General features: G+C 52.9%; 49 protein-coding genes, 1 tRNA gene and 2 riboswitches (1 of these 52 running past the window's edge). Of the genes, 37 read left to right on the top strand and 13 right to left on the bottom strand.

Annotation, left to right across the window (positions count from 1 at the left end; translation table 11 throughout):
- The 14 genes from NAI64_RS07885 to NAI64_RS07950 form a co-directional block, all read left to right on the top strand.
- Positions 1–288, top strand: a 288-nt coding sequence (locus NAI64_RS07885) for a porin (RefSeq protein ID WP_269299391.1), incomplete at its 5' end; no start/stop codon positions are given.
- Positions 289–537: 249 nt separating this feature from the next.
- On the top strand, positions 538–2,355 hold the full coding sequence (glmS, locus tag NAI64_RS07890; RefSeq protein ID WP_269299393.1) for a glutamine--fructose-6-phosphate transaminase (isomerizing): 1,818 nt from the start codon (positions 538–540) through the stop codon (positions 2,353–2,355).
- Between the two features lie 73 nt (positions 2,356–2,428).
- Positions 2,429–2,698, top strand: a complete 270-nt coding sequence (locus tag NAI64_RS07895; RefSeq protein ID WP_269299395.1) for a hypothetical protein — start codon at positions 2,429–2,431, stop codon at positions 2,696–2,698.
- Positions 2,699–2,714: 16 nt separating this feature from the next.
- The gene (locus NAI64_RS07900) at positions 2,715–3,335 is read left to right on the top strand and encodes a TatD family nuclease-associated radical SAM protein (protein WP_269299397.1); all 621 of its coding nucleotides are present in this window, start codon (positions 2,715–2,717) and stop codon (positions 3,333–3,335) included.
- 306 nt (positions 3,336–3,641) lie between these two features.
- A riboswitch (cobalamin riboswitch) is annotated at positions 3,642–3,831 on the top strand.
- On the top strand, positions 3,816–3,947 hold the full coding sequence (locus NAI64_RS07905; RefSeq protein ID WP_269299399.1) for a hypothetical protein: 132 nt from the start codon (positions 3,816–3,818) through the stop codon (positions 3,945–3,947). (Overlaps the previous riboswitch by 16 nt.)
- Positions 3,948–3,959: 12 nt before the next feature.
- A complete protein-coding gene (locus tag NAI64_RS07910) occupies positions 3,960–6,023 on the top strand; it encodes a ribonucleoside triphosphate reductase (protein ID WP_269299401.1) in 2,064 nt (687 codons plus the stop codon).
- 32 nt (positions 6,024–6,055) lie between these two features.
- Positions 6,056–6,238, top strand: coding sequence for an anaerobic ribonucleoside-triphosphate reductase (gene nrdD, locus NAI64_RS07915; protein WP_269299403.1), 183 nt, complete (start codon positions 6,056–6,058; stop codon positions 6,236–6,238).
- Complete coding sequence (locus NAI64_RS07920; protein WP_269299404.1) at positions 6,228–6,905, top strand: anaerobic ribonucleoside-triphosphate reductase activating protein; 678 nt, start codon at positions 6,228–6,230, stop codon at positions 6,903–6,905. The genes nrdD and NAI64_RS07920 overlap by 11 nt, the downstream gene beginning before the upstream one ends.
- A gap of 99 nt (positions 6,906–7,004) precedes the next feature.
- A complete protein-coding gene (locus NAI64_RS07925; protein ID WP_269299405.1) occupies positions 7,005–8,339 on the top strand; it encodes a hemolysin family protein in 1,335 nt (444 codons plus the stop codon).
- 109 nt (positions 8,340–8,448) lie between these two features.
- Positions 8,449–9,447, top strand: coding sequence for a polyprenyl synthetase family protein (locus NAI64_RS07930; RefSeq protein WP_269299407.1), 999 nt, complete (start codon positions 8,449–8,451; stop codon positions 9,445–9,447).
- A gap of 17 nt (positions 9,448–9,464) precedes the next feature.
- Positions 9,465–9,541, top strand: a tRNA-Pro gene (locus NAI64_RS07935).
- A 594-nt stretch (positions 9,542–10,135) separates the two neighbouring features.
- Positions 10,136–11,590, top strand: a complete 1,455-nt coding sequence (locus NAI64_RS07940; protein WP_269299409.1) for a tryptophanase — start codon at positions 10,136–10,138, stop codon at positions 11,588–11,590.
- A gap of 139 nt (positions 11,591–11,729) precedes the next feature.
- Complete coding sequence (locus NAI64_RS07945) at positions 11,730–12,440, top strand: biotin--[acetyl-CoA-carboxylase] ligase (RefSeq protein ID WP_269299411.1); 711 nt, start codon at positions 11,730–11,732, stop codon at positions 12,438–12,440.
- A gap of 261 nt (positions 12,441–12,701) precedes the next feature.
- On the top strand, positions 12,702–16,415 hold the full coding sequence (locus NAI64_RS07950) for a pyruvate carboxylase (RefSeq protein ID WP_269299413.1): 3,714 nt from the start codon (positions 12,702–12,704) through the stop codon (positions 16,413–16,415).
- 111 nt (positions 16,416–16,526) lie between these two features.
- Here NAI64_RS07950 and NAI64_RS07955 read toward each other — a convergent pair whose 3' ends face one another.
- A complete protein-coding gene (locus NAI64_RS07955) occupies positions 16,527–17,438 on the bottom strand; it encodes a LysR family transcriptional regulator (RefSeq protein WP_269299415.1) in 912 nt (303 codons plus the stop codon).
- Between the two features lie 130 nt (positions 17,439–17,568).
- Between NAI64_RS07955 and gcl the strand changes: the two genes are divergently transcribed.
- From gcl to oxlT, 7 genes are all read left to right on the top strand, one after another.
- Positions 17,569–19,317, top strand: a complete 1,749-nt coding sequence (gene gcl, locus NAI64_RS07960) for a glyoxylate carboligase (RefSeq protein WP_269299417.1) — start codon at positions 17,569–17,571, stop codon at positions 19,315–19,317.
- A 17-nt stretch (positions 19,318–19,334) separates the two neighbouring features.
- On the top strand, positions 19,335–20,117 hold the full coding sequence (gene hyi / locus NAI64_RS07965; protein ID WP_269299418.1) for a hydroxypyruvate isomerase: 783 nt from the start codon (positions 19,335–19,337) through the stop codon (positions 20,115–20,117).
- Positions 20,118–20,153: 36 nt separating this feature from the next.
- Entirely contained in the window at positions 20,154–21,044 is an 891-nt protein-coding gene (gene glxR / locus NAI64_RS07970) for a 2-hydroxy-3-oxopropionate reductase (protein ID WP_269299419.1), read from the top strand.
- Between the two features lie 157 nt (positions 21,045–21,201).
- Entirely contained in the window at positions 21,202–22,473 is a 1,272-nt protein-coding gene (locus NAI64_RS07975; RefSeq protein WP_269299497.1) for a glycerate kinase type-2 family protein, read from the top strand.
- 17 nt (positions 22,474–22,490) lie between these two features.
- Positions 22,491–23,915, top strand: coding sequence for a pyruvate kinase (gene pyk / locus NAI64_RS07980; protein ID WP_269299420.1), 1,425 nt, complete (start codon positions 22,491–22,493; stop codon positions 23,913–23,915).
- 97 nt (positions 23,916–24,012) lie between these two features.
- On the top strand, positions 24,013–24,414 hold the full coding sequence (locus NAI64_RS07985; protein ID WP_269299421.1) for a thioesterase family protein: 402 nt from the start codon (positions 24,013–24,015) through the stop codon (positions 24,412–24,414).
- A 282-nt stretch (positions 24,415–24,696) separates the two neighbouring features.
- Positions 24,697–25,989, top strand: coding sequence for an oxalate/formate MFS antiporter (gene oxlT / locus NAI64_RS07990; protein ID WP_269299423.1), 1,293 nt, complete (start codon positions 24,697–24,699; stop codon positions 25,987–25,989).
- A gap of 152 nt (positions 25,990–26,141) precedes the next feature.
- Here the strand turns inward: oxlT and NAI64_RS07995 are convergent, their stop codons facing one another.
- Positions 26,142–26,750 (bottom strand): Crp/Fnr family transcriptional regulator, encoded by a 609-nt coding sequence (locus tag NAI64_RS07995; RefSeq protein WP_269264789.1) that lies wholly within the window; start codon positions 26,748–26,750, stop codon positions 26,142–26,144.
- A gap of 312 nt (positions 26,751–27,062) precedes the next feature.
- Here NAI64_RS07995 and frc point away from each other — a divergent pair, with 312 nt between their 5' ends.
- From frc to metF, 5 genes are all read left to right on the top strand, one after another.
- Positions 27,063–28,337 carry a formyl-CoA transferase gene (frc, locus tag NAI64_RS08000; protein WP_269299426.1) on the top strand — a complete coding sequence of 425 codons (1,275 nt, stop codon included), beginning with the start codon at positions 27,063–27,065 and terminating at the stop codon, positions 28,335–28,337.
- Between the two features lie 37 nt (positions 28,338–28,374).
- Positions 28,375–29,364 (top strand): methionyl-tRNA formyltransferase, encoded by a 990-nt coding sequence (locus NAI64_RS08005; protein ID WP_269299428.1) that lies wholly within the window; start codon positions 28,375–28,377, stop codon positions 29,362–29,364.
- Positions 29,365–29,445: 81 nt separating this feature from the next.
- Positions 29,446–29,552: riboswitch (S-adenosyl-L-homocysteine riboswitch) on the top strand.
- A gap of 33 nt (positions 29,553–29,585) precedes the next feature.
- Positions 29,586–30,998, top strand: a complete 1,413-nt coding sequence (gene ahcY / locus NAI64_RS08010; protein WP_269299430.1) for an adenosylhomocysteinase — start codon at positions 29,586–29,588, stop codon at positions 30,996–30,998.
- 124 nt (positions 30,999–31,122) lie between these two features.
- Positions 31,123–31,464, top strand: a complete 342-nt coding sequence (locus NAI64_RS08015) for a phage holin family protein (RefSeq protein ID WP_269299432.1) — start codon at positions 31,123–31,125, stop codon at positions 31,462–31,464.
- Positions 31,465–32,322, top strand: coding sequence for a methylenetetrahydrofolate reductase [NAD(P)H] (metF, locus tag NAI64_RS08020; RefSeq protein WP_269299434.1), 858 nt, complete (start codon positions 31,465–31,467; stop codon positions 32,320–32,322).
- A gap of 75 nt (positions 32,323–32,397) precedes the next feature.
- On the opposite strand, the gene nusB is transcribed toward metF, so the two are convergent.
- The 4 genes from nusB to mnmE all read right to left on the bottom strand — a co-directional run bounded on the left by nusB (position 32,398) and on the right by mnmE (position 36,074).
- Positions 32,398–32,868, bottom strand: a complete 471-nt coding sequence (nusB, locus tag NAI64_RS08025; protein ID WP_269299435.1) for a transcription antitermination factor NusB — start codon at positions 32,866–32,868, stop codon at positions 32,398–32,400.
- Between the two features lie 37 nt (positions 32,869–32,905).
- Positions 32,906–33,391 (bottom strand): 6,7-dimethyl-8-ribityllumazine synthase, encoded by a 486-nt coding sequence (gene ribH, locus NAI64_RS08030; protein WP_269299437.1) that lies wholly within the window; start codon positions 33,389–33,391, stop codon positions 32,906–32,908.
- A gap of 24 nt (positions 33,392–33,415) precedes the next feature.
- The gene (gene ribBA, locus NAI64_RS08035) at positions 33,416–34,528 is read right to left on the bottom strand and encodes a bifunctional 3,4-dihydroxy-2-butanone-4-phosphate synthase/GTP cyclohydrolase II (RefSeq protein ID WP_269299439.1); all 1,113 of its coding nucleotides are present in this window, start codon (positions 34,526–34,528) and stop codon (positions 33,416–33,418) included.
- A 157-nt stretch (positions 34,529–34,685) separates the two neighbouring features.
- Positions 34,686–36,074, bottom strand: coding sequence for a tRNA uridine-5-carboxymethylaminomethyl(34) synthesis GTPase MnmE (gene mnmE, locus NAI64_RS08040; protein WP_269299441.1), 1,389 nt, complete (start codon positions 36,072–36,074; stop codon positions 34,686–34,688).
- Between the two features lie 337 nt (positions 36,075–36,411).
- Here mnmE and NAI64_RS08045 point away from each other — a divergent pair, with 337 nt between their 5' ends.
- The gene (locus NAI64_RS08045) at positions 36,412–37,653 is read left to right on the top strand and encodes an acetylornithine/succinyldiaminopimelate transaminase (RefSeq protein ID WP_269299443.1); all 1,242 of its coding nucleotides are present in this window, start codon (positions 36,412–36,414) and stop codon (positions 37,651–37,653) included.
- A 60-nt stretch (positions 37,654–37,713) separates the two neighbouring features.
- Here the strand turns inward: NAI64_RS08045 and NAI64_RS08050 are convergent, their stop codons facing one another.
- Both NAI64_RS08050 and mltB read right to left on the bottom strand, forming a co-directional pair.
- A complete protein-coding gene (locus tag NAI64_RS08050; protein WP_269299444.1) occupies positions 37,714–38,058 on the bottom strand; it encodes a hypothetical protein in 345 nt (114 codons plus the stop codon).
- A gap of 204 nt (positions 38,059–38,262) precedes the next feature.
- Positions 38,263–39,375 (bottom strand): lytic murein transglycosylase B, encoded by a 1,113-nt coding sequence (gene mltB, locus NAI64_RS08055; protein ID WP_269299446.1) that lies wholly within the window; start codon positions 39,373–39,375, stop codon positions 38,263–38,265.
- Between the two features lie 358 nt (positions 39,376–39,733).
- On the opposite strand from mltB, the gene NAI64_RS08060 reads away from it, so the two are divergent.
- The 6 genes from NAI64_RS08060 (at position 39,734) to NAI64_RS08085 (ending at position 46,918) form a co-directional block, all read left to right on the top strand.
- Positions 39,734–40,660, top strand: a complete 927-nt coding sequence (locus NAI64_RS08060; RefSeq protein ID WP_269299448.1) for a histone deacetylase family protein — start codon at positions 39,734–39,736, stop codon at positions 40,658–40,660.
- Positions 40,661–40,670: 10 nt separating this feature from the next.
- On the top strand, positions 40,671–41,564 hold the full coding sequence (ylqF, locus tag NAI64_RS08065) for a ribosome biogenesis GTPase YlqF (RefSeq protein ID WP_269299449.1): 894 nt from the start codon (positions 40,671–40,673) through the stop codon (positions 41,562–41,564).
- Positions 41,565–41,616: 52 nt separating this feature from the next.
- The gene (locus tag NAI64_RS08070; protein WP_269299450.1) at positions 41,617–42,345 is read left to right on the top strand and encodes an L-asparaginase; all 729 of its coding nucleotides are present in this window, start codon (positions 41,617–41,619) and stop codon (positions 42,343–42,345) included.
- A gap of 11 nt (positions 42,346–42,356) precedes the next feature.
- Positions 42,357–42,842: an asparaginase domain-containing protein gene (locus NAI64_RS08075; RefSeq protein ID WP_269299451.1), complete on the top strand. Its 486-nt coding sequence runs from the start codon at positions 42,357–42,359 to the stop codon at positions 42,840–42,842.
- Positions 42,843–42,881: 39 nt separating this feature from the next.
- Positions 42,882–44,240, top strand: a complete 1,359-nt coding sequence (glmU, locus tag NAI64_RS08080) for a bifunctional UDP-N-acetylglucosamine diphosphorylase/glucosamine-1-phosphate N-acetyltransferase GlmU (protein WP_269299452.1) — start codon at positions 42,882–42,884, stop codon at positions 44,238–44,240.
- A 284-nt stretch (positions 44,241–44,524) separates the two neighbouring features.
- Complete coding sequence (locus NAI64_RS08085; protein ID WP_269299499.1) at positions 44,525–46,918, top strand: phosphoketolase family protein; 2,394 nt, start codon at positions 44,525–44,527, stop codon at positions 46,916–46,918.
- Between the two features lie 88 nt (positions 46,919–47,006).
- Here the strand turns inward: NAI64_RS08085 and queC are convergent, their stop codons facing one another.
- Positions 47,007–47,747 carry a 7-cyano-7-deazaguanine synthase QueC gene (gene queC / locus NAI64_RS08090; protein WP_269299455.1) on the bottom strand — a complete coding sequence of 247 codons (741 nt, stop codon included), beginning with the start codon at positions 47,745–47,747 and terminating at the stop codon, positions 47,007–47,009.
- Between the two features lie 294 nt (positions 47,748–48,041).
- On the opposite strand from queC, the gene NAI64_RS08095 reads away from it, so the two are divergent.
- Entirely contained in the window at positions 48,042–49,742 is a 1,701-nt protein-coding gene (locus NAI64_RS08095) for an autotransporter assembly complex protein TamA (RefSeq protein ID WP_269299457.1), read from the top strand.
- Positions 49,742–53,476, top strand: a complete 3,735-nt coding sequence (locus tag NAI64_RS08100; protein WP_269299459.1) for a translocation/assembly module TamB domain-containing protein — start codon at positions 49,742–49,744, stop codon at positions 53,474–53,476. The genes NAI64_RS08095 and NAI64_RS08100 overlap by 1 nt, the downstream gene beginning before the upstream one ends.
- A 7-nt stretch (positions 53,477–53,483) precedes the next feature.
- Here the strand turns inward: NAI64_RS08100 and NAI64_RS08105 are convergent, their stop codons facing one another.
- Positions 53,484–54,200, bottom strand: a complete 717-nt coding sequence (locus tag NAI64_RS08105) for a DUF3108 domain-containing protein (RefSeq protein WP_269299461.1) — start codon at positions 54,198–54,200, stop codon at positions 53,484–53,486.
- A gap of 200 nt (positions 54,201–54,400) precedes the next feature.
- On the opposite strand from NAI64_RS08105, the gene rfaE2 reads away from it, so the two are divergent.
- Positions 54,401–54,880: a D-glycero-beta-D-manno-heptose 1-phosphate adenylyltransferase gene (gene rfaE2, locus NAI64_RS08110; RefSeq protein ID WP_269299463.1), complete on the top strand. Its 480-nt coding sequence runs from the start codon at positions 54,401–54,403 to the stop codon at positions 54,878–54,880.
- On the opposite strand, the gene ttcA is transcribed toward rfaE2, so the two are convergent.
- Genes ttcA through NAI64_RS08125 form a run of 3 tightly spaced genes read right to left on the bottom strand, consistent with a single transcriptional unit; the run spans position 54,872 to position 56,911 of the window.
- Positions 54,872–55,705 (bottom strand): tRNA 2-thiocytidine(32) synthetase TtcA, encoded by an 834-nt coding sequence (ttcA, locus tag NAI64_RS08115; protein WP_269299465.1) that lies wholly within the window; start codon positions 55,703–55,705, stop codon positions 54,872–54,874. The two genes, rfaE2 and ttcA, sit on opposite strands and share 9 nt — an antisense overlap.
- Positions 55,706–55,722: 17 nt before the next feature.
- The gene (locus NAI64_RS08120; protein WP_269299467.1) at positions 55,723–56,118 is read right to left on the bottom strand and encodes a dihydroneopterin aldolase; all 396 of its coding nucleotides are present in this window, start codon (positions 56,116–56,118) and stop codon (positions 55,723–55,725) included.
- 4 nt (positions 56,119–56,122) lie between these two features.
- The gene (locus tag NAI64_RS08125) at positions 56,123–56,911 is read right to left on the bottom strand and encodes an SDR family oxidoreductase (protein ID WP_269299501.1); all 789 of its coding nucleotides are present in this window, start codon (positions 56,909–56,911) and stop codon (positions 56,123–56,125) included.
- A gap of 158 nt (positions 56,912–57,069) precedes the next feature.
- Between NAI64_RS08125 and NAI64_RS08130 the strand changes: the two genes are divergently transcribed.
- A protein-coding gene (locus NAI64_RS08130) for a class I SAM-dependent methyltransferase (RefSeq protein WP_269299469.1) crosses the window boundary here: on the top strand, positions 57,070–57,671 show its 5' portion. The gene runs 547 nt beyond the window's last position; 602 of the gene's 1,149 nt are visible here — the first part of the coding sequence; it begins with the start codon at positions 57,070–57,072; its stop codon lies off the right edge, out of view.

The following is a 57,671-nucleotide window of genomic DNA, read 5'->3' on the forward strand; positions in this document are numbered from 1 at the left end:
AAACTCAAGCAGAAACAGTGGTTGCTGGGTCTGGAATGGAAACTGGGCCCGGGGCGTCTGAACGCTTCCGCACAGTGGATGGAAGTCGAAGCCAACGGTAGTGTCCATGTCAGCGACAAGGACATCTACAAATACGGCATCGGTTATACCTATAACCTGTCCAAACGTACCGACATCTACGGTATGGTTGCATACACCGACTACGATGATGAAGATGTCGCCAAAATTTATGGTGACGTCGAACACAGCGTAAAGGCTGTTCAGGTCGGTATCACCCACAAGTTCTAATTGCTGAATGCAGAACCGGTTTCGGCCGGTTTTGTCTGAGTGCAGATGAACCGAAAAGCACCTCTCATGCAGAGGTGCTTTTTTTTACACACGCTGACACATCGTGTTGTAACGGTTTTTTACAAATGCAGGCGGGTCAGCTGTGGTGACTTGTGATAGGCTACGTGTCTGGCAGAACTGTCTGCCGGAAAGATTCGGGGCGCAAGGATGGTTCCTGTGCGCGAGTGTTGACGGGATTGAGGATTTCTTATGTGCGGTATAGTCGGTGCGGTGGCAAAACGCAATGTCGTTCCTGTAATGCTGGAAGGTCTGAAACGACTGGAATACAGAGGGTACGATTCCTGCGGGATCGCCTTGTGTACGGAAGGTCATCTGGAGCGCTCTCGCAGTACGTCACGGGTTGCTGAACTGGAAAAACAGGTCAACGGCCGGCATCTTTCAGGTTTTCTGGGAATCGCGCATACTCGCTGGGCGACACATGGCGCCCCGACGACCGACAATGCCCATCCCCATTTTTCAGGGGAACGGATCGCGCTGGTGCATAACGGTATCATCGAAAACCATGCGGTTTTGCGTGCCGAACTGGAAGCGAAAGGTTATGTGTTTTCGAGTCAGACGGATACCGAAGTGATCGCTCACTTGATCGACAGCCTTTACCAGGGCGACTTGCTCAAGGCAGTGCAGTCGGCTGTGACGCGGTTGCGTGGTGCGTTTGCGATCGCGGTGATTTGTCGTGACGAGCCGCAGCGCATGGTCGGTGCACGACAGGGGTCGCCGCTGGTGGTCGGGATCGGCGAGAACGAACATTTTCTTGCATCCGATGCGCTGGCGCTGGCGGGAACGACGGACAGGATCGTATATCTGGAAGAAGGCGATACGGTCGATATCAGTCTCAACGATTGTCATATCTACGATGCGCAGGGGCGTCCTGCGCCGCGCGAAGTGCGTGTTGTCAGCGTCTATGCCGGTGTGTCGGAACTTGGACCTTACCGGCATTTCATGCAAAAGGAAATTTTCGAACAGCCGCGTGCGATTTCGGATACCTTGCAGGGCCTTGCCGGTATTTCACCGGAACTGTTTGGGGACGGTGCCTTGCCGATTTTGCAACAGACCGATTCGATCCTGATTCTGGCGTGCGGAACCAGTTATTATGCCGGTCTGACAGCAAAATACTGGATGGAGTCGATTGCGCGGATTCCGGTCGAGGTTGAAATCGCCAGTGAATACCGCTACCGTGACAGTGTTCCATCACCGAACCGGTTGGTCGTCACCATCAGCCAGAGCGGTGAAACGGCTGATACTCTGGCGGCCTTGCGCCATGCGCGTGATCTGGGCATGAATCGTTCACTGACGATTTGCAATGTGGCGACCAGTGCAATGGTGCGCGAATGTGCATTGTCCTATATTACGCGGGCAGGTGTGGAAATCGGTGTCGCATCTACCAAGGCGTTTACCACGCAGCTGACGGCGCTTTTCCTGTTGTCGCTGGTGATTGCCAAGATTCGAGGCAGACTCACGCCGGAGCAGGAAGCGGCGCATATGAAATCGTTGCGCCATTTGCCGGTCGCCGTTTCGGCAGTACTGGCGCTGGAACCGCAGATTATCGCCTGGGCGGAAGATTTTTCACGTCATAACGATGCGCTGTTTCTGGGACGTGGTATCCATTATCCGATCGCGCTGGAAGGCGCACTCAAGCTCAAGGAAATTTCCTATATCCATGCCGAAGCCTATCCGGCGGGTGAGCTCAAGCATGGACCGCTGGCGCTGGTCACGGACAAGATGCCGGTGGTGACGATCGCACCGAATGATGATCTGCTGGAAAAACTGAAGTCGAACATGCAGGAAGTCCGGGCGCGTGGTGGCCAGCTTTATGTTTTTGCCGATTCGGATACGCGTATCATGTCGCAAGAAGGTATTCACGTTATCCGTATGCCGGAAAACTATGGCCAGCTTTCACCGATATTGCATGTGATTCCCTTGCAGTTGCTGGCATACCATACGGCGCTGGTTCGCGGGACTGATGTCGACAAGCCGCGCAATCTGGCCAAATCGGTGACGGTGGAATAAAAACGGGCAATACGGTACGGCTGGCGTACAATAGAAGCTGTCCGGTGCAACAAAGCATGAGGGGAGGATCCGAATGGATGCTTTCTGGCAATTCGTCAACAAGAGAAGTGTCCGTCTTGCGCTTGCCGCGTTCTGTTTCTTTCTGGCAATTCAGGGAGGATACCGGATTTATCTGGCGCAGACGAATCTCGATATTTTCCGTGGGGCCGGAGAACTGGTGTTGTGGCTGTCATGGGCGCTGGTCAATTATTTGCGCGCCAACGGAAAAGTCGCACCCAAACTGAATATCGCGGTCAATGTCGGTATCGCCATGCTGGTCATCAGCTGGTTTATGGGGAAATGAAAGCGGGGATATGGATATGTCAGGGTCTGAAAATTATGAAGATACGGTCGGTTATACCTTGCATGGCAGCCGCTATCTGAATATGACCAACCGTTGCGGAGTATTGCGTTGCGCGTTCTGTCCGAAATTCAATGGTTCCTGGTCGGTCAAGGAATACGATATGCACTTGCATCATCATCCGACGGTCGATGAACTTGTCGAGGCAGCAGGCAATCCGGCGGACTACCGGGAAATCGTTTTTTGCGGAATGGGAGAATCGACGACACGTCTTGACGATATGCTGGAAGTCGCAAGACGCTTGCGCGAAAAAGGGGCGAAACTCCGTCTCAATACGAACGGTCTGGGCAATATGATAAACGGTCGCGATGTCGCACCTGAAATCGCCGCGCTGATTCCGGTCATTTCCGTTTCGCTCAATGCGCAGGATGAAGAAACCTATAACCGCCATTGCCGTCCCAAATTTCCCGGCGCGTATGCATCGGTGCTGGAATTTGTCGCCAGTGCGAAAAAGGCGGGAGCCGATGTGACCGTGACGGCTGTCGACGGTTTGCCGGGGGTTGATGTAAAGGCATGTGAAGCTATTGCAAACCGGCTCGGTGTGAAATTCAGACGGCGGGTATTGGACGATCTGGCCTGACAGGGTGCGTTGGATCAGGAAGATTTTTCATGAACACACAACCGGACATCACCGGCAGCGGATGTCCGGTTTTTGTTTGCGCAATATTGCGCTTGGTGTGTAAAACCGTCGTGTATTGGGGCCGATAGTATGGCCTGCCGGAATACATGATTTGCAACCCGTTGATTTTAATTGATTTTTTGCTGATTTGCCGGATCTTTCATTTTTCTGACATAAATTGTATTTATGTCCGCGGGGGTGGGTTAGAATGAAAACCGGTCAGGTATCCGGCAATGCGCGGCGCCGTGCAGCCTTTTTGAAGTTACGTTATACTGCACGGACAATGGTTCCTTTAACGGGATGAAAAGGGAATCCGGTCAAGTCGGAAAGATGATTCCGGAGCTGCCCCCGCAACTGTATACGGTAGCGTGCACCTGCAAACCACTGGGTAACCGGGAAGGAAGGTGTTTCGCAACGATCCGCAAGCCAGGAGACCTGCCATTGACGATTATTCCCAAAGCAGGGCGGGGTGTCCTGAAGGAAAACAGTCTGCTGGAATGTCATTCCACCTTGTCCGGTTTTGCGATGGTTTGTTCGCTTGCCGTGTTGTTTTCTTTCGGTTCCGCCAGATGAAGAAGGTACTGAATGAAAACGGAAGAGAAAGTCGTAGTTGATCGGGAGGCGGTTCAACCGGCGCCTTCCGTATTGCCCCCATTACCCCAGCGTATCATCAAGCGCGACGGTGCCGAAGTGCCGTTCGATGCCAAAAGGATTACGGTTGCGCTTGCCAAGGCTGGTCGTGCGACCGGTGATTTCGGCGAGGATGAAGCGCAGCTTCTGACGCAGCGGACGTTGAAAGTGTTGCGGCACCGTTTTGCCGGTTCCGCGCCGACGGTCGAGCAGGTTCAGGATGTCGTCGAACAGATGCTGGTCGATGCCAATCACACGCGGACATTCCGTGCCTATGCCACGTATCGTGACCAGCGTCACCGCTTGCGGCAGGATAGAAGAACGCTGGTCGATGTCGCTTCTTCCGTCGAGGAATATGTCGATCGTGCGGACTGGCGTGTTCAGGCCAATGCCAATCAGGGGTATTCGCTGGGTGGTCTGATTCTGAATGTATCGGGCAAGGTGACGGCGAATTACTGGTTGAGTCATGTCTATCCTCCGGAAATCGGTATGGCGCATCGTGACGCCGATTACCATATCCATGATCTGGATATGTTGTGCGGATATTGCGCCGGCTGGTCGCTGCGGCAATTGCTGTATGAAGGATTCAACGGTGTTCCGGGCAAGCCGGAAGCCGATCCGCCGAAGCATTTTTCGACGGCATTGGGCCAGATGGTCAATTTTCTGGGCACCCTGCAAAACGAATGGGCCGGTGCACAGGCATTCAGTTCGTTTGATACCTATCTGGCGCCTTATGTCCGCAATGACGGCTTGTCGTTCGACGAAGTCAAGCAGCATATGCAGGAGTTCATCTATAACCTGAATGTGCCATCCCGTTGGGGAACACAGACGCCTTTCACCAATCTGACGTTCGACTGGGTTTGCCCGGAGGATTTGCGCCAGCAGGTACCGGTGATCGCCGGTGAGGAAATGCCGTTCACATATGGTGAATTGCAGGAAGAGATGGATATGCTCAACCGCGCCTATATCGAGGTGATGACGGCAGGTGACAGGCGTGGCAGGGTATTCACGTTCCCGATCCCGACGTATAACATCACGTCGGATTTCCCGTGGGAATCGGAAAATGCGGAACGGCTTTTTGCCATGACGGCCAAATACGGTTTGCCGTATTTCCAGAATTTCCTGAATTCCGATCTGGCGCCGAATATGGTGCGTTCGATGTGTTGCCGTTTGCAACTGGATTTGCGCGAATTGCTCAAACGTGGCAACGGTTTGTTCGGTTCGGCGGAACAAACGGGTTCGATCGGTGTGGTGACGATCAATTGCGCACGCCTCGGTTATCTGTTCAAGGGGGATGAAAAGGGCTTGTTCGCCCGTCTGGATTATCTGGCCGACAGGGCGAAAGACAGTCTTGAAATCAAGCGCAAGGTCGTCCAGCGCCTGATGGATGACGGGCTGTTCCCGTATACGCGACGTTATCTGGGCAGACTGCGCAATCATTTTTCGACGATCGGTGTGAACGGCATCAATGAAATGATTCGCAACTTCACGAATGATCGTGATGATATTACGACCGAATTCGGCCACCAGATGGCGTTGCGTTTGCTCGATCATTTGCGCGAACGGATGAAGAATTATCAGGAAGAAACCGGTAATCTCTACAATCTGGAAGCCACTCCTGCTGAAGGGACGACTTACCGTTTCGCGCGCGAGGACAAAAAGCGTTATCCGGATATTCTTCAGGCCGGTACGCCCGAACATCCGTATTACACGAACTCGTCCCAATTGCCGGTCGGCTATACCGACGATCCGTTCGAGGCGTTGCGCTGTCAGGATGATTTGCAGATTCGCTATACCGGTGGAACGGTGCTGCATCTTTATATGCAGGAACAGATTTCATCGCCTGAGGCCTGTCGCAAGCTGGTCAGGACAGCACTGACGAATTTCAGGTTGCCGTATCTGACGGTGACACCGACATTCTCTATTTGTCCGAAGCACGGTTATCTGGCCGGCGAACATGAATTTTGCCCCATCTGTGACGAAGAACTGATGGCGGAAATGGAAAAACAGAAACATTGAATCGACTAACCCGTTAGCAGAAAGGAATGATTATGGATACTTCCCGTTTGCCTCAGGAAAAGCGTCAGCGCTGTGAGGTCTGGACACGTGTGATGGGCTATCACCGCCCGGTTTCGGAATTCAACCCCGGAAAACAGAGTGAACACCGCGAACGGGTTCATTTTGTCGAATCCGTTATCCCGGAAACACCTTGTGCATGCACCCGTGACAAATGATGTAACCCTGCAGGTCGGGGGAATCACACCGTTTACCACGATCGATTTTCCCGGCCGGCTGGCCGCGGTCATATTTTGTCAGGGATGTCCCTGGCGATGCCGTTATTGTCACAACAGGCATTTGTTGCCTGCCGGTGTCGGCGGGAAATATGCATGGACAGAGGTGATGCAGTGGCTTGAGACAAGACGCGGCCTTCTGGAAGGAGTGGTTTTCAGCGGAGGTGAACCTCTGTTGCAACGCCAGTTGCCGGATGCCGCAAGCGCGGTACGCGAGCAAGGTTTTGCGGTAGCCTTGCATACGTCCGGTGTCTATCCTGACCGGTTACATGACATGTTGCCGCTGGTGGATTGGGTCGGACTGGACATCAAGGCGCCGTTTGACGAATATGCGCTCATTACCGGTGGTGGCGACGGCAGCCGTACACGGGACGCCTTGCGGTATATTGTTCAGGCCGGTACTCCGCATGAATTGCGCTGTACGCTGGATCCGGATTTTTTCGATGCGGCACGTGCCCGGAAAATGGCGATGCAACTGGCTCAGGCCGGTGCGTCCCATCTGGTGCTTCAGGCTTGTCGTGATGAAACGACTCGCCGGAGTCGCCATGTACCGGATGAGGTACTGGACGCCATTCGTGCGCATCTTCCTTCGGTGACGTGCCGATTTTGACAATTTGCGTTCGTTCATACCGGATGTCCTCAGTCCGGATTTCTGAATCGCCCGGGTTTCCGTTACCATATGGTTTCCTGATGATGGCGGACGAATGATATGAGTGCGTTTCTGACAGATTTGCTGCTGCTGTTTTTGCTGACGGTGTTGAATGGCGTTTTCGCCATGTCCGAAATCGCGCTGGTCTCGTCCAGAAAAGTTCGCTTGCAAAGTCTCTCGGACGAGGGAAGCTCGGGGGCGAAAAAGGCACTTGAACTGTATCGTTCGCCATCCCGTTTTTTGTCGACTATCCAGGTCGGTATTACTTCTATCGGTATCTTGAGCGGTGCTGTCGGTGAAAAGGCGATTTCGGCGCCGTTGGCCGGATGGCTGGCGCAAATTCCCGGGTTACAGGTATATGCCAGAGGGATCGCCCTTGCGGTGACAGTCGTTTGTCTGACGTATTTTTCGGTTGTGATCGGTGAGCTGGTTCCGAAAAGTCTGGCATTGCTGGCGCCGGAGCGGCTGGCCTCGATCATGTCGCGCCCGTTGGGTGCGCTGGCGGTTGTTGCGCTGCCGCTGGTCTGGCTCCTTTCCAAATCCAGCGAGTGGTTTTTGGGAATGCTCGGCGTCAGAAAAAACAGCGATCCGCCCATCAGTGACAATGAAATCAGGGCGCTGATGGGACAGGGAACGAAGGCCGGTGTTTTCCACAAGGGAGAACAGGAAATCGTTTCCAATGTCTTGCGTCTGGATCAGCAGCCGATTGTGGAAATCATGACGCCCAAGCACGATCTGGCGGTTCTTGATCTTGACGATACCCCCGAATTGATCAGAAGCCGGATCGCTTCAACGGAGCATACACGCCTCATCGTTTGCCGGGATGGCCTACAGCATGTTCTCGGGATTTTGCGTCGTGGTGACTTGTTGGGGAAAACCGTCAACGGAACACCGGTCATGCCGGAAGATATCGAGTCCGTTCTGCTCAAGCCGTTGTTTGTCCCCGAGACGATCACGACGATACAGCTTCTCGAGAATTTCCGCCATGCACGCAATTCGCTGGCGCTGGTCGTGGATGAATATGGCGATATGCAGGGCATTGTGACGATGACGGATGTTCTGGCTGCGATTGTGGGGGATTCGTCCGTTCCGGATGTCAATGAAAAGGATGATCTCGTCCGGCGAGAAGATGGTTCCTGGCTGGTCGATGGCGAAATCAGTATCGAGCGGCTGGTGTCCGAATTGGGGATACATGGCGGGTTGCCGGGCGAGGATTCCAACCGGTTTCATACCGTGGGCGGTTTTGTGATGTATATGCTTGGTAGGATACCTGTGGCTGCTGATCGTTTCGAGGTCGGCGGATGGCGCTTTGAAGTGATGGATATGGATCGCAATCGCGTCGACAAGGTGCTGGTCGTACCGCCTGAGACGGATGGAAACGTGAAGTCTGAATGAGTGTGGTGTTCGTGGAAGCGGAAATTAGCATCCGGAACGTGTGCATCGTATAATCGCTGCCATTGACAGGGTATTTTCGAGACGAGTAACGAAACAGAACGGTGCCATATTGAGCCAATACAAGACAAATGATTCCGGTTCTGCCTTCCTTGCGCCGGTGTTGCCGGATCTGGAATCGGTGGACCGGATTATCCGTCAGCAGATGCATTCGGATATCGCGCTGGTCGGCACGATTGCGGAATATATCATCAATGCCGGCGGGAAGCGGATTCGTCCTGTTCTCGTTTTGCTGATAGCACGTGCACTGGGGTATCAGGGGGAAGATCACTGTACGCTGGCGGCAACGATCGAATTCATCCATACCGCAACCTTGCTGCATGACGATGTGGTGGATGAAGCGCAACTGCGTCGTGGAATTCCCAGCGCCAATGTATCGTTCGGCAATGCGGCATCAGTGCTTGTCGGTGATTTTCTATATACCCGTGCTTTCCAGATGATGGTATCCGTCGGCAATATGCGTATTCTTGATGTACTGGCGGATGCGACCAATCTGATTGCGGAAGGCGAGGTCATGCAATTGACGCATGTGCGCAATATCGCGGTAGATGAAGGTGCCTACATGAACGTCATCTATGCCAAAACGGCGAAGCTCTTTGAAGCCTCCTGCGAGATCGGTGCACTGATCGCACAGGCAACAGATGAAAAGGTTCGCGCGGCTGCACGGTTCGGACGTGCGCTGGGCATGGCTTTCCAGTTGATCGACGATGTGCTGGATTACGCAGGTGATACCGGTGAGATGGGCAAGCGTATCGGTAACGATCTGAAAGAAGGCAAGATGACGTTGCCGCTGATTTATCTGTTCGAAAACGGGACACAACAGCAAAAGGAACTGGTTCGCCGCTGTGTGGAAGAAAACGATGAAAGTTGCTTTGCCGCAGTGTCAGAAGCAGTTTGTTCATGCGGTGCGCTCGAATATACACGCAGCAAGGCCGGGCAGGCTGTTGCGCAGGCAACACAGGCACTTGCGGTTTTCAGTGGTGAGGGGAGTGGTCAATACGGAAAATCTTTGCTAGAATTAGCATCCTTCTCGGTAGAAAGGAGTTTTTGATCTTTCTGCTGTCATTTCGGGGTGTAGCTTAGCCTGGTAGAGCGCTACGTTCGGGACGTAGAGGCCGGAGGTTCGAATCCTCTCACCCCGACCAATTTTCTCTTCTTTCTTCATTTTTTCCTGTACATACGATATCGTGTGCCGCTTGTCGGGCGGCTGGTCTTGTATGCCTTTCTAATAATCGTGCGGATGATACAACTGTTCAGAAGTACCGTGAGTCCGCGCCGACAGATCGGGTTGATCGCCATGCCTTGTGACGATGAAACAGGTTATGGTTTGTGGTGGCTTCACTTGGAGGTTTGGCAATGTATGCATGACCTGTGTTTTTCGAACCGGTTCGTATGCATGTGTCGTGAGTTTTGTGCATGATTTTCCCGGATAGCGTATGGAACGCTGCCAGTGCACGGATGCAAGTGCGGGGAAAAGACGACGAACAGGAATGCCGGTGATCGTGCGATCAAGGGGTGAAATACCGGATGGATGATGATTTTCGCGTGCCGTCGGTATGGCATGAGAAAAGTTTTTTGCCCGATGGCATTGAGTTTTCATCAAAAAATGAAATAATACAAACATTTTTGCATAACGCAGTTTGAAGCCCTGAATTTTCAGGAGAACCGGCTTCCTGTCGTCCGGGTTCGGTCAGGAAGTTTTTTTATTTGTCACGCCACCTCATTGATAGAGATTTCTTATGTCCAGTGAAGCCATCAAGATGACCAGCGGGGAATATGTCCCTATTGAAATGCACAAGGTAAGAGTCGTCCAGAAACTCAATCTCTTGCCGATCGAACAACGTTTGAAAGCAATGGAAAATGCCGGTTACAACACTTTCCTGTTGCAGAACCGTGATGTTTTCATGGACATGCTGACTGACAGCGGTACCAATGCCATGTCCGACCGTCAGGTTGCCTCGATGATGATTGCGGACGATGCCTATGCCGGTTCCGAATCATTCAATCGCCTGTATGAAGCCGTCAAGGAAATTCTGGGAACGGAATATTTCCTGCCGGCTCACCAGGGACGTGCCGCGGAACATATCATCTCGCAGGCATTTGTCCGCAAGGGTGATATCGTTCCGATGAATTTCCATTTTACGACGACAAAGGCGCATGTCGAACTGGCTGGTGGCAAGGTCGTTGAACTGTTTACCGATGCTGCGCTTGAAATCCGTTCCGACAAGCCGTTCAAGGGCAATATGGATATCGACAAGCTCCGTGAACTGGTCAAGACCGTCGGCAAGGAAAAGATTCCCTATATCCGTATGGAAGCAGGTACCAACCTGATCGGCGGACAGCCGTTCTCGATTGAAAACATGCGTGCCGTCCGCAAGGTCGCCGATGAAAACGGTATTCTGATCGTACTGGATATCAGCCTGGTTTGCGAAAACATGTATTTCATCAAGATGCGCGAACCGGAATTCATGGACAAAACGCCTGCCGAAATCCTGCGTACATTGTGTGATCTGGCCGATATCATCTATTTCTCGGCACGCAAGATCAGCTGCTCGCGTGGTGGCGGTATCGCGACGAAGAATCGCGATCTGTACCTGAAAATGCGCGATATGGTGCCGTTGTTCGAAGGCTTCCTGACGTACGGCGGTATTTCCGTACGTGAAATCGAATCCATGGCGATCGGCCTGCATGAGGCCGTTGACTGGAACGTTATCCGTCATTCGCCGGAATTCATCAAATATCTGGTAGATAGTCTGGATGCCAAGGGTATTCCGGTCATTACGCCGGCCGGTGGTCTGGGCGCTCATCTGGATGCACGCGGATTCCTGCCGCATCTGACTTCTTTCGATTATCCTGCAGGTGCGCTGGCTGCAGCACTGTACATCGTATCCGGTGTGCGTGGTATGGAACGCGGAACGATTTCGATGGATCGTGACGAACAGGGCAACGATGTTCCGTCTGAAGTCGAATTGCTGCGTCTGGCTTTCCCGCGTCGTGTCTTTACGTTGTCGCAGGTCAAGTATGCCCAGGATCGTATCGAATGGCTCTGGAAGAATCGTGAACTGATCGGTGGTCTGAAGTTCGTTGAAGAACCGAAAGTATTGCGTTTCTTCGTTGGCCGTTTGGCACCGACATCCGACTGGCCGCAGAAACTCGTGGCCAAATTCCGCGAAGACTTCGGCGACAGCCTGTAACCGGCTGGCGGTATTCGCATGGAAAAAGCGACCGGTTCCGGTCGCTTTTTCAACAGCAGTGAGCAGCCTGTTTTTGTCAAGACAACTCAGGTATGCTCTCGCAAAATGAGTGATGGTGTGGCGTGGTTCGGTTTCAGTCATGGTGACAGTGCTTGAAAGTACCAGTTCGGTTCTGGATGCCGCATGGAGAATGGTGGCGGAATCCCGTTTTTCCGTGTTCGATGCGTTGATTGCGCATGAACAGACGGCTGGTCGTGGACAATACGGTCGTACCTGGATTAGTCCGAAAGGCAATGTGTATGTCGCGATCAGGCTTCCAGCGGAGGCGCCGTTTGACAATACCGAAGCGGCGATTGCTCTGTCGTGTTGTATTGCTGCAACGCTTTCCGATTTCGGATTCGAGGTGAAAATCAAGTGGGCCAACGATCTGGTGATTGGTGGTGGAAAGGTGGCCGGCATTTTGCTTGAGCAAAAAGGCGACAGGTTGATTGCCGGTATCGGAATCAATCTGGCGTTTTGTCCGGATCCGCTGGCGTTGCGGCAGGATGCCGCATTGCCTGCCGTGTGCTTGCGGGATATCGATCCGGAACAGGCAGCTGCGCTGACGCCGGAGATGATCGTGGAAAATCTGGTGAAGCGTCTGAAAAATCTTGACCTGAAACATTTTGCCGGTCTCTGGCGCATGCAAGCGCTTTCAAGATTACTGTGGCTTCATGAGACGGTCTGCATGGAGATGGATGGCTCGGTGTTGACGGGCGTGCTTGCCGGAATCGACGAACGTGGGGGCGTGTTGCTGGCCACACAGGATGGCATGAAAGTCTGTCGTCGTGGTGCCATGCGGAAAGCGTAGCGGCATGTGTGGAAAAGACACGGCAGAATGTCCGGAAGCGATGTGCCGAAAGGGTGGCATCAAGGAAAATTTTTTGTATCTTATGATACCCTGAGTAGAAAATCGCCCCCTGTCATATAATTGTTTTTTGATAAATAAATTTGGTTTTCAGGCTAACACGTTTAGCGCTGACATTTGTTTTGTACCCTGTTGATCAATGCTAGCTTTTCATGGTGTATTTTCCGATAACAGACTGGATTAGCGACTATGCAGAGAGAAGATATGAATCATAAAAAAAGAACTTTTGAAGAAGTCCGGGAGTCTCTGCGTGGCAAAGTCATCCTGGTTGTGAACCGCGGTATTCCGGCACGTCGTATTTGCCGTTCCATTTGTGAACGGTTCGAGGCGGTTTCGGCAATGACGGCAACCGATATTGACAAGACACAACCCGCAGCCGCTTCTGCCCAGGAACTGATTCTTCTGGGCCCGGATCCGAGAGCCTATCTCCATCTGGAACGTATTATCGAACTGGCCAAGCAACGTAACTGTGTAGCTATCCATCCCGGATGGGGCTTCGCCAGTGAAGATATGCAGTTTCCGAAACTGGCTGAAGAAGCAGGTATTACGTTTATCGGTGCCTCGGCCGATGCGATGTACAAGCTGGGCAACAAGGTTCAGGCACGTCTTGTCGCGCGCAAGGTGGGCGTACCGGTCGTTCCGGGGTCGGATGATTCGGTCGATGTCGAGCAGGCCCGCGCCATCATCAAGGAAATCGGTTTGCCGATCATGCTGAAAGCAGAAGGTGGTGGCGGTGGCAGAGGTATTTTCCTGGTTACCAATCAGGAGGAGCTGGAAGATGCATTTACCAAGGCTTCCGCAATGGCTCAGGCATCTTTCGGCAATCCACGTCTGTTTGTCGAAAAATATCTGCCCAATGTTCACCACATCGAAATTCAGGTCATTGCGGACCGTTGGGGCAATGTGTTCGCTTTCGATGAACGCGATTGTACCGTACAGCGCAACAATCAGAAGCTGATCGAAATCACGCCTTCTCCATGGAAGGGGTTGACGCCGGAATTGCGCGAACAGCTCAAGGAATATGCGCGCCGGATGGTGTTGGCCGTCGGGTATCATTCCGTGGCGACGGTCGAGTTCCTGGTTACCGAGGATTCGACTCCGTACATGATCGAAGTCAATACCCGGTTGCAGGTGGAACACGGGATTACGGAAAGCCGTTACGGGATCGACCTGGTTGAAGAACAGATTGCGATCGCTTTCGGTTCCGAGCTGCGTTTCAACGAAGAAAACACGCGCCCGATTTTCACGTCCATGCAGGCACGTATCAATCTGGAAGATCCGCAGGACAATTTCACACCGAATTCAGGGCTGGTTACCCGTTATGTGTCTCCGGGCGGGCCTGGTGTCCGTATGGACTCGAACCTGTCTGCCGGCTACGAGTTCCCGTCCAACTATGACTCGGCAGGTGCCTTGCTGATCACCTATTCACATGATTGGCAGAAAACGCTGGGAATCATGGAGCGTGCGCTTTCCGAATATGTGATCGGTGGTCTGAAAACGACGATTCCGTTCATCCAGAAGATCATCAGTGACGAAAATTTCCGCAGTGGCAATATCACGACGACCTATATCCACGATCATCCGGAATTGCTCAATTACACGGTACTTGCACCGGAAAGCGAACGTCTGGCCAAGCTGGTAGCCGAAATTTCCGCACGTGGCTATAACCCGTATGTTTCACTCGGTACCTACCGTAACCGCAATACACCGTCTTTGGGTAGCTTTACGATGGTATTGCCTGAAATATCGCAGCAGCAGAAGCGGGCGCCGTCACCCTATCCGCGGGGCGATCGCCGTGCCTTGCTTGACTTCGTGCGCGATAGCGGCAAGATTCATTTCACGGATACCACGACCCGTGACATGACGCAGTCCAATAACGGTAACCGCATGCGTCTGGCCGAAGACCGTCTCGTTGGACCGTATCTGGACAATCTGGGGCTCTTTTCGATCGAAAACGGCGGCGGTGCCCATTTCCATGTCGCGATGCTGGCGAATATGACGTATCCGTTTACCGAAGCACGAGAATGGAACCGTTTTGCACCGAAGACGCTGAAACAGTTGCTGATCCGTTCCACCAATGTGCTGGGATACAGCCCGCAACCGAGAAACCTGATGCGTCTGACCGGGGAAATGATTTGCGACCATTACGATGTGGTGCGTTGTTTCGATTTTCTCAATGAACCGGCCAACATGCTGCCGATTACGGAAGTGGTCATGGATCGCAAGGACAAGGTTTTTGAACCGGCCTTGTCGCTTTCCTATGCCAAGGGTTTCGATATCGACCATTATCTCAAGGTGACGGAATCCATCATCGCCATGATGTCGAAGGTATCCGGTCTGTCGGAAAAGGCTGTCGTGCGCGAATTCATTCTGGGCCTGAAAGATATGGCTGGTGTTTGTCCGCCGAAATTCATGCGCGAACTGGTCAAGGCACTCAGAAAACGCTGGCCGGAACTGGTGTTGCATTATCACCGCCATGTCACAGACGGCTTGTTCCTGCCGGCCTGTGCGGCAGCGGCAGAAGCTGGTTGCCAGATCGTGGATGCCGGCCTGGGTGCTTCGGTCCGCAGTTACGGCCAGGGCGATATCGGTTCGCTGGCAGCCTATCTGGAAACGGAACTGGGCCTTGAAACCAGTCTCAATCGTGATGCATTGCGTGATGCGAACTTCGTTTGCAAGCAGTTCATGCCGTATTTCGACCGGTATTGTTCGCCGTATTTCCAGGGTGTCGATTACGATGTGATCCGTTATGCCATGCCGGGCGGCGCGACATCTTCCTCGCAGGAAGGTGCGGTCAAGCAGGGTTATATCCACCTGTTGCCATACATGCTCGACTTTCTGGCCTATACGCGCCAGATCGTCCGCTATCATGATGTGACCCCGGGTTCCCAGACGACATGGAATACGGCGTTTCTGGCGGTGACCGGCGCGTACAAGCGCAACGGCATGCCGGCAGTACAGCAGTTGTTGTCGGTATTGAAGACCGTGACCGAAACGAAAGAAGAGGATTTGTCCGAGGATATCAAACGCAAACGTCTGGATATCTATCGGGATTGCAACGAGGCTTTCCAGAAGCTGTTGCTGGGACAGTTTGGCCGCCTGCCGCTTGGATTCCCGAGCGACTGGGTGTATCAGAGCGCGTTCGGCGCGGACTGGAAACAGGCGATCGCTTCCCGTACCGAGGCTTCCCCGCTGGAAAAATTGCCGCCAGTCGATATGGCTGCCGAAAGAGCCGAGCTGGCCAAGGCGCTCAAGCGCGAGCCGACGGACGAAGAATTCGTCATGTATCTGAATCATCCGGCAGATGCAATCAAGACGATCGAATTCCAGAAAAAATTCGGCGATCCGAATTATTTGCCGTTGGATGTCTGGTTTGAAGGGATCAAGCCTGGACAGACCCTGAATTTCAATACGTCCAGCGGCAAGCCCCACCAGATGTTGCTGTTGAGCATTGATCCTGTCAACGACAGTGGTGTGGCTACGGTACGTTATGTGCTCGACTCCGAAATCCTGACGAGCGATGTCCAGATCGATGCTCCGGTAACGGCTGCCGGTGGTGCCGGCTCCATTATCGCGGAAAGCGGCAATCCGTATCAGGTCGCCAGCCCGCGCAAAGCCGATCTCTGGATCGTTCATGTCAAGGAAGGCGATATCGTCAAGCAGGGACAGGAACTGTTCAATGTCTCGATCATGAAACAGGAACGTTCTGTATTGTCTCCTGTCAACGGTATTGTCAAACGTGTCGTCAAGACGGCGGATTTCAAGAAAGATCACCGTATGGTGCCGGTTCTGGAGGGCGAATTGATCGTCGAATTGTCGCCGGTTCCGAAACTGTGTCCGAAGTGTGCCTATCCGATTACGGACGGCAAGTCGAAGTTCTGTCCGAATTGCGGTACGAAGATTCCGGACGAGTCTTGAGCCGAAATGGCCTGACGGATATGCCAAAGCCTGCCGGTATCATGCCGGCAGGCTTTTTTGTTTGCCGGACATGGACAGCCTGTCGCCGCATCGTTTCGTGATTCAGCGGAGTCAGTGGGGGCGTGTCCAGTATTCCGGACTGGTATAGATTGCCTTGAGGTGGTCTATGAAAAGACGGGTTTTCAGGGGCAGGTAAATCTGGCGCGGATAAACGGCCATGATGTCGTAACTTGGCAAAGCGAAATCGTCCAGTACGGTTACCAGTTTGCCCGATGCCAGTTCGGACTGGATTTCCCATGTGGAACGCCATGCCAGTCCGTAGCCTTCCAGACACCAGCGGTGCAACAGCTCGCCATCGTTGCAATCCAGATTGCCCGAAGTGCGCACGATGACAGTGCGATTGTTTTCCTTGAAGTGCCAGCCACGCTGTTGTCCGCCTTGCAGGTTGAATGTCAGGCAATTGTGTGCGCCGAGATCTTTCAAGGTTTTCGGCGTACCGTTTTTTTGCAGGTAGTCGGGCGATGCACAGACGACACGGTGGTTGGAACAGAGTTTGACGGCGACAAGGCCGGGATCGATCGAACCGCCGATGCGGATGCTCATGTCATAACCTTCGCGGACGAGATCGACGACCTGATCGCTCAGGTTGAAAGAGATTCTGACTTCGGGATTCGAGACCAGAAAGGCCGGGGCATGGGGTGCGACATGCTTGCGCCCGAACGCCGCAGGGGCGGAGACGATCAGGTGGCCTGTTGCCTTGTTGAGCCCTTCGCCGATCATTTGTTCGGCCTGCTCGAGCTCGTCAAGTATCTTGCGGCAATGATCAAGGAATACCGTACCACGCTCAGTTAGTGTAAGATGTCGGGTTGTGCGATGCATGAGTTTAATGCCAAGACGTCGTTCCAGCGCATCTATACGCCGCCCCAGCATGACAGGAGTGATTCCTAGCACAAGCGAAGCTTTGGCCAGGCTGCCTTTCTCTGCTGCATTAACGAATGCCTCAATTTGCTTGATTTTGTCCATTGTCGTGATTCCTTACAAAAAGTATCGAATCAAGCGATTTTTTATAATCTTATCAAACAAAAAAATCATCTATATAATGCGACTTAAAAGCATTATAAAAATTTGAATTGTTTCAACCTGGAGGTGCTTCATGGCAAAAATGACTGCAGCCGAAGCGGCTGTCTATGTATTGGAAAAAGAAGGTGTTACCCAGTTGTTCGGTATCCCGGGTGCCGGCATCAATCCTGTTTATGCGGCACTGAAAAAGCATGGCACCATGAAACATATTCTGGCGCGTCATGGCGAAGGTATCGCCCACATGGCTGAAGGCTATACCCGCGCCAAGCAGGGCAATATCGGGGTGGGTATCTGCACCTCGGGTCCTGCCGCCACCGACATGATTACCGGGCTTTATTCCGCCATTGCCGATTCCACTCCGATTCTGGCGATTACGGGACAGGCTCCGCGTGCCAAGCTCTTCAAGGAAGATTTTCAGGCTGTCGATATCGAAAAGATCGCTGCTCCGGTAACCAAAATGGCTGTGACGGTTCGTGAACCGGCACTGGTGCCCTGGACGTTGCAGAAAGCTTTTTATCTGATGCGTACCGGTCGTCAGGGGCCTTGTCTGATCGATTTGCCACTGGACGTGCAGATGGGCGAGATTGAATTCGATCCGGATACCTATGCTCCACTGGAAGTCACCAAGCCACGTGCGACCCGTGCACAGATCGAAAAGGCATTGGGTATGCTCAACGATGCCGAAAAACCGCTGATTATCGCGGGTGGCGGTGTCATTCTGGCCGATGCTTCCCCGTTGCTGGTCGAACTCGCAGAAATTCTTGGCGTACCGGTCGTCCCGACGCTGATGGGCTGGGGTTCCATTCCGGATGAACATGATCTGAATGCCGGTATGGTCGGTATCCAGACACATCACCGTTACGGCAATGCGTCTTTCCTCGCTTCGGATTTCATCATGGGTATCGGCAACCGCTGGGCCAACCGTCACACGGGAGGACTGGAAACCTATACGCGTGGCCGCAAATTCGTTCATATCGATATTGAACCGACACAGCTGGGCAAGGTGTTTGCACCGGATTACGGTATCGTTTCCGATGCGAAGGCAGCGCTGGAACAGTTGGTCGAACTGGCCAAGGAATGGAAGGCAGCGGGCAAGCTCAAGGATCGTTCCGCATGGGCTGCGGAATGTCTCAAGCGCAAACGCACCATGCTGCGTCGTACAGACTACGATGATGTCCCGATGAAGCCGCAGCGTGTCTATCAGGAAATGAACAATTTCTTTGGCAAGGATGTTCACTATGTGACCGCGATCGGTCTGTCCCAGATCGGTGCTGCACAGCATCTGAAAGTCCAGCAGCCACGTGGATGGATCAACTGTGGACAGGCAGGTCCGCTGGGCTGGACGATTCCGGCTGCACTTGGCGTTCGTGCCGCATTGCCGGATGCCGATATCGTTGCCCTGTCCGGTGACTTCGATTTCCAGTTCATGATCGAGGAACTGGCGGTCGGCGCACACTTCAAGCTGCCGTATATCCACATCGTGGTCAACAATTCGTATCTGGGGCTGATCCGTCAGGGTCAGCTGGGATTCAACAATCTGGATTACTGTGTCCAGCTGTCTTTCGACAATATCAATTCGCCTGAAGTCGAAGGTTATGGTATCGACTTCGTCAAGGTGGCAGAGGGTCTCGGCTGCAAAGCCATTCGTGTTCACAAGCCGGATGAATTGATCCCTGCCTTCAAGAAAGCACGTGAATTGATGAAGGAATTCCAGGTACCGGTTGTTGTCGAAGCAATTCTGGAAAGAGTCACCAACATTCCGATGGGCGGAAACCTTGACCAGATCAATGAATTTGGCGGTGCCCTTGACGTTAACGAATAAAAAAGAGGAGATGAACGATGCCAAAAATGGCTGCCAATCTGTCCATGCTGTTTAATGAAGTTCCCTTCATGGACCGTTTTGATGCTGCTGCCAAAGCAGGTTTCAAAGGAGTCGAATTCCTTTTCCCATATGCATACAATCTGGATGAACTGCAGGAAAAACTGCAGAAAAACAATCTGGAACTGGTACTGCACAATTTGCCGGCCGGCAACTGGGAAGCAGGTGACCGTGGTATCGCCTGCCATCCGGATCGTGTAGGCGAATTCCAGGATGGCGTCGGTATCGCTATCAATGCGGCCAAGAAACTGGGCGTCAAACAGGTGAACTGTCTTTCCGGTCCGGTATTGCCGGGTGTTTCCGAAGACAAGTTGCGCGCTACGTTTGTCGACAACCTGAAATTCGCTGCAGCCAAACTGAAAGCGGAAGGTATTCGTCTGGTTACCGAACCGGTCAATACGATCGATATGAAAAACGCCTATCTGAATCGCACGCAGCAGGCTGTGGATATCATTCGTGACGTCGGTTCCGACAACCTGTTCATCCAGTACGACATTTACCACATGCAGCGTATGGAAGGTGAACTGGCCAACACGATCCAGGCCAATTTGCCGCTGATCAAGCACATGCAGCTTGCTGACAATCCGAAGCGCAATGAACCGGGTACGGGTGAAATCAATTACCACTTCCTGTTCAAGTTCATCGACGATATCGGCTATGACGGCTGGATCGGTTGCGAATACCGTCCGAAGACCACGACGGTTGAAGGCCTGGGCTGGCTCAAGGAATACAACGTCAAATAATTGGATATAGCAAAACGAGATAACTGGAGATAAACAATGGCAAATATTGGTTTTATTGGTTTGGGTATCATGGGTGTGCCGATGGCCACCAACCTGCAGCAAAAGGGTGGACACAAGCTGTTCGTCAATGACAAAAAGACACCACCGGCAGCATTGCTCGACGGTGGTGCAAAGGCTTGCGCCAATGGTGCCGAAGTTGCCAAGCAGTCCGATATCATCTTCATCATGGTTCCGGATACGCCGGACGTCGAAGCAGTCCTGTTCGGCGAAAACGGTGTGGCACAGGGTCTGAGCGCAGGCAAGATCGTTGTCGACATGAGCTCGATCTCCCCGATCGCCACCAAGGAATTTGCCAAGAAGATCAACGATCTCGGCTGCGAATATCTGGACGCACCGGTTTCCGGCGGTGAAGTCGGCGCCAAGGCAGGTTCCCTGACCATCATGGTTGGTGGCAAGGAAGAAACCTTCAACAAGGTCAAACCGATGTTCGAACTGATGGGCCAGAACATCACGCTGGTCGGCGGCAACGGTGACGGTCAGACCACCAAGGTAGCCAACCAGATTATCGTCGCACTGAACATTCAGGCGGTTGCCGAAGCATTGCTGTTCGCTTCCAAGGCAGGTGCCGATCCGGCCAAGGTCCGTCAGGCGCTGATGGGCGGTTTCGCTTCTTCCCGTATTCTGGAAGTTCATGGCGAACGCATGATCAAACGTACTTTCAATCCTGGCTTCAGAATCAATCTGCATCAGAAAGATCTGAATCTGGCTCTGCAAGGCGCCAAATCGCTGGGTATCTCCCTGCCGAATACCGCAACCGCTCAGGAACTGATGAATGCCTGTGCTGCAAACGGTTTGTCCGGCATGGATCATTCCGCTCTGTGCCGTGCAGTGGAAATCATGTCTGCTCACGAAATTGCCAAGGCTTGAGACCGGCATTCCGGTAATTTTATCCGGTGAAAGCATTACGCTTTCACCGGGTTCATGTGACTTGAAACCATCAAAGAGGATACGGAGTGAATTCGCTGTAATGCGAATTTATCGAGCTTGTCCGATTTGATGGTTTTTTTATTCAGGATTGATTGTGATGACGCCTATCGAAAATCCCAGACAGTTTTTGCTGGACCTGTATTCCAGCGCGATTTCCGCAGTCAGTGCTGCGAAGTGCCTGCCACAATTTTTGCCGAAACCCCAGCCGGGTGGCCGAACGATCGTGATCGGCGCAGGCAAGGGGGCTGCCGCCATGGCCAAGGCAGTGGAAGATCACTGGCATGGCGATCTTTCCGGACTGGTCGTGACGCGCTATGAGCATGGTCTTGAATGCAAGCATATCGAAGTGGTCGAGGCTTCGCATCCGGTACCGGATGCCGCAGGCCGTGATGCGGCACGACGTATGCTGGAAATGGTTCAGGGGCTGACGGAAAAGGATTTGGTGCTTTGTCTGATTTCGGGCGGCGGTTCGGCATTGCTGGCGCTGCCAGCCAAAAACATCAGTCTTGAAGAAAAACAGCAAATCAATCGCCAGCTGTTGCGAAGCGGGGCCAGCATTTCGGAAATGAATTGCGTCCGGAAGCATTTGTCGGATATCAAAGGGGGGCGACTGGCGCTGGCTTGTGCACCTGCCAAGGTTGTGACGCTGATGATTTCCGACATTCCGGGGGATGATCCGGGCATTATCGCCAGTGGCCCGACTTTGCCTGATCCGACGACATGTGAAGATGCACTGGCGATTCTGGAGAAATACCAGATCGATGTTCCTGCGAATGTGCGCGAGCATCTCGCCTCAGGCGAGGGGGAAACACCCAAACCGGGCGATGTCCGTTTTGCACGTAACGAGAGCCATATTATCGCGACAGCACAGGATGCACTGGAAGCTGCTGCGACTGTGGCGCGTGAAAACGGTGTGACGCCTTATATTCTGTCGGATTGTATCGAAGGTGAAGCACGTGATATTGCGCTGATGCATGCTGCGATGGCCAGACAGGTCGTCGAGCGCGACCAGCCGTTTGCCAAACCGTGCGTCATCATATCGGGCGGTGAAACGACGGTGACGGTGCGTGGAAATGGACGTGGTGGCAGAAATGCGGAATTTCTGTTGGGTTTTGCCATTGCCATGGACGGGTTGCCGGGTGTGTATGCCATTGCTTGCGATACGGACGGTATCGACGGGTCAGAAGACAATGCCGGCGCGGTTTATCTGCCGGATTCGATCGCACGCGCTACAAACAAGGGAATACGTGCTCGCAAGATGCTGGAGAACAACGATGGATACGGTTTTTTCAGCGCACTGGATGACCTTGTCGTGACAGGGCCGTCAAGAACGAATGTCAATGATTTTCGCGCCATACTGATTGTTTGAGAAAGGCAAGGAAAAATATGCGACGTCAACGTAAAGCAAAGATCGTAGCGACACTGGGGCCAGCCAGTTCGACAAAGGAAATGATTCTGGCTTTGTTCGAGGCGGGTGTCGATGTGTTCCGGTTCAATTTCAGCCACGGTACCCAGGATGATCACCGTGCACGGCACGAAGCGGTTCGTGAAGTGGAACGTCTGGTCGGGCGGCCGATTGCGATTCTGGCAGATCTTCAGGGGCCCAAGTTGCGTATCGGCAAGTTCGCCAATGGCAAGGTACAGTTGAAAACCGGTGCAGAATTTGTGTTTGATCGCGATACGGCTGAAGGCAATGAAAGTCGAGTCAATTTGCCGCATCCGGAATTGTTCGGCGTGATGGAAGAAGGACATTCCATATCACTGGACGATGGCAAGCTCAGAATGAAAGTCATCAGGAGCACGAAGGATGAAATACGCACGAGGATCGTGACAGGAGGCCCCCTGTCTGACCGGAAAGGGGTCAATGTTCCCGATGTTGTTTTGCCGATACCTATTCTGACGGAAAAGGACCGGCGCGATCTGGAATTTGCGCTGTCGCTGGGTGTCGACTGGGTTGCTTTGTCGTTCGTGCAGCGTCCGGAGGATCTGGTCGAAGCACGTCGCCTGATTGCCGGCAGAGCCGGATTGATGACGAAACTGGAAAAACCGGCTGCGCTGGACCATCTGGACGAAATCGTGAAGGCTTCCGATTCTGTTATGGTCGCTCGCGGCGATCTGGGTGTCGAATTGCCGCCTGAAAAAGTGCCCGGGGCGCAGAAAAGGATATTGCGTGCCTGCCGCTTGTACGGAAAACCGAGTATCGTTGCGACCCAGATGCTGGAATCCATGATCGTGTCTCCAACGCCGACACGTGCGGAAGCATCCGATGTGGCCAGTGCGGTTTACGATGGGGCCGATGCCGTCATGCTGTCGGCAGAATCGGCCAGTGGCGCATATCCGGTTCAGGCTGTATCCATTATGGATCGGATTATCGGTGAAGTCGAAAGCGATCCGTTTTATCCGAAAATGATCAATGTACAGCATGAAATTGCTGTTCCGTCGAAAAGCGATGCAATATGCTCGGCATTGAAAACGGTTTCGCAAATGGTTGGTGCAGTGGTCAATGTGACCTATACCGATTCGGGCAATACCAGTTTGCGTGCAGCACGCGAAAGGCCAGTGGCGCCGATTCTGAGTATTACGCCGCACCTTTCGACAGCCAGACGGCTGGCACTGGCATGGGGTGTGCATTCCACGGTGATCGATCATGATGTCAAGGATGTCGATGAAATGGTCGATGCGGCATGCAGAACAGCCTATTCGGAAGGATTCGCACAGGAGGGCGACCAGCTTGCTATCGTTGCCGGGATGCCGTTCGGGCAGCCTGGTACAACCAATCTGTTGCGGGTAGCCGAAATCGGCAAGCAATAAGCGGGTTGCAGAGATCGAACAGGGCCTTGGGGCCCTGTTTTTTTATGTGTATCGTATGGATCGATATTTTCATAAAAGGCTGAACAGGAGAACAGATATGAGTGAAGAAAACAGGCATCTGGAAGAAGGTATGTCGGAAACTATGGTTGTGACGGTTTCTGAGAAGCAGACAGCGCGTTATCTCGGTAGCGGGAAAAGCGACATACTGGCGACACCTGCGCTGGTCGCACTGATGGAAGCGGTTTCACAGCGTATCGTGGAACGGGGAGTACCGGCCGATTGCGAGTCTATCGGAACGGCTATTGAGTTGCAGCATGATGCCATGACACCGATCGGATCCGAAGTGGAAGTGTGTGCGGTTTTGCGACGGATAGAGGGCAAGGAGTTGTCTTTCGAGATCAGTGCGTCGGATGCGTCGGGAAGCATTGCGAAGGGGCATCATAAACGTGTTGTGACAAGAACCGCGATCCTGAAAAGACTGCTGCGAAAGAAGAAGTAAGGTAAAAATCCTCTTTTTTCATGCGGTTATCGTGCACTTTTCGTACCGTATGTAACCAGTATGGACGTTGTCACAAAGTGGAGATAAAAAATCTAATCTTGACCGAGGTCATGGTCAGCAAAAAATTGTTCTCGCACAATAGTCGGGCAATCAGGTAAAAAAGTTACGCACACAGTAATTTTTTTACTGCTATTGGTAAGAAGTGCATAGTCAAAAAAAACAAGCGGGGGCTAACATCCGCAATGACCATGTTTGTAGTAATCATTAAAGGAGAGTAGATCTATGGCTACACAAGAAAGGTACCCTAATCGGTGGGTGCAGCTAGTTCTGGGGATTGTCTGTATGGCGACGGTCGCGAACTGCCAGTATGGCTGGACGCTGTTCGTTGCTCCGATCGAGGACAAGTATCACTGGGCCCGTACGGCTATTCAGTTGTCGTTTACCATCTTCCTGTTCTTTGAAACCTGGCTGGTGCCTATCGAAGGTTGGGCAGTGGATAAATTCGGCCCGCGTCCGGTCATTATCTTCGGTGCCATTCTGGTGACAATCGGGTGGATTATCTGTTCGTATGCATCCAGCCTGGGTGTTCTGTACTTCGCGCAGATCCTGACGGGTGCTGGCGCCGGTGCTGTTTACGGTACCTGTTCCGGTAACTCGCTGAAATGGTTCCCGGACAAACGTGGTCTGGCTGCCGGTGCAACCGCTGCCGGTTTCGGTGGTGGCGCTGCTATCACGGTTATTCCGGTTGCGAACATGATCAATGCTTCCGGCTATGAGCAGGCATTCTTCGTCTTCGGTATTGTCCAGGGTATCATCATTACCGCTTGCGCACTGTTCATGCCTCGTGCAAAACTGCCGCCTGGAACCAAGGCTGTTCCTCGCGTCATTTCTTCCAAGAAGAACTACAATCCTGCACAGATCGTCAGAGAACCTCTGTTCTGGCTCATCTACATCTGCTTCGTCGGTGTTGCTTCCGGCGGTATTATGGCAACGGCATCCTTCGGCCCGGTTTCCCGCGACTATGGTCTCGACAAGATTCCGGTCACCTGCCTGGGTGTTACCCTGCCACTGTTGACGATGGCAATGTCTATCGACAATATCTGTAACGGTGCAACCCGTCCTATCATGGGTTACCTCTCCGACCGTTTCGGCCGTGAAAACCTGATGTTCGTAGTGTTCATGGGTGAAGCGCTGGCTTTGCTGGGTCTGGTCTTCTGGGGCCGTACTCCGATCGGCTTCATGTTCTTCGCTGCTATGACGTTCGCATGCTGGGGTGAAATCTTCTCGCTGTTCCCGTCCATGTGTGCCGACACGTTCGGTAGCGCGAATGCTGCAGGTAATGCCGGTACACTGTACACCGCAAAAGGTACTTCTTCCCTGATCGTTCCGCTGGCTGCCGGTCTGGCTAAAGGCGGTAACTGGAACCGTACCTTCATTCTGTCGGCATGCGTTGCAGCGACCTGCTCCTGCTTGGCGTTCTTCGTCCTGAAACCATGGCGCAGACGCTTCATCGAAAACAACAACAAGGAAATCGAAGCTCAGGAAGCAGCAGCTGCCGCTGCAGCCTCCAAGTAATTCGGAACGAAACCGGGGCGAATGCTCCGGTTTCTCCGGAAGCTGGAATTTCCGCAAAACAAAAAAGGCAACATCACAAGATGTTGCCTTTTTCTTTTCTGTGAATCGCAGGCTGTCAGAGAAAGATCATGCTGACGGCAGAATGAAAACGTTCAGATTTTTCCCTGGTTCTTGAGGCGGCTGAGTGTTTCTGGAGAGAGGTTGAGATAGGATGCCAGTTCTTTTTTTGGCATGCGGTCGAAAAGATCCGGATGTTTTCTCAAAAAACGGTGTACCCGTCCCGGAGCGTCCAGCAGGTGCAGTGAAATGGTGTGCGACATGATACTGCTCATGATGCGCATGACTTCCATTTCGAAGCGCTGTTTGAGTACCGGATGGGTTTCGATAAAGGCAACCCATTGAGGCATCGCAATACGGGCGATACGAGCTTTTGTCACAGTGATGACACTAAAGGGTGCAGCCTTGTTGAATTTCCATGATGCATAAGTGGCTTCCATATAGCGTTCGCTGGTGAAGCGCAGGATCATTTCCTTTGCATGCTGGTTTGCCACAGAGCGTTTCAGAATGCCATCAAGGACGAAAATGACTTCCAGATCGCGATCTCCCTGATGCGTCAGACAATCACCCTTGGAATGGTCGGAGATGTCAAGATGCGGTTCAAGTTCGGCCAGTTCGTTTTGGGAAAGCTCTTTCAGGATGCAATTCTGGGAAAGTTGCACGCGAATAATATTTTTCTCAGGATGATTTGCTATTAAGGCCATAGAATTTCCGCTTCAGTTTTGACGTAAAGTGACTAAAACGCCCGAAAAATATTGATGAAAGTCAAGAACTCCTGTTTGAATCTGGAAACTTGACTGTGGTCAAGAATATATCAGGAGTTGAGAAGCTATGATAGCTATTAGCTTAAATATTTGACGGGAAATTTAAGAATACCTGAAAAGTATTGTTTTTCCGCCAAATATTATAGGTCATTGGGTTTTATTCCCGAGGGGCCGGTTTTGGCAGTAAATGGCTTTTAGGGACAGTTGTAGTTTACAGCGACAATTAACCAATCACATTGGAGGAAGAGAAATATGGGTAGTAAAGCATTATCCGGAGTAAGAATTCTGGACATGACCCACGTACAGGCCGGCCCGACCTCGTCACAGCTGTTGGCATGGATGGGTGCGGACGTTATCAAATTCGAAAATCCGACCGGTGACATTACGCGTAAACAGCTGCGTCATGATCCGAACAAGGACAGCTTGTACTTCACCATGCTGAACAGCAACAAACGTTCGATCATTTCCAACATGAAGAGCAAAGCTGGCTGCGAAATTTTCGAAGCACTGCTGAAAAAATGCGACGTTATCATGGAAAACTTCGGACCTGGCGTTCTGGCCCGTTTCGGCTACACCTGGGAAAAAATCCATGAAATCAACCCGTCCATCATCTATGCCTCCATCAAGGGCTTCGGCTCCTCCGGTCCATACAGTGACTACAAGGCATACGAACCGATCGCACAGGCAATGGGCGGCTCCATGTCCACGACCGGTTTCCCGGAAAATCCGCCGACCATCACGGGTGCACAGATTGGTGACACCGGTACCGGTCTGCATCTGGCCATCGGTATTTGCGCAGCGCTGTACCACAGAACCCATAACGGTGGTATCGGCCAGGAAGTCGAAGCAGCAATGCAGGAATCCGTCATGAACCTGTGCCGCGTCAAATTCCGTGACCAGGGCCGTCTGATGGGTGGCAAGGGCGCACTGCCGGAATACAGTCGTCCGACGCTGGGTCTGACCGCCGTACCACGTGCAGGTAACGACTCCGGTGGTGGTCAGCTGGGTAACTGTATCCCGTGTAAGCCATTCGGCGCCAACGACTACGTATACCTGGTTGTTCAGGAAGCCAACTGGCCGATCTTCGCAAGAGCGATCGGTGACGAAGCGCTGGTAACGGACGAACGTTTCGCAACGCTGGCAGAACGTCGTAAAAACCAGAACGAACTGTGGAAGATGGTAGCGGACTTCGCCAAGAACTACACGAAGACCGAAATGACCGCATACTGCAATGAAAAGAACATTCCTTGCGGCCCGGTTCTGTCCACCGAAGAACTGATGACGGACGCACACGCAATCCATCGTCAGATGATCGTCAAGGTCGAAGGCCATCCGCAGGGTGACTACTACACGGTCGGTATGCCGATCAAGCTGTCGATGGGTAACGTTGACAAGATTCTGCCGGCTCCGATGCTGGGCGAACACACCGAAGAAGTTCTGAAAGAAGTTTGCGGCTTCTCCGATGAAAAGATCGCCGAACTGAAGGCAGGCGGTGCTTTCGACGTTCCACCGAAGAGAAAGAAATAATGGTGGGTCATCGATTTAATGAAGTGATTCATTAAGCATGAACAGGATGGGTGGCTTGTCCACCCATCTTTTTTTTGACTGGGCGGGGTTTTTCATGCGTGTTGTCATTATTGGGCAAAGAGTTTTCGGACGAGCCGTACTGGAGGCGTTCCTGTCACGAGGCGATGATGTCGTGGCGGTATTTGTTGCGCCTGAAAAGGGGAAGGTACGTTCCGACGCGTTGAAAACGAGCGCGCTGGAAAGAAAAATACCATTGTTCCAGTTCGAGAATCTGTCGTCGAAAGCCGCACTGGAAACAATGGAGAGGTTGAAAGCCGATATTGCGGTGATGGCGTATGTCGTTCAATTTGTTCCACAGGAATTTACGCGGATTCCGGTGTATGGAACGATACAGTTCCATCCTTCTCTGTTGCCACGTTATCGTGGACCAAACGCGGTGAACTGGGCGATTATTTGTGGTGAACAGGAAAGCGGTGTGACGGTTTTCCGTCCCACGGATGAAATGGACGAAGGACCGGTGATCCTGCAGAAGGCGGTTTCCATTCATCCGGACGATACCGCAGGCACGTTGTACTATGAACGCTTGTTTCCGGCCGGTGTGCAGGCACTGCTAGAAGCGGCAGATAATGTCGTTTCCGGAAGTTATGAGGAAAAAGCGCAAGATGTCCGGGCAGGCAGTTATGAAAGCTGGCTGAAGGAATCAGATGTCCATATCAACTGGGGGAATCATATCAATCAGGTATATAACCTGATTCGCGGTTGTGATCCGACGCCAGGCGCATGGGTGTCGATTGATGGGGAAAAATGTGTGATTCTGGAATGCCGGAAGGTTTTGCATCATTCGTTTCAGGATGTTCGCGGAAAGGTCGGAACGATTGTCGGTGCGGATGAGAACAGTTTTTCCGTCGGTGTGCAAGGTGGAGAAATTCGTATTTCGATGGTTCGCACGTCGTCTGGCGATAAAATTCCGGCTGTGGATTTCATGCGCATGAAGGGTTTGACTGTCGGCATGAAACTGGGATCGTAAATTGGCCGAAAGATGATGGTTTTTTCTTCCGGCCGGTATGGATATTTAACAATTTTCCGGATTTCATGTAATATGTGCCGCACATCCGAGGAGCGTTGCAACAAAACAGGCCGGATTTCTTTCTGATAGCGAAAGTATGCCTGATTTTTGCCAGGCTCGGATTTTCATTACAACGGCGCTCACGTTACTTTTTTCTACACATTTCAGGAAAGGAGAGCGTGATGAACGCTGTATCCAGACAAGATCAGGACTTTTATATTGCAGACCCCGAATTGGCAGCATGGGGTAACAAGGAAATCAGAATCGCGGAAACCGAGATGCCGGGCCTGATGGCGATTCGTGAAGAATATTCTGCCAGCAAGCCGTTGAAAGGCGCACGTATCAGTGGCTCGCTGCATATGACGATCCAGACGGCGGTATTGATCCAGACTCTGGAGGCACTGGGTGCACAGGTACGCTGGGCTTCCTGCAACATTTATTCCACGCAGGATCATGCAGCGGCTGCGATCGCTACCAACGGAACGCCGGTCTTCGCTTTCAAGGGTGAATCACTGGACGATTACTGGGAATTCACACACCGTATCTTTGAATGGCCGGACGGTGGATATTCCAACATGATTCTGGACGATGGTGGGGATGCAACGTTGCTGTTGCACCTGGGTAATCGTGCGGAACAGGATATTTCCGTACTGGACAAACCGACATCTGACGAAGAAGTTTGCCTTTTCAACGCGATCCGTCGTCATCTGGCTGCCGATCCGAACTGGTATTCGAAGCGGATTGCGGAAATCAAGGGTGTGACCGAAGAAACGACGACGGGGGTTCATCGCTTGTATCAGATGCACCAGGAAGGTCGGCTCAAGTTCCCGGCGATCAATGTGAACGATTCTGTGACGAAATCCAAATTCGACAATCTGTATGGTTGCCGTGAATCGCTGGTCGACGGTGTCAAACGTGCAACCGATGTGATGATCGCAGGCAAGGTCGCTGTCGTTTGTGGATATGGTGATGTCGGCAAGGGATGTGCACAGGCGCTGCGAGCGTTGTCCGCACAGGTATGGGTGACGGAAATCGATCCGATTTGTGCCCTTCAGGCCGCGATGGAAGGTTATCGTGTCGTCACGATGGAATATGCGGCTGCACAGGCGGATATCTTCGTGACCTGTACCGGTAATTATCATGTCATTACGCATGAACACATGATCCAGATGAAAGATCAGGCCATCGTCTGCAATATCGGTCACTTCGACAACGAAATCGACGTCGCATCGATGAGACAGTATGCATGGGAAAATATCAAACCGCAGGTCGATCATATCATTTTGCCGAATGGCAACCGGATTATCCTGCTGGCAGAAGGCCGACTGGTCAATCTGGGATGTGCGACCGGTCATCCGTCCTATGTCATGAGTTCTTCATTCGCGAACCAGACGATTGCACAGATCGAACTGTTCACCAATACGAAGGCTTATCCGCTCGGTGTTTATACGCTGCCGAAACATCTGGATGAAAAGGTGGCACGTCTCCAGCTCAAGAAGCTCAACGTACAACTGACGGAACTGACGGATGAACAGGCTGCCTATATCGGTGTGAAGAAAGAAGGCCCGTACAAACCGGATCATTACCGGTATTAAGTCGTTTCGGTGGAAGGCACGGGAGTATCCCGTGCCGTTGTCGGCCGGATGACGGTCCGCTGTCTGCGGACTTTGTATGGATTGATGAAAAAGAGCCGGTTTTCCCGGCTGGAATGGAAAGATCATGCGTATTCTTGTTGTCTGGCTGATTAATACGGTTGCTTTGCTCGCTCTGCCGTATCTGATGACATCCATCCGGATATCGGGATTCTGGACGGCATTGATCGCCGCGCTGGTGCTGGGACTGGTCAATGCACTGATCAGACCGATCCTCGTGTTGCTGACGTTGCCGGTCACGGTGTTGACGCTCGGGATTTTCATTCTGGTAATCAACGGATTGCTGTTCTGGCTGGTTTCCAAAATGGTCGACGGCTTTTATGTCAGCGGTTTTGCGACGGCGATAGGCGGAGCATTGCTCTACAGTATCATTTCGTGGGCCTTGTCCACCTTGTTACTCAGGAATTAAATGGCATCACAAAAAAGTTTCAGTATCGAAGTGTTTCCGCCAAAGACACCGGAAGCCATTCGTGAGTTGCGCAATACCCGTGCGGAACTGGCAGAGCTCTCGCCGAAGTATTTCTCGATTACATTCGGTGCAGGTGGTTCGACCCAGCAGGGAACGCATGATATCGCGCTGGAAATTCAGAATGAAGGCTATGAGGCGGCACCTCATATTACCTGTATCGGTTCGACCCGTGAGAAGGTGCGTGAACGCCTTGATGAATACCGTGCTTGCGGTATCAGGCATATCGTCGCTTTGCGCGGTGATCTGCCAAGCTCCTATGGTGTGCTGGGAGAGTTTCATTATGCCAGCGAACTGGTGGAATTCATTCGCAAGGAAACCGGTGACTGGTTCAGAATCGATGTGGCTGCGTATCCGGAAATGCATCCTCAGGCCAAATCGATGACCGACGATATTCGTCATTTTGTCGAGAAGGTCAAAGCCGGTTCCGATGTGGCGATTACGCAGTATTTTTACAATCCGTCTGCCTATTTCAGGTTTGTGGACAGTATCCGGGATGCTGGTGTTTCCATTCCGGTGATTGCGGGTATTATGCCGATTACCAATTACACGCAGCTGGCCCGATTTTCCGACATGTGCGGTGCGGAAATTCCCCGATGGATCAGGCTGAGACTGGAAAGTTACGGCAACGATCTGGCATCCATTCGTGCATTCGGGCTGGATGTCGTGACAGAACTGTGCGAACAGCTTCTTGATGGTGGTGCACCGGGATTGCATTTTTACAGTCTTAACCGTGCCGCAGCGACAAAGGAAATCTGGAAACGGCTTGGACTGCATGAAAAGCAGGGGCAGAGTGTCTAGCGTTTCGACAAGTTTCTGTAGGTATGAAAAAAGCGGTACCAGTGAGGTACCGCTTTTTCTTTTCGGGAAAACCGTTCAACGGTTGCGATCGGCCTCGACCTCGGCCGGACGCAGCCGTGCGGCGATCTTGTCCAGAACACCATTGACGAATTTGTGACCATCGATACCGCCGAATGATTTGGTCAGTTCGACTGCTTCGTTGATGACGACACGGTAAGGAATTTCGACATGATTGGTCAGTTCATAGGCACCTATGAGCAGAATCGCGTGTTCTACCGGTGACAATTCATTCAGGGAGCGGTCGATATGCGGTGTAATGGCCGCACGCAGGGCTTCCGCCTGATGGATGACGCCAGAGACCAGCGCGACGAAATGTCCGGTATCGGCTTTGTCGAATCCGTGTGCCTGACGGATATGCTCGATGATGGCGGGTGCCGTGTCCCGGTTGAGCAACCATTCATAGAGTCCCTGCAACGCGAATTCACGCGAGCGATGTCTGGGTGAACGGATTTTGGATGGATTGGCATGTACGGATTTTGTTTTCATGGCATCGTGTGCGGAAAGTAAGTCGGACAAGGCTGGTTCATTCGTCTTCGGAAGCGGGTTCCATTTCATCTATGGCCAGTACCAGATTGGCCATTTCGACGGCGACACGTGCGGCTTCGGTCCCTTTTTCGACCATGCGTGCTTCGGCCTGTTCGTCTGTATAAGTCGTCAGAACGGCGTTGGCGATCGGCATGTCGAAATCAAGTGCGACACGTGAAATGCCGGCTGCCGATTCGTTGGAAACCAGTTCGAAATGGTAGGTTTCTCCCTTGATGACGGCACCAACGGCAATCAGCGCATCGAATTGCTGCGATTCAGCCATTTTTTGCAGGGCGACGGGAATTTCCAGCGCGCCGGGTACTGTGGCGACAAGAATATCTTCATCGGCGACACCGAGCCGTTTCAGTTCGCCCAGACAGGCGTTGAGGAGTCCGCGGCAGACTTCCTCGTTGAAACGGGACTGCACGATTCCGATACGGAGATCTTGTCCCTGAAGATCCACTTCAAATGTATTGATACTCATAACCCTTCTCCCAGATGGCAGTGATTAAAGATCCTTGTTGTCCAGATAACCGACAATATCCAGATTGAAACCGGTCATGGAAGGCATTTTTTTGGGGTTGGCCAGCAGTTTTATTTTGCCGGCGCCGATGTCGCGGAGAATCTGGGCGCCGATACCGTAGTTACGCAGCGTCTGGCTGGCAGCTTGCGGAACGTCATGTGAGCGCTGTTTTCCGATTGTACCGAATTTTGCCAGGAATTCTTCAGGCAATTCATTGCAGTTGAGCAGAACGAGAATACCGCGTTCACTGGCCTGTATCGCCTTCATGGCGTCAGACAAATGCCAGGAATGACGTGTGAATCCTGTTTCCAGCAGGTCGATCAGGGATACAGGCTGGTGAACCCTGACCAGCGTTTCTTGTTCCGGTGAAATGGTTCCCTTGATAAGGGCAAGATGGATGGATTGACTGGGTTTGTCGCGATATACGATGGCATGGAAAGAACCGGCCCGGGTTTGCATATCGTTTTCGGCAACGCGTTCGACGATACTTTCATGACGGTTGCGATAGCTGATCAGATCTGCGATCGTACCGATCTTGATATGGTGCCTGTCTGCGAATTCCAGCAATTGCGGCAGTCGCGCCATCGAGCCGTCTTCATTCATGATTTCGCAGATGACCGATGCAGGTGTCAGACCTGCCAGCGCCGTCAGGTCGCAGCCTGCCTCGGTGTGCCCGGCACGTCGCAATACGCCGCCTTGTTTGGCGGTGATAGGGAAAATGTGACCGGGCTGGACGATATCGTCGGGTTTGGCATCACGCGCCACGGCGACCTGTATGGTTCTCGCACGGTCGAATGCCGAAATGCCGGTTGTCACACCGGTCGCGGCTTCGATGGATGTGGTGAAGGCGGTATTGAATGAACTGCGGTTGTCCCGTGTCATGGGAGCCAGGCCGAGCTGGTCGCAACGTTCCTGTGTCAGGGTCAGACAAACCAGACCTCGCGCATGCTTGGCCATGAAATTGATGACTTCCGGCGTGACGAAATCGGCGGCGATCATCAGGTCGCCTTCGTTTTCGCGGTCTTCGTCGTCAACCAGAATGACCATACGACCTGCGCGGAGTTCGTCGATAATTTCTTGAGTGGAAGAAATGGGCATAACTAGATTCCTTTGCAGCCTGCTATTTTAAAGGAAACTGTCCGAAACCGGCATATTATCGGGTTCGGACGGCAGGCAAGAAGATTGAACGGTTCAAAACGAATACGCCATAAAGTCCGTGTTTGGCGGACTTTATGGCGAAATACGTGTGAAACGGTTATTTCCCGATGCAGAATCTGGAGAAGATCAATCCGAGCAGATCATCGGACGTGAATGCACCTGTAATGCTGTTCAAGGCATCCTGTGCCAGACGAAGTTCCTCGGCCAGCAGATCCAGCGATGGAGATCCCGATATGGCATGTTCGGCAGCGATGGCCAGATGCTTGTCTGCGGTTTTCATGGCATTCATGTGGCGTTCGCGGGCAAGGTAAGTCGATTCGCCTGTCTGTGCCCATCCTGCGATCTTGAGCAGTTCTGTCTTGAGCAGATCGATTCCCTGACCGGTTTGCGTGGACAGATAGACTTGCGTGATGCCGAACATGTTGTCGACCGACGGACGGTGCCCCGAAATGTCGATCTTGTTCCATACACGAATGACCGGTATGCCTTCCGGAAAATCGGCAGCGATTTTTTCGTCGGAACGGGTGGGGCCAATGCTGGCATCAAGCAAATGGAGAATGACATCGGCTTTCTCGATTTCATTCCAGGTGCGTTCGATACCGATACGTTCGACTTCATCTTCCGCAGTACTGGTTCTGATGCCGGCCGTATCGATCAGTGTGACCGGAACTCCTTCGAGTTGTATGGTTTCCGTGATCTTGTCGCGAGTTGTTCCAGCGATCGGTGTGACGATCGCGATGTTGGAGCCTGTCAATACATTCAGAAGCGAGGATTTGCCGACGTTGGTCTGGCCCGCCAGCACGACGTGAATACCTTCCCGCAGCAGGGCGCCTTGTGTTGCTTGTGTGACGATGCCACCCAGCGAGTTACGGATCGCTGCGATTCTTTCGCGGACATTTTCCTTTTGCAAAAAGTCGATGTCTTCTTCCGGAAAGTCGAGCGAGGATTCCACCAGCATTCTCAATTCGATGATTGTCGCGACCAGTTCGTGGATTTCTTTGGAAAATGCGCCGGACAGCGAGCGTGATGCGGAACGGACTGCTTCTTCGGTGGTCGCGTCGATCAGATCGGCAATCGCTTCGGCCTGTGCCAGATCGATACGGTCGTTCAGAAATGCCCTGCGGGTGAATTCACCGGGTTCTGCCATCCTGAGATCGATATGCTTGCCAACCTGGAGACAACGTTTCAAGAGCATTTGCAGCACGACCGGTCCGCCATGTCCCTGGAGTTCCAGAACATCTTCTCCGGTAAACGAATGCGGTGCCTTGAAATACAGTGCGATACCTTCATCGATGATGTTGCCGTCTTCGTCCATGAAAGGCAGAAAGTGGGCATATCGGGGTTCCAGCGGCAATTCCGATGTTGCGTTTCTGAAAAATTCCGAAATGAACGGTTCAAGGTTCTTGCCGGAAATCCGGACAATGCCGACACCGCCGCGTCCCGGCGCGGTAGCGATGGCTGCAATAGGAGAAGAATCAGTATTCATTGGAAATATACGTAAAAACAGGTTTCATGACCGTGAATCATATACTTCAAGCATTATCCTTGCTGCGGCGAAAAAATAAAAGCGTTCATGGGCAATGTGGTGCAATAAGCGTCTTTTTGGTGTTGAAAGTATGGAAAAGCGGTTGTCGGAAAATACGGAAAGACAGGACAATATCGTCTGAAACCGTTTAAAGGAAAAACGGAAACGTATAAAATTTCTTTCCGGTACAGGCTTTTCGTTTTCATGTGTTGTTGTGTGCATGAAAGGTTCTGTGTAGGAAAGTTGTGTGCCGCAAGCGGGCTTTTTATTGATGAGTGGAGCATAGGAAAAAATGAGCATGTCTGCCAATACAACGACCGGGAAAATCGATGAACCGGTAACGCGTCAGACTTTCGATGATGTGATGGTGCCCGTCTTTGCGCCGGCGTCATTTATCCCTGTCAGAGGCTCCGGGCTGGCCTTGTGGGACCAGAGCGGCAAGCAGTATCTGGATTTGACGGGCGGGATCGCGGTATTGGGGCTGGGGCATACGCCGCCGGAAATCGTTGATGCGCTGGTCGAACAGGCCAGGAATTTGTGGCACGTCAGCAATTACTATACGAATGAGCCGGTATTGAAGCTGGCCCGGGCGCTGACGGAAGCCACGTTTGCGGAAAAGGTGTTTTTCTGCAATTCGGGGGGCGAAGCCAATGAGGCGGCTTTCAAGCTGGCACGCAAATGGGCGCACGATCATTTCGGTCCGAAGAAGAACAGAATCGTTTCCTGTTTCCATTCTTTCCATGGCCGGACGCTGTTTACAGTCAGTGTCGGCGGCCAGGAAAAATATACGAAAGGGTTCGAACCGTTGCCACCGCAGATCGACCATATTCCGTTCAATGATATCGAAGCCGCCAGAGCTGCGATCGGTGACGATGTCTGTGCGGTCGTCGTCGAACCGGTTCAGGGCGAGGGCGGTATCCTGCCGGCCGATCCAGCCTATCTGAAAGCATTGCGCCAGTTGTGCGATGAAAAGAATGCACTGCTGATTTTTGACGAAATCCAGTGCGGCATGGGAAGAACCGGTACGCTTTTCGCCTATATGGATTATGGTGTCGTTCCCGATATCATGACGTCGGCCAAAGCGCTGGGGAACGGTTTCCCGATCGCTGCGATGCTCACGACTACGGAGATCGCCAAATCTTTCTCGGTCGGTGCGCATGGTACGACCTATGGGGGCAATCCATTGGCGGCAGCGGTTGCCTGCAAGGTGCTGGAAATCATCAACAAGCCGGCTTTCCTTGCACGTGTCGTCGAGGCAGGACAAAAACTGAGAGAAAGTCTCGAAAGGATCGCTGCGGATTATCCGGACGTTTTCGCCGGTGTCAGGGGAAAAGGGCTGATGCTGGGAATGGTCATGTCGGAAAAATATCAGGGACGTGCCGGAGAAATTACACAAGCCGCACAGCAACAGGGATTGTTGTTGCTGTTGGCGGGATACGATGTCATTCGGTTTGTTCCGGCACTAATCGTGTCGGACGAACATATCCGGCAGGGAGAAAAACTGTTGCGTCAGGCGATCGATATCTGGCTCCGACAGTAACGATTCCATAACCAAACGGCCCGTAACGGGCCGTTTTTGCTTTACAGCGCTTGTGTGTGGTCAGGACTTCGGAGAGTCCTTGCCGGCGGAAGGCTTCGGCTTGAATTGCTTGTCGCTGATGCGGAATTTTGCGCGGCGATCACCCATGAGCCGACGCAGTTCCTTGATGCTCAATTCGCTGACCTCATGCATCCGGATCAGCAGCGATGCACCGACGGGCAATCGATGATGCCGGATTTTGCTGATAACCGGCGGCGCGACTTCCAGTGCACGGGACAGTGCCGCATCGTTTTTGAGATTCAGATGCTGGATAAGTGTATCCAGAAGACGGTTCGGATCATATACGCGATCTTCAAGCCGGTCTTCTTCAGGTGGCGTTTCCGGGACGGGTTGTTTGTTCGTCATTTTCAAGAATCCTGTGAGTCAAAGTTCGCTACACATGACAGGCTTAATGGCATATTACCTGAAAACAATGATTTTCAACCATTTTAAACGAGAAAGCTGTCCGGATATACGAAAAATCCGGGTAGGCGAAAGGAAGGCAGTTCGTGTAAAACGGGCTTTTTCAGATGGGGTTGCGATACGACCGAGAAACAGGGAACGGATGGTTTATTCCCCGTTTCTGGCATGGGCAATTTCCTGTGCGAGCAAAACGACAGACATGGCGTAGAAATAACTCCGGTTATAGTGCGTGATAGCGAAAAAATTATCGGTGCCGATCCAGTAATCGGCTGGTGCGGTGCCGTTGGGCAAATCGATCAAACCGAATGAAATATTGTCCGGTACGTCCTTTTCAGGGATGATGCAGCCGTTTTCAAGCTGCGAAAGGGATAGTGTGGCGGCCAGTCCTTGATCAAGCAGGGATGGCGGTATGGTGCAGCCGTGTTGTGTCTGTACCGGGAAAACGATCGGCAAACCGGCTTTCCATCCATGGCTGACGAGAAAATTGGCGATGCTGCCGATGGCGTCGACAGGAGAATTTTCCAGATCGATGGCGCCATCTCCGTCAAAATCGACAGCGAATTGACGGATGCTGCCAGGCATGAATTGCGGGTAACCGATTGCACCGGCATAGGAGCCATACAGGTTTGCCGGATCCGTTCCGGTTTCTTTTGCAAGCAACAGCAGATTTTCCAGTTCTTTCCGGAAGAAGCGTTTCCGTGCGGCCTGATTGGCGGTTTCGGGGTAGCTGAATGCCAGCGTCGACAGTGCATCGATAATCCGGAAGTTACCGGTATATCGGCCGTATACCGATTCGACTCCGATAATGGCGACAATGATGTCGGACGGGACTCCATATGTTTGCGTGGCACGGTCAAGCGCGTCTTCATACTGGTTCCAGAAGCGCACGCCAGCCGATATTCTGGCCGGATCGATAACGTTTTTGCGATAGTTTTGCCAGTTTTTCGCTTTCGCTTTGCCTGATGGCGTGACAAGCCGGATGACCGTCGGGTTACGGTGAACCTGTTCGAACAGTGTGATCAGCTGTGCCTTGTCGAATGCATGTTTGTCTGAAAATGCTTCGATGAATTCGGATTTTGCGATTTCGAAGGATGTATCGGCATCAGGTTGCGTTGTGACGGGCGATGGTATGGACACGGAGGACGAAGGACTGGAGATGGAGTCGGAGTCGTCTGGCATATGCCGGCATCCTGTCAGTGAAACCGACAGGATGGAAAACAGAAGAATTCCGCTTTTTGCCATCCGGCTGATGCTGGCCATAAGTATCCCTTCTCGACGGTTTGTGAAAGTGATTTGCAGAGTATAGCAACGGATGGTGAAAAAAGAACCGGAATACACCAAACGTGAAGGAAATGGCACGCTTGAGTCAACATAGTGCAATAGTCATCCTGTCAGGGACAGTATTGGATAAAATGAGGCGATGCAGTTGCCGCCTGAATTCGATAGACGGGATCGACTGAAAAACCGCTGGCAAATCGACGGTTCGATACATCGCCAAGAGGCAGGGAATGCCGTATCATCTTTTCTGGGGCGGATTATGGGGCTGCCATGGTATCGGTTGCCGGGTGGCTTGTCGCCTGAACAGGGCGAAGGGACTCATTCTGAAAGATTTTTGATTATGACTACTGCCGTTTATTTTCATCCCGTATGCCAGTTGCATGAAATGGGCGGGCATCATCCGGAATCTCCGGCGCGTATGAAAACCATGCTCAAGGCATTCAGGGAAAGCGGGCTGGATCGTGTTTTGCAATATCGCTTGTCGCCGGAAGCTACAGAGCAGGATATTCGCCGTGTACATACCCAGGATATGATCAACAAGGCCAAAAACAACATTCCCGCACTGGGCGACTATTATCCGCTGGATGAAACGCCGCTGAACCATTACAGCTGGAAGGCAGCCTTGCGGACGACCGGCGCCGCTGTCGCTGCAACGGATGCCGTTCTGGCAGGAGAAATCAACAATGCATTTTGTATCCAGCGTCCGATCGGCCATCATTCGACCATCGGCGAAGCGATGGGGTTTTGCGTGTTCAACAGTCTGGCTGTTGCTGCCATGCGTGCCGTCAAGGTACATAAACTGAACAGAGTGGCTATCGTCGATATCGATGTACACCATGGCAACGGGACGGAAGACGTGTTCGCCTATGAACCCAGTGTCATGATGGTCAGTTATTACCAGCAGTATCTGTATCCGTTTTGTGGCAATGAAAAGGAGCGCGCCCATATGGTCAATGTTCCGGTTCCGCCCGGAACAGGCGGTGATGTGATCCGGCAGGTCGTTACCGAAAAATGGTTGCCTGCGTTGCACCGGCACAAGCCAGAGATGATTTTTATCTCGTCCGGATTTGATGCGCACCGTGACGATCCGCTGGGCGACATGAATCTGGTCGAGGATGATTATGCCTGGATTACCCGTCAGGTGGTGGCGATTGCAGACGAATATGCGCAGGGACGTATCGTCAGTCTTTCCGAAGGCGGCTATAACCTCGATGCGCTGGCAGGCAGTGTCGTGGCGCATGTGAAAGCGCTTGCCAAAGTGGAGTAGGTTCGGAAATATGGCTATCCAGTGGTTTCCGGGGCACATGAATGCCGCCCGCCGGAAAGCGGCAGAGACGATGGAAATGACCGATCTGGTGATCGAGGTGCTGGACGCCCGTTTGCCTGCGGCCAGCAGCAATCCCATGGTTGAAGAATTGCGGCGGCATCGCCAGCGACCGGTACTGAAAATCCTGAACAAGAGCGATCTGGCGGATCCCGCGGTTACCCGTGCATGGCTGGATGACTTCAATGCTCGGCCCGGTGTCCATGCGGTTGCGATTTCGTGCAAGAATCCTTCGGATGTCGCGCGGATTCCGCCGTTATGCCAGAAACTGGTTCCGCACCGCAACGGGCCCGGCAAGCCGGTCAGAATCATGATTATGGGTATTCCCAATGTCGGGAAATCGACATTGATGAATATGTTGCTCAAACGGCGTGTCGCGGCGGTCGGGGACGAGCCGGCAGTCACCAAGAGCCAGCAAAGGTTGTATCTGAACAAAAATATGGTGTTGACCGATACACCGGGCATGCTGTGGCCGAAAATCGTTTATCCGGATGATGGTTATATGCTGGCGGCCAGTCATGCGGTCGGCGTGAATGCACTGATCGAGGAAGAAGTGGCTGCCTTTCTGGGAGACGTGTTGCTGGCGCGTTATCCGGAGTATTTGGCGGCACGCTACAAAATGCCTGTCGAAGGACTCGATGGTATCGGATTGACGGAAATGATCGCACGCAAGCGCGGGCTGAAAATCAGGGGCGGGGAACCGGATATCGAAAAGGGGGCGCATACGCTCTTGCAGGATTATCGTAGCGGCGCGATCGGTCGCGTCAGTCTCGAAACGCCGGAAAGCCGTCGCGTCATGCTGGAGTCGTTCGACGGCGAAAATCAGAAAACGGACAAGAATGAATGACTTGAATTTGCGGTTGCAGGGCTGAGCCTGTTTCCGATTTATAATGCATCACATGAAACCAATCGCTCCCGGAACCGTTATTTTTCATCGCTATCGCGGGTATGGCGTGCTGACGGCCGTCAATTTGCTGACAGGCTGGGTATCGGCACGTTTCGGCAATGAACAACGCAGTCTTGACCTGAACCTTTCCACGGATGAGGTTCAGCATGCCGATGGCGAACCGATTTTGTTCAGGCTGGCTGCGCCGGATCGCATGCCGCATGCGCGGCTCATGGATATGGTCAGGAAACTGCACAGTGCCGGTTACCAGCGCCTGTATCTGCACTCATGGCCACGGGAATCGGGATTGCACTGGCGCTGGCATCTTTTCACGGGGTGTCGCAACTGGTTCCAGCGCCCATGGCGCGAGGGATGGTATGGGTCAGGAGCGGATTATATTTTCAATCCGGTGATGGGATGGGGAGATGCTCCCGGAGCGACGACCGATGAACTGATCGACGCACTGTCGCGATTCGATCCCGAAGGACTGGCACAGGCGCTTGGCGAGGACGAGGAACATACACTTTGGTTCAGCCGCGTGTGCAAGGCGTTGTTGCCGGGATATATGTACAGCCTTGAAAAGCGTCTGAATCCGAATGGCTCGTTTTCGGATGTCTTGCCGGTTTATCCCGTTCGGCAAGGATTGCCCCCCTATGATGGCCCCTCTTTGCCCTGTCCGCCCGGGTGGAACAAAAAGTATCGTACCGATCCCGTTGTGAGGGATTATTTCTGCTGTTTCTGACAAGGTGCAAAATGACGCTGCATGTTATTGCCACTGGCGGAACTTTTGAAAAACATTACGATGAAATCAGCGGTCGGCTGGTTTTCGGCGACAGTCATGTTCCGGCGATCCTCAGGCGCGCCCGTTTTTCGGTGCCCTATACTTTCGAGACAGTATGCATGCTGGATTCGCTGGATATGCAGGATACCGATCGTGTGAAGATCCTCGATGCCTGTTCATCGGCGGCGGCCGGAAGTATCGTAGTCGTGCACGGTACCGATACGATGCGGGAAACGGCACTCGTACTGGGAGAAGCATCACTGGGCAAAACGATCGTCCTGACCGGTGCGATGATACCCTACGAATTCGACAACTCGGACGCGTTGTTCAATTTCGGTTTTGCGGCAGGTGCAGCGCAGTTGTTGCCGCACGGTGTTTATGTGGCGATGAACGGCAGGATTTTCGACTGGCGGCATGTCCGAAAAAACCGTCAGGAAGGTTGTTTTGAAGCGGTTTGAAGTTGATTTGATAACAATACATTTTTGGATTGGTTTGCAATGAATATCGTTATTCTGGCTGCCGGCATGGGCAAACGCATGCATTCGTCGCTTCCCAAGGTCTTGCATACTCTGGCAGGGAAAGCCATGCTGGAACATGTCATCACGACGGCAAGAACATTGAACCCCGAAAAACTCGTGGTCGTCTGCGGTCATGGCGGCGAGACGGTGCGCCAGAAAATCGCGGCGCCTGATCTGGTCTATGTAACGCAGCAGCCGCAGCTGGGAACGGGACACGCGGTCATGCAGGCAGTGCCCGAACTGGATGAAACCGTGCCGACACTGGTTCTGTACGGCGATGTACCACTGATCGGTGCCGCATCGCTGGCACGTCTGGCTGAAGCGGCAGGCAAGGACAAACTGGGCATTCTGACAGTCGAGATGGAAGACCCCACCGGTTACGGGCGGATTATTCGCGAAAAGGGAAAAATACGGCGTATCGTCGAGCAAAAGGATGGCAACGCAGAAGAACTGGCGGTACGTGAAATCAATACCGGCATTATGGTCGTGCCGACGGTTCCGCTCAAACGCTGGCTTGCCGCATTGACGAACGACAATGCGCAAGGCGAATATTATCTGACCGATATCGTCGCGAAAGCCGTTGAGGAAAATATCGACATTGTCTCGGTACAGCCAGGCAAGCTTTGGGAAACGCTTGGCGTCAACAGCAAGAGCCAGCTGGCGGCGCTTGAACGGATCTATCAGCGGAATGTGGCTGCCGCGTTGCTGGAAAGTGGCGTCGGTCTGGCCGATCCGGCACGTATCGATGTCCGTGGTACCCTGCGTTGCGGAAGAGATGTTTTCATCGATGTCAACTGTGTTTTCGAAGGTGATGTCGTGCTGGCGGACGGTGTGTCGGTCGGGGCGAATTGCGTGATCAGAAACAGTACCGTCAGTGAGGGGGCGGAAATCCGTCCGTTCTGTCATATGGACGGCGCGACGGTCGGCGCAGGATCGCTGATCGGCCCCTATGCCCGGTTGCGTCCGGGGGCCGATCTGGGCGAAGAAGTGCATATCGGCAATTTCGTCGAAGTCAAGAACAGCCATATCGCTGCTCAAAGCAAGGCGAATCATCTGGCCTATGTCGGTGATTCCACCGTCGGCAGCCGGGTCAATATCGGTGCAGGCGCGATCACCTGCAATTACGATGGTGCCAACAAGCACCGGACGGTTATCGAGGATGATGCCTTTATCGGGACGAATTGCGAGCTGGTCGCACCGGTCAAGGTCGGCAGTGGCGCGACGATCGGTGCAGGCACCACGTTGACCAAGGATGTGCCTGCAGGATCGCTGACGGTATCCAGAACACGGCAGACTACGATAAATGACTGGAAAAGACCGGTAAAATCCAAAAAATGACGTCTTTTTCCGTAAAAATTGACCGACCGCAGCTTTTTGAAAATTGGCTTCGGCAAAGTGCCTAAATCGCCATAATTCCTGTTATATTGTCAAAAGGGACGCCTTTGCACAGCAAAGGCGGTTTCTCCTGTTGAAATAAAGTTTTACCGTATTGATACAGTATCGGTATTTCTGTTTCAGTACGGTTGTCGTTCACTCGCCATTACCTGAATCATCGGAATTTGGATCCTGCCGCGTCCGGCAAAATCCGGATACCAAAGAACAGAAAGGAAATGAATATGGGTATGAATGCGGAAAAGCCAGACCAGAATGCAGGACCACTTTCTCCTGACATGCTGCGCAAAATCAACGATTACTTCAACGCGGCCAATTACCTCTCGGTCGGACAGATTTACTTGTACGACAATCCATTGCTGAAAAAACCGCTGTCGCCGGAAGATATCAAGCCGCGATTGCTGGGACACTGGGGAACGACTCCAGGTCTGAATTTCATTTATGTGCATATGAACCGGGTCATCAAAAAGTATGATCTGGACATGATTTTTGTGACGGGGCCCGGACACGGCGGTCCGGCGCTTGTGGCCAATACCTATCTGGAAGGAACCTACAGCGAGTTTTACCCGAATGTTTCGGAAGATGAAGAGGGGATGAAAAAACTGTTCACGCAGTTTTCGTTCCCGGGAGGCATTCCGAGCCATACGGCAGCCGAAACGCCCGGTTCGATTCACGAAGGCGGTGAGCTGGGGTATGCGCTTTCCCACGCCTATGGTGCCGCATTCGACAATCCCGATCTGATCGTGACCTGTGTGGTCGGGGATGGCGAGGCCGAAACCGGGCCGCTGGCGACAGGATGGCATTCCAACAAATTCATCAATCCCGTATATGACGGTGCCGTATTGCCGATTTTGCATCTGAACGACGGCAAGATCGCCGGCCCGACTGTGCTGGGCCGTATTCCGCCGGAAGAACTGGATGCGTTGATGCGTGGTTATGGCTATGAACCGTATTATGTGGAAGGCTCAGATCCGATGGTCATGCATCAGAAGATGGCGGCCACACTGGATATCGTGATTCCGAAAATCCGTCAGATACAGGCCGAGGCGCGCGCAAACGGATTCACCACACGACCGAAGTGGCCGATGATCGTGCTGCGCAGCCCGAAAGGATGGACCGGCCCGAAGGTCGTTGACGGCTTGCAGATCGAAGGGACGTTCCGTTCGCATCAGGTACCGGTCAATGAAGTCAGAACCAATCCGGAACATTTGAAAATTCTGAATGACTGGCTCTTGAGCTACAAACCGCAAGAGCTTTTCGACGAGCATGGCAAGCTAAGGCCTGAACTGGCGGAACTGGCGCCGAAAGGCAACCGGCGCATGGGGGCCAATCCGCATGCCAACGGCGGGGTTTTGCTGCGTGAATTGCGTATGCCGGATTTCCGGAAATATGCCGTCGATGTTCCGTCGCCGGGTGTTGTCGTGGCCGAAAGTACACGGGTTCAGGGCAACATGATCCGTGATGTTTTCGTTCTGAATGAGGAATCAAGGAATTTCAGGGTATTCTGTCCGGATGAAACGTCTTCCAACCGCTGGAATGCCGTATTCGAAGTCACCGAACGGGCATCCATGGACGAAATCAAGCCGACGGACGACAAGGTATCGCATACCGGACGTGTGCTGGAAATGCTGTCGGAACATCAGTGCGAAGGCTGGCTGGAAGGGTACATCCTGACGGGGCGTCACGGCTTTTTCCCGTGCTATGAAGCATTTATCCACGTGGTGGATTCCATGTTCAACCAACATGCGAAATGGCTGGAAGTCTGCCGACATATCCCATGGCGTCGCCCGGTTGCCTCGCTCAACTATCTGCTGACGTCGCATGTCTGGAGGCAGGATCATAACGGCTTGAGTCACCAGAATCCGGGTTTCATCGATCTGGTGATGAACAAGAAAGCCGATATCACCCGCGTGTATCTGCCACCTGACGCCAACTGCCTGTTGTCAGTGACCGATCACTGCCTGCGGAGCAGGCATCGTATCAATGTGATTGTTGCCGGCAAACAGCCTGCCTTGCAGTATCTGACGATGGACGAAGCCATCCGGCATTGCACGGCCGGTATCGGTATCTGGGAGTGGGCAAGTAACGACAAGGGGTCTGAACCCGATGTCGTGATGGCATGTTGCGGCGATGTCCCGACACTGGAAACGCTGGCCGCAGTCAAGATCCTGCGTGAACATATTCCCGAGCTGAAGATCAGGGTGATCAATATCGTCAACCTGATGACCTTGCAGCAGCCGGCTGATCATCCCAATGGCTTGTCCGACAGGGAATTCGATGTACTGTTCACCAAGGACAAACCGGTCATTTTCGCCTATCACGGTTATCCATGGCTGATTCACCGGTTGACTTATCGCCGGACGAATCACAAGAATTTCCATGTACGTGGCTACAAGGAAGAAGGAACGACGACCACACCGTTCGACATGGTGGTGATGAACGATCTGGACCGTTATCATCTGGCCGGAGATGTGATCGATCGCTTGCCCAGTCTGGGAGCGAAAGCTGCCTATACGAAGCAGTATTTGCGTAACCGGTTGCTGGAACACAAGGCCTATGTTTACCAGTATGGTGAGGATATGCCGGAAATCAGGGACTGGAACTGGGCGGACGGTAAGTCCTGATACCTGTCTGATGGCAGGCATGGAAGCAAAAAAACGCACGCTCCGTGGGGCGTGCGTTTTTTTGTCACCCATCATCGAACCATGGCGGTCACTGTGCGTTTTTTTCGGCGCAGTATTGGGTAAAACCCCGTTTTCTCAGCATACATGCCGGGCATTTGCCGCACCCGTAGCCCCATTCGTGCAATTGGTCATGCGTACCCATGTAGCAGGTATGCGTGTCCTGAACGATCAGATCGACCAGTGACTGGCCGCCTAGATCGAAGGCGAGTTGCCATGTTTCTTTCTTGTTTTTCCACATGAGCGGTGTCACGAGATTCAGACGGGTATCCATGCCGATGTTCAGGGCGACCTGAAGGGCCTTGATCGCATCGTCCCGGCAATCGGGGTAACCGGAAAAGTCGGTTTCGCACATACCACCGACCAGAACATTCAGGCCACGGCGATACGCCAGCATGGCGGCGACAGTCAGAAACATCAGGTTTCGCCCCGGAACGAAGGTATTGGGCAATCCGTTTTCCATCATGCGGATTTCCATATCAGCCGTCATGGCGGTTTCCGATATGTCACTGATCAGAGAAAGATCGCAAATGTGATCGGGACCAAGTTCGCCAGGCCAGTCAATGGCGAAACGACGCATTTTTTCAAGAATTTTCGGGCGGACATCGAGTTCGACGGCATGCCGTTGGCCGTAACGGAAACCGATGGTTTCGACTGTGTCATAATGGTTCAGTGCCCAGGCAAGGCATGTCGTCGAATCCTGGCCACCGCTGAAAAGCACCAGCGCTTTTTTCACTGGTGCGGTAGTGTGAGTATCGAGAGGAGCGTTCATTCTGTATCAAAAACAATAGGGGATGGCACAAAAACCATGTCATCCTGCGTGATTTCCGGATGCTATACAATGTCGGGCTTTTCCGGTTTATTGAAATATATTAAACGATTTGAACAGGAACGCATGATTGTACGGCCGGTCGGCTAATATGCCATTATTCATGGCAAAATGGTTCGGCGATCATTTATGTCCAGCATGATGGTAAATTTCAGTTACTGCAAAGCGGCACGTATGACGGTGTACTGGCTGCGTTTATGTTTCGCAGGTCTGATAGTGTTCTGGCTGGGCGCTTGTATGTCTGCATCACATGCGGCGCCATTGCCCTATGATGTGGAGATCAGGGCGCCGGAAGCGATCCGCACCCTGTTGAAACAGAATCTCGAGCTGATCCGGTGGCAGGGTGACAAGCAGATCGATGCCTTGCAGCTGCGCCGTTTTTATCGGAATACACCAGACGAAATCCGGCATTTGCTGGAGACGGAAGGCTATTATTCTCCGGTCGTGAAAATGGATATGCAACCGTCAGGTGATCAGGGGAAACACGTCGTCATCGACGTCAAGCCCGGCAAGCCGGTGAAGGTCGCGGTTGTCGATATCAAATTTACGGGGGCGATCGCCACTCAGGAAGCGTCATTGCGACCTGATGTCGAGCAATTGAGAAAAGAATGGCAGTTGCCTGCCGGTTCGGTCTTCCGAATGGCAGACTGGGAAGCAGCAAAGGTCGCCTTGCTCAAACAGGTGACGTCGGTGCGTTATCCACGGGCGGAACTGGAAGATTCGCAAGCTATCGTCGATCCGGAAACAGACAAGGTGACTCTGAAAGTCGTGATAAACAGCGGTAAACCGGTGACATTCGGACCGATCAGGATTGTCGGGCTGCAGCGTTATGGCGAGGATGTCATCATGGGGCAACGTCCGGTCAAGGTCGGTTCGACATATCGCGAAAATGCCTTGCTGAACTGGCAGTCACGTCTTCAGGATACCGGTTATTTCCGTTCGGTCGAAGTGTCGGCCGATCTTGAATCCGGACTGGATGAAGTGCCGGTAACCGTCACTGTGGTGGAAAACATGAAAAAACATGTTTCCGTCGGTATCGGTTACAGTACGGATACGGCAGAGCGTATCAGCCTGTCGTATGACAATCTGCATTTGTTCGGCAGGGATTATAAACTGAACAGTTCAGTCGTCTTGCAATCGAAGCAACGTACCGCCAAGGCCGATGTGTATTTGCCGCCATCGATGGAGGGCGTCAGGGACAGTTTCGGTGTCATGTATGACCGTTCCGAAATCGAGGGGGAAGACACGCGGGTCGTCGGCGCCAATATCAGACGGGCGTGGGGAACGCCGCGTTTCGAGAAGTATGTTCGTGCCGAATATCTGAATGAACATACCCGGATCGACGGGGCCGACGGTCAGCAAAGTCAGGCCATGCCGGTAACGTTCGGTGTCATCATCAGGCGTCTCAACAACCGGCTGGCACCGACAAAGGGCTATGCCGTGGAAGCACAGACAGGAGTTGCCGTCGAGCCGTTGCTGACGGACAAGTCGTTTATCCGGAGTTATTTCAAGGGGTTGCGTTTGCAGACGGTTAGCGAGAACAGCCATCTTGTTTTGCGCGGAGAGCTAGGTGCCGTTTTTTCCGACGGCAAGAGCGGCATTCCCTCGACACTTATGTTCCGTGCAGGTGGCGACCAGTCGGTACGCGGATATGCCTATGAAAGTCTGGGGGTACGGGAAGGCGATGCCATTGTCGGCGGGCGTTATCTGGCTGTCGCCAGTGTGGAATATCAGTATTATTTCTTGCGGAACTGGGGCGTAGCCTTTTTCGTCGATGCAGGCAATGCCGGCGATACGGTCAGCGAACTTGATCCTGCTGTCGGTTACGGTATCGGTGGCCGCTGGCGGAGTCCTGCCGGACCGGTTGGCGTCGATCTGGCCTACGGCGAGAGAACCGGCAATTTCCGTTTACATTTTTCACTGGGATTTACTTTCTAATGCGACGTCGTTTTCTGATCTGGTTGTTGATCCCGCTGTTTGTGCTGGGAGGATTCATCTGGCTGGCAAGCCAGGAATGGACGTTGCAGTGGATCGCGGGAAAGGTCGTACAGGCAGGCGGTGGCCATATCGAAATCGAAGGAGTATCCGGCACGCTGGTCAATTCGCTCGAAGTCGAAAAGATATCTTTTTCCAGTCCTGAAAAGGATATCGAGATCGATAGTCTGGTGCTGGTCTGGAATCCATGGAAGCTCTTGCGGGGTGAAATCGATATCGGACGGATTGCGGCGGAACGTATTGCCGTCGATATGAAACAGTCGTCCGATGAGCCATTTGTCTTGCCGGATTCACTGGCGCCCCCTCTGGCGATTCGTGTCGCACAGGTGGAGGCGGGTGTCGTGTCGCTGGCAAAGGCCGGTATCGGCATATCGCTGGAACAAGTGCATTTTTCGCTGGTTTCCGACGAAAAGGCATGGCGTCTGGATGATTTCGGTTTCGACAGTCCGTTTGGCAATGCCACGATCCAGATCGAACTCGGTATGGCAAAGCCCCACATGATCGATGGCACTATCCGGTTCGAAAACAGCCTGAACGGTGCGCGTGCGGATGTAGTGCTTGGCGGCAGTCTGGAAAGACTGGCGGTTGGCGGGATACTCGACGGGTATGGTGCGGCGGGAAAACTGGATGCCGTCGTTACCCCGTTTGCGGGATTTCCTTTCGAATCGGTCAGACTGGATGCCAGGGGAATTGATCCGTCAGTGATCCAGTCGTCATGGCCACAGGCATTGCTTGATGCACAGGTCGATGTGGCGGCCGGTGGAGGGCAAACCGTAAAGGGACAGGTATCGGTTCAAAACAGAAAAGCCGGTTCCATCGACAGTAACCGGATTCCTGTTCGTTTTCTGGGGGGAAAAATCGGAGGACTAATCGATCGGATCACGCTGAGCGATATCGTGCTGGATTTCGGCAAAGCGGGAAGATTCGACGGTAACGGACTGTTTTCGGCGGAACGCACGGAAGTGATGCTGGCGACGACACGGTTTGATTTGCATGAAATCAGTTCTGTCATCCGCCAGACGCATGTCGGAGGAAACATTCGCTTCATCGAATCAGAAGGAATACAGGAATTTCGCCTGAATCTCAATGAACGGGCGATTCGCTTGAATGCACTGGTACGGAAAAAAGGCGATGATCTGTTGCTGGAGGATATGCTGGTCAGAGCGGATGACAGCATCTTGAAAATGACGGGCAGAATGAGTCTGGCAGAAGGCGGGGCGCTTGCACTGGATGGGCAAATCCGGCGGTTCAATTTTGCCGATTTCGGCAAATTCCCTTCATCCGATCTCAATGCCGATATCGGTATTGCCGGTACGGTGAAACCGCAACCGGATTTGCAGGTACGATACGCTTTTTTGCCGAGCCGGTTGCTGAATCAGCCATTGTCCGGTCAGGGGAGATTCCGGATTCGTGGGAAAGAGATACGTGATGCCGATTTATCGCTGGCATTGGGTGCCAATTCGCTGAAAGCGGCAGGCAACCTCGGTCAAACGGATGACAGCTTGCGTTGGGAACTGGATGCTCCCGATCTGAAGGCTTTCGGGACAGGCTGGCAAGGAACGCTCGCCGGAGATGGCGAACTGCGTGGCGTACTGGACAACTTCCGGCTTGTGATGCATTTGAACGGTTCGGAATTCCTGCTCATGGACCGTTTCGGCGCACGAAAATTGCAGGCGGATATCCGGTTCGGTATGGCGCCTCAGGACAGGATAGCGGTCGATGTCAAAATAGATGACGCGAAACTCGGTTCAGGAAACTGGAAAACGATTCGTGCGCAAGTCGACGGGACGGGGCGATCCCATACACTGCAAGCCGCAGCACAGAACGATATGTTCGACTTGTCGGCACGGGCATCCGGAGGATTTGTGTCCGGCAGTTTGTGGAAAGGGGAGCTGGAATCGCTGGAAAATCGTGGGCGATTGTCGTTTGTGCTTGTGGATGCCGTGCCGCTTACGGTCGGAGCCGATGATTTTTCGATTCGTGACATGGTGTTGAAGTTGCCGGACGGCAGGTTGACGGTCCAAAAATTCGTTCGGAAAGGCAACGTGATCGAAACATCGGGAAGCGCCAAGGCGGTTCCGCTGGCGTATTTGCTTGCGATTTCTCCCGATGCATCCGGTTCAGTCCATACTACGCTGAAGCTGGGGGCGGACTGGTCTGTCAAAACGGGTAACAGTCTGGATGGGCAGATGCATCTTTATCGCGAAAACGGCGATATCACCCTGATGGGCGACAATGTGATACAGCTTGGATTGGATACTCTTGATGTACAGATGCAGCTGTCGGGCAATACGGTCAATCTGGATGCAAGGGTTCAAAGCGGGAAAGCAGGCAATATCGCCGTTTCGGCGATGACACGGTTGACCCAGCAGGACGGAAGCTGGGGTGTCACACAAAACAGTCCGTTGCAACTGTCCGTGCATGCCGATATGCCGTCTCTGGCATGGATCGCGCCATTGGCAGGACAGCCGGATATCGAACTGGGTGGTGCGCTAGCCCTGGCCGTCAGGGGAAGCGGTACACTGGGCAATCCGGACTTGTCTGGAACGATAAACGGGAAAAATCTGGCGTTCAACTGGTTGAGTATGGGCGTCAGTTTGTCCAAAGGTGAGCTCGCGGCGGTTCTGGACGGCAATCGTTTGCAAATCAGAAAAGGCATTATTTACGGTCCACAGGGCAATATGCAGATCGGCGGTGCAGTTTTTCTGAAAAACGGGCAGCTTCAGACGGATTTGCATTTCGAGACAGACCGGTTACAGATACTTTCGGGTGTGGACAGAAAACTGTCCATAACGGGAAAAGGGCAGTTTGCACTGGATGAAAACAAATTGCAGTTGAATGGAAACTGGCGTGTCAATCAGGCGACGATCATTCTGGCAGACAGTGCCAGCGTGACATACAGCAAGGATGTGATTGTGCTGGGACGGCCGGAAAAGAAGGCCGGTCAACCGGTTCCGGTGAATTTCAATTTGACGGTCGATCTTGGCAACCAGTTTTATCTCAAGGGGAAAGGACTCGATACACGTCTGGAAGGCAAAATACAGGCTGTTTCCTCACAAGACAATCGTTTGCGGGTTTTCGGTACGATCAATACAGTCAACGGGACTTACAGCGCATTCGGTCAGAAACTCACGATCGCAAAGGGTGAAGTGATGTTCGGCGGACCGGTCGAAAATCCGACGCTGAACATTCTGGCAGTCCGGAAATTTCCGCAGACGGAAGATGTGACCGAAGTCGGGGTGTCGGTCAGAGGGTCTGCGCAGTCTCCGAAAGTCCAGCTGGTATCGACACCGGAAGTCTCGGATACGGAAAAACTGTCCTGGCTGGTATTGGGCGACAGCGGCGGAGAAAAAGGCGATGACCAGCAACGCGCAATGATCGCGACCGCTGCCGCGGCGCTGCTAAGTACGGAACAGTCGGGCGGTTTGCCTACACGACTGGCCAGTACCATCGGTTTGGACGATATCGATATTTCTTCGTCGTCCGAACTGGATGAGACGGTCTTGTCATTGACCAAGCGCATTTCGTCCCGTCTGTACCTGACGTATGAACAGGGACTGACCGGCGCGACCAACCTGATCAAGTTGCGCTATATCATTTCCAGACACCTGTCGCTTGTCGGCCAGACGGGAACCATTACCGCCGTCGATCTTTTCTATGACTGGCGGTTCGACTGATGAGGGCTTACTGAAGCGGTGCGATATTCCGGATGGTTTGCAAAAGCTTCAGGCCGCCTTCTTCATCGAACAGGATCTGAACCGGATACCAATTGTGGTCTGGCGAAAGCCATACGCGCATTTTCTGTTTTTTTCGGTCGTTTCTTGACAGTTCGACGGTTTTGATCGTGCCTAGCGGGGTGGTGAGTTCATCCTTCTTGATGACTTTGAATATCCATGGCTCGATTTTGCTGCTGCCGGCAACCGGAAAAGTCAGCGTCGTGCCCGGGACGATACGGTCAGGATCGGCTTTTGCGACAGCAGCCAGTTGCCAGACGATGCTGGCACGGTCCTGTACGGTTTCATTCAGCGGTGCCGTTTTGTCGGCGCGGAAAGTGACCGTATGGTTGACGTAATCGAAAAGCGTAGTCGTTTGAGTCTTGCGGAGCCGTTTTTCGGTATATTTTTCCGGTACCAGTCCCTGTGCATCAACTCGTCCGGTGCTGTCGGCTTCCAGAATCTTGCCGAAGAGCGATACCTTTGCCTCGTTTCGGATCGAATAGTTTTTCGCTGAAGCTTTCCATTGGATGGATGAGTTGCCGTTCAATGCCAGCCCGTTATATTCGGCTTTTACCGAGTACGACAGATCGGCGGATGGCGGGATATCGGCGGCAGTACCGGCACAAGCCCATGCAGAAATGACAAACAACGTCATCAAGGCCATAACATAGCGTATCTTTTTCATTTCGTAGTTCCCGATCGGCATGTAATAATGAACAATTACCGGCAGGTCATGCCATCCTGCCGGTAGCTGATACCCGAGAACAAAACAGGAAACAGTGACAGCTTATCATGCCGGGTACGGCCGGCATGGCATTTCCGCCGTTCTTGCGGGATTTTTTCTGCCGATGGTTGCAAGGCATGACAGATTTTCAGGATATCCGGATGGCTTCTTTTTACGAAAAAATATGTGATCGTTCCTCGATCGTGTCGAAAGTTGCCGGTTTGCCAAAACCGGTCGTGTTGACGAACGGTGTGTTCGACATTTTGCATCGCGGACATGTGACTTATCTGGAACAGGCGCGAGCCCTTGGCGCTTCGCTTGTGGTGGCCGTTAATACCGATGACTCAGTCAGGCGGCTCGGCAAGGGTGACGATCGTCCGGTCAATACCTGCGAAGACAGGATGGCGGTTCTTGCAGCACTGGAATCGGTCAGTGCGGTCGTGCCGTTCGGCGAAGATACGGCGCAGGCGATTGTTCGGGAATGCAGGCCGGATATTTATGTCAAGGGCGGTGATTACGACATGCATGTCATTCCGGAAGGGCGCGAGGTGCTTTCGTATGGCGGACAGGTCAGGGCGATTGACTTCCAGTACGATCGTTCGACGACCGCATTGCTGGAAAAAGTCAGACGCTCAAAATAAATCCGGTTCTTCCGTCCCGGCGGAGTCTGCCGCCAGTGTGCCGAAGTCGTAAAGATCACGATCCATCAGGTGTGACGGTACGACGGTGGACAGTGACGAAAAAATGTTTTCGATCCGGCCTGGATAGCGTTTTTCCCATTCACGCAGCATCATCTTGATATGGCGGCGTTGCTGGTTTTCTTTCGCGCCGCACAGGTTTTCCGGAAAGACCGGATAGTCGCGCAATGCGGCAAAACGTTCGATATCGGCTTCTCGCACATAGGTCAGCGGACGGATGACGATATGGCGACCGTCACCGGTTTTCAGTTTCGGTGGCATGCCCTTGAGTTTGGAACCGAAAAACAGATTCAGAAAGAATGTTTCCAGTACATCGTCGCGATGGTGTCCCAGCGCGATCTTGGTTGCCCCCAGCTCTCCTGCGACGCGGTAAAGAATGCCGCGCCGCAATCTGGAACAGAGGGAACAGACCGGCTTGTTTTCGGGAATCAGTCGTTCGATGATGCTGTAGGTATCCTGCGATTCGATATGGAACGGTACGTTGCGTTCCCTGAGATAGGCAGGCAGGATATCTTTGGGAAATCCGGGAAAATGCTGGTCCAGATTGACGGCGACGATATCGAAATGAACCGGCGCACGGGCCCGCAGCCCCAGCAGGATATCGAGCAGTGCGAAACTGTCCTTGCCACCGGACATGCAGACCATGACCTTGTCCTGATCCTCGATCAGGTTGAAATCACCGATGGCTTTGCCGACCTGTCGGTACAAGCGCTTTACCAGTTTGTTGTTTTCAAAGCCGGTTTTGTAAAACTGTTTGCGCGTAACCATGTCGAACCGGTGCCTGTTCAGAGATCTTCGCGGAAACGGAAGATTTCGACGCCGATGCTTTCGCAATCTTCATATACATCGGGTTTTTCCGTGGACACACGCACGGCCATGACATGCGGGTTGGCAAGCAGCATGCGTGCGACATCATCGCATAATGTCTCCTGGAGATTGATATGGCCTTTCGATGTCCGTTCGGCCAGGGTATCCCGAATGAAGGAATAATCGACCACTTCGGAGAGCTGGTCATTGACAGGTGTCGAGAGGGCCAGGGGAATATACAGGTCCACATTCACCAGCAGGCGCTGGGCGCGTTTTTTTTCGAAATCGTGGACACCGATCCGGACCGGTACCTCGTAATTGCGCAAAAAAAGTCTGCGGCAATTGATCAGTTTGGGATGAAGAAGTGTATGCATGGTATTACGAGTTGTTTTGAGCGCTCATTTTTGCGATGAACATGACATCCTGCGATAACGGGATCAGGTGTTGCCCGCCGTCGACCATGATGGTCGTGCCGGTAATGGCCGGAGAATCGGCGACGAAACAGACGGCCGAAGCGATGTCCTCGGGGGTGCTGGAACGTCCCAGCGGTGTGTTTTTGTGTGCGATCTGGAAATCCTGTTCGGTCTGTTCACCCGAGACGAGGGTAATGCCGGGTGCGATGCCTACGACACGCAGCTTCGGTGCCAGTTCCTGTGCCAGCAGGGTGGTGGCGGTATTCAGTGCGGCTTTCGACAGGGTATAGGACAGAAAACTCGGGTTGAGATTGTCCAGTTTCTGGTCCAGCAGATTGATGACGACCGATTGTTCACCTTCAGGTGTCATGGCGTACAGTGCACGGGATAGCAATACCGGTGCCGTCAGGTTCGTGCGCATGTGAAAATCCAGCGAATGCGCCGAAAAGTCAGTTACGCTGTCGTGCTCGAATACCGAAGCATTGTTGACGAGACACGATGGCGTTCCCAGAGCTTGCTGAACCCGTGTCATGAGGGTATTGACGGCATCTTCATCGGTCAGATCGCAACGCAGCGCGACGGAACGGCGTCCCAGATTCCGGATGTCCTGGACCGTTCGCATCGCATCCTGTTCGGAGAAACGGTAATGCACGGCGACATCCCAGCCATGTTCGGCAAGGAACAGGGCGATAACGCGGCCGATACGTCTGGCGGCGCCGGTGACCACTGCGATTTTGGATGGCTGAGGGGACATGGATGGAAAGTCGTTTTGCCGGATGAAAAACGAAATTGTACGCGAAGCCACAGGGTTTGCGGCAGGGATCGTGTCATCCTGTGCGGTAAATGGCGATCTTTCGATGGTTTGGCGCTAGACTTGACGTCAGGAATGATCGACAGGAAAGATTGCCGTATATGACAAATGTACAAGTGCCACCGGAAGCAATCGTTTCATCCGACAGACTGAAACGGAAAATTATCCGGGAGATTATGTCGCAGGAGGGATGGATATCGTTTGCACGCTACATGGAGTGTGTTTTGTATGAACCGTTACTGGGCTATTACAGCGGCGGGTCAGTCAAACTCGGTCGTGACGGGGACTTCGTGACGGCACCTGAAATCAGCACCCTGTACGGCAGGACCATGGCACAAGCCATATTGCCGTTACTGGAACAGACAGGCATGCGGATACTGGAATTCGGAGCGGGGTCCGGCAAGCTGGCGCGTGACATCATGGATGAACTGGCCGATGCCGGCAGACCGCCGGTACAGTACAGCATACTGGAGCTTTCCGGGGAGTTGCGTCAGCGTCAGCAACAGACGCTGGCGGGATATGAGATGGTACGCTGGCTGACAGAGTTGCCGGAATGTTTCGATGGTGTGATGATCGCCAATGAAGTGCTCGATGCCATGCCGGTAGAGCTCGTTGTCAGGCGGGACGGCAGTTGGCATGAATTGGGTGTGGGATATGAAGACGGGGAACTGGTAATGCGCGAGCGGACGGCAGGTGATGTGCT

The sequence above is a fragment of the Oxalobacter paeniformigenes genome, from assembly GCF_027158465.1.
Lineage (GTDB): Bacteria > Pseudomonadota > Gammaproteobacteria > Burkholderiales > Burkholderiaceae_D > Oxalobacter > Oxalobacter paeniformigenes.

Coding starts and splice junctions, on each gene's coding strand:
- NAI64_RS07900 (WP_269299397.1), top strand. CDS start 2,715: ATGTCAGGGTCTGAAAATTATGAAGATACGGTCGGTTATACCTTGCAT.
- metF (WP_269299434.1), top strand. CDS start 31,465: ATGGCATCACAAAAAAGTTTCAGTATCGAAGTGTTTCCGCCAAAGACA.
- nrdD (WP_269299403.1), top strand. CDS start 6,056: ATGGATACTTCCCGTTTGCCTCAGGAAAAGCGTCAGCGCTGTGAGGTC.
- NAI64_RS08085 (WP_269299499.1), top strand. CDS start 44,525: ATGAATGCGGAAAAGCCAGACCAGAATGCAGGACCACTTTCTCCTGAC.
- ttcA (WP_269299465.1), bottom strand. CDS start 55,705: ATGGTTACGCGCAAACAGTTTTACAAAACCGGCTTTGAAAACAACAAA.
- NAI64_RS08075 (WP_269299451.1), top strand. CDS start 42,357: ATGACGCTGCATGTTATTGCCACTGGCGGAACTTTTGAAAAACATTAC.
- rfaE2 (WP_269299463.1), top strand. CDS start 54,401: ATGGCTTCTTTTTACGAAAAAATATGTGATCGTTCCTCGATCGTGTCG.
- NAI64_RS08070 (WP_269299450.1), top strand. CDS start 41,617: ATGAAACCAATCGCTCCCGGAACCGTTATTTTTCATCGCTATCGCGGG.
- hyi (WP_269299418.1), top strand. CDS start 19,335: ATGCCAAAAATGGCTGCCAATCTGTCCATGCTGTTTAATGAAGTTCCC.
- frc (WP_269299426.1), top strand. CDS start 27,063: ATGGGTAGTAAAGCATTATCCGGAGTAAGAATTCTGGACATGACCCAC.
- queC (WP_269299455.1), bottom strand. CDS start 47,747: ATGAACGCTCCTCTCGATACTCACACTACCGCACCAGTGAAAAAAGCG.
- NAI64_RS08100 (WP_269299459.1), top strand. CDS start 49,742: ATGCGACGTCGTTTTCTGATCTGGTTGTTGATCCCGCTGTTTGTGCTG.
- ahcY (WP_269299430.1), top strand. CDS start 29,586: ATGAACGCTGTATCCAGACAAGATCAGGACTTTTATATTGCAGACCCC.
- NAI64_RS07945 (WP_269299411.1), top strand. CDS start 11,730: ATGGTGACAGTGCTTGAAAGTACCAGTTCGGTTCTGGATGCCGCATGG.
- pyk (WP_269299420.1), top strand. CDS start 22,491: ATGCGACGTCAACGTAAAGCAAAGATCGTAGCGACACTGGGGCCAGCC.
- NAI64_RS08125 (WP_269299501.1), bottom strand. CDS start 56,911: ATGTCCCCTCAGCCATCCAAAATCGCAGTGGTCACCGGCGCCGCCAGA.
- ribBA (WP_269299439.1), bottom strand. CDS start 34,528: ATGCCCATTTCTTCCACTCAAGAAATTATCGACGAACTCCGCGCAGGT.
- NAI64_RS07925 (WP_269299405.1), top strand. CDS start 7,005: ATGAGTGCGTTTCTGACAGATTTGCTGCTGCTGTTTTTGCTGACGGTG.
- NAI64_RS07950 (WP_269299413.1), top strand. CDS start 12,702: ATGAATCATAAAAAAAGAACTTTTGAAGAAGTCCGGGAGTCTCTGCGT.
- NAI64_RS07995 (WP_269264789.1), bottom strand. CDS start 26,750: ATGGCCTTAATAGCAAATCATCCTGAGAAAAATATTATTCGCGTGCAA.
- NAI64_RS08015 (WP_269299432.1), top strand. CDS start 31,123: ATGCGTATTCTTGTTGTCTGGCTGATTAATACGGTTGCTTTGCTCGCT.
- glxR (WP_269299419.1), top strand. CDS start 20,154: ATGGCAAATATTGGTTTTATTGGTTTGGGTATCATGGGTGTGCCGATG.
- gcl (WP_269299417.1), top strand. CDS start 17,569: ATGGCAAAAATGACTGCAGCCGAAGCGGCTGTCTATGTATTGGAAAAA.
- NAI64_RS08005 (WP_269299428.1), top strand. CDS start 28,375: ATGAACAGGATGGGTGGCTTGTCCACCCATCTTTTTTTTGACTGGGCG.
- NAI64_RS08050 (WP_269299444.1), bottom strand. CDS start 38,058: ATGACGAACAAACAACCCGTCCCGGAAACGCCACCTGAAGAAGACCGG.
- ylqF (WP_269299449.1), top strand. CDS start 40,671: ATGGCTATCCAGTGGTTTCCGGGGCACATGAATGCCGCCCGCCGGAAA.
- glmS (WP_269299393.1), top strand. CDS start 538: ATGTGCGGTATAGTCGGTGCGGTGGCAAAACGCAATGTCGTTCCTGTA.
- NAI64_RS08045 (WP_269299443.1), top strand. CDS start 36,412: ATGTCTGCCAATACAACGACCGGGAAAATCGATGAACCGGTAACGCGT.
- glmU (WP_269299452.1), top strand. CDS start 42,882: ATGAATATCGTTATTCTGGCTGCCGGCATGGGCAAACGCATGCATTCG.
- nusB (WP_269299435.1), bottom strand. CDS start 32,868: ATGAAAACAAAATCCGTACATGCCAATCCATCCAAAATCCGTTCACCC.
- NAI64_RS08105 (WP_269299461.1), bottom strand. CDS start 54,200: ATGAAAAAGATACGCTATGTTATGGCCTTGATGACGTTGTTTGTCATT.
- NAI64_RS07985 (WP_269299421.1), top strand. CDS start 24,013: ATGAGTGAAGAAAACAGGCATCTGGAAGAAGGTATGTCGGAAACTATG.
- NAI64_RS08120 (WP_269299467.1), bottom strand. CDS start 56,118: ATGCATACACTTCTTCATCCCAAACTGATCAATTGCCGCAGACTTTTT.
- NAI64_RS08095 (WP_269299457.1), top strand. CDS start 48,042: ATGTCTGCATCACATGCGGCGCCATTGCCCTATGATGTGGAGATCAGG.
- NAI64_RS07910 (WP_269299401.1), top strand. CDS start 3,960: ATGAAAACGGAAGAGAAAGTCGTAGTTGATCGGGAGGCGGTTCAACCG.
- mltB (WP_269299446.1), bottom strand. CDS start 39,375: ATGGCCAGCATCAGCCGGATGGCAAAAAGCGGAATTCTTCTGTTTTCC.
- NAI64_RS08060 (WP_269299448.1), top strand. CDS start 39,734: ATGACTACTGCCGTTTATTTTCATCCCGTATGCCAGTTGCATGAAATG.
- NAI64_RS07975 (WP_269299497.1), top strand. CDS start 21,202: ATGACGCCTATCGAAAATCCCAGACAGTTTTTGCTGGACCTGTATTCC.
- ribH (WP_269299437.1), bottom strand. CDS start 33,391: ATGAGTATCAATACATTTGAAGTGGATCTTCAGGGACAAGATCTCCGT.
- NAI64_RS07940 (WP_269299409.1), top strand. CDS start 10,136: ATGTCCAGTGAAGCCATCAAGATGACCAGCGGGGAATATGTCCCTATT.
- NAI64_RS07895 (WP_269299395.1), top strand. CDS start 2,429: ATGGATGCTTTCTGGCAATTCGTCAACAAGAGAAGTGTCCGTCTTGCG.
- oxlT (WP_269299423.1), top strand. CDS start 24,697: ATGGCTACACAAGAAAGGTACCCTAATCGGTGGGTGCAGCTAGTTCTG.
- mnmE (WP_269299441.1), bottom strand. CDS start 36,074: ATGAATACTGATTCTTCTCCTATTGCAGCCATCGCTACCGCGCCGGGA.
- NAI64_RS07955 (WP_269299415.1), bottom strand. CDS start 17,438: ATGGACAAAATCAAGCAAATTGAGGCATTCGTTAATGCAGCAGAGAAA.